The sequence below is a fragment of the Micromonospora sp. RTBAU3-60 genome (assembly GCF_054963695.1).
The window spans coordinates 169,935-224,991 of the sequence record NZ_JBUEGB010000004.1 but is presented as its reverse complement, the minus strand read 5'-3'; the positions used below and the strand labels follow the sequence as shown (position 1 = coordinate 224,991).

General features: G+C 68.1%; 64 protein-coding genes (2 of these 64 only partly in view). 35 read left to right on the top strand and 29 right to left on the bottom strand.

Features of this window, described 5'->3' with window-relative positions; genetic code table 11:
- The 7 genes from ACY34I_RS06440 to ACY34I_RS06410 form a co-directional block, all read right to left on the bottom strand.
- Window positions 1-868, bottom strand: the start of a protein-coding gene (locus ACY34I_RS06440; protein ID WP_462753381.1) for a helicase HerA domain-containing protein. Its footprint begins 1,649 nt before the window's first position; only the first 868 of its 2,517 coding nucleotides appear in the window; it begins with the start codon at window positions 866-868; the stop codon falls past the left edge of the window.
- Window positions 865-2,646, bottom strand: a complete 1,782-nt coding sequence (locus tag ACY34I_RS06435; protein WP_462753379.1) for a VirB4 family type IV secretion system protein — start codon at window positions 2,644-2,646, stop codon at window positions 865-867. The genes ACY34I_RS06440 and ACY34I_RS06435 overlap by 4 nt, the downstream gene beginning before the upstream one ends.
- Window positions 2,643-3,614: a PrgI family protein gene (locus ACY34I_RS06430; protein WP_462753377.1), complete on the bottom strand. Its 972-nt coding sequence runs from the start codon at window positions 3,612-3,614 to the stop codon at window positions 2,643-2,645. The genes ACY34I_RS06435 and ACY34I_RS06430 overlap by 4 nt, the downstream gene beginning before the upstream one ends.
- Entirely contained in the window at window positions 3,611-4,528 is a 918-nt protein-coding gene (locus ACY34I_RS06425; protein ID WP_462753375.1) for a hypothetical protein, read from the bottom strand. Before ACY34I_RS06425 ends, ACY34I_RS06430 begins: the two co-directional genes overlap by 4 nt.
- A gap of 2 nt (window positions 4,529-4,530) precedes the next feature.
- Window positions 4,531-4,908 carry a pilin gene (locus ACY34I_RS06420; RefSeq protein ID WP_462753373.1) on the bottom strand — a complete coding sequence of 126 codons (378 nt, stop codon included), beginning with the start codon at window positions 4,906-4,908 and terminating at the stop codon, window positions 4,531-4,533.
- A 566-nt stretch (window positions 4,909-5,474) separates the two neighbouring features.
- A protein-coding gene (locus ACY34I_RS06415) for an IS3 family transposase (RefSeq protein ID WP_462753371.1) occupies window positions 5,475-6,673 on the bottom strand; the annotation gives its coding sequence in 2 pieces (ribosomal slippage) (window positions 5,475-6,409 and window positions 6,409-6,673; 1,200 coding nt in all).
- A 704-nt stretch (window positions 6,674-7,377) separates the two neighbouring features.
- A complete protein-coding gene (locus ACY34I_RS06410) occupies window positions 7,378-7,800 on the bottom strand; it encodes a hypothetical protein (protein WP_462753369.1) in 423 nt (140 codons plus the stop codon).
- A gap of 123 nt (window positions 7,801-7,923) precedes the next feature.
- On the opposite strand from ACY34I_RS06410, the gene ACY34I_RS06405 reads away from it, so the two are divergent.
- The 4 genes from ACY34I_RS06405 (at window position 7,924) to ACY34I_RS06390 (ending at window position 10,000) form a co-directional block, all read left to right on the top strand.
- Entirely contained in the window at window positions 7,924-8,172 is a 249-nt protein-coding gene (locus ACY34I_RS06405; RefSeq protein ID WP_462753367.1) for a hypothetical protein, read from the top strand.
- A 154-nt stretch (window positions 8,173-8,326) separates the two neighbouring features.
- The gene (locus ACY34I_RS06400) at window positions 8,327-8,746 is read left to right on the top strand and encodes a hypothetical protein (RefSeq protein ID WP_462753365.1); all 420 of its coding nucleotides are present in this window, start codon (window positions 8,327-8,329) and stop codon (window positions 8,744-8,746) included.
- A gap of 227 nt (window positions 8,747-8,973) precedes the next feature.
- Complete coding sequence (locus ACY34I_RS06395; protein ID WP_462753363.1) at window positions 8,974-9,483, top strand: hypothetical protein; 510 nt, start codon at window positions 8,974-8,976, stop codon at window positions 9,481-9,483.
- A gap of 46 nt (window positions 9,484-9,529) precedes the next feature.
- Window positions 9,530-10,000, top strand: a complete 471-nt coding sequence (locus ACY34I_RS06390) for a hypothetical protein (protein WP_462753361.1) — start codon at window positions 9,530-9,532, stop codon at window positions 9,998-10,000.
- Between the two features lie 688 nt (window positions 10,001-10,688).
- Here ACY34I_RS06390 and ACY34I_RS06385 read toward each other — a convergent pair.
- A complete protein-coding gene (locus ACY34I_RS06385; protein WP_462753359.1) occupies window positions 10,689-11,561 on the bottom strand; it encodes a hypothetical protein in 873 nt (290 codons plus the stop codon).
- 885 nt (window positions 11,562-12,446) lie between these two features.
- Here ACY34I_RS06385 and ACY34I_RS06380 point away from each other — a divergent pair.
- Both ACY34I_RS06380 and ACY34I_RS06375 read left to right on the top strand, forming a co-directional pair.
- Entirely contained in the window at window positions 12,447-13,346 is a 900-nt protein-coding gene (locus ACY34I_RS06380) for a hypothetical protein (RefSeq protein WP_462753357.1), read from the top strand.
- Window positions 13,339-14,310 carry a TRM11 family SAM-dependent methyltransferase gene (locus ACY34I_RS06375; RefSeq protein WP_462753355.1) on the top strand — a complete coding sequence of 324 codons (972 nt, stop codon included), beginning with the start codon at window positions 13,339-13,341 and terminating at the stop codon, window positions 14,308-14,310. The genes ACY34I_RS06380 and ACY34I_RS06375 overlap by 8 nt, the downstream gene beginning before the upstream one ends.
- A 139-nt stretch (window positions 14,311-14,449) precedes the next feature.
- Here ACY34I_RS06375 and ACY34I_RS06370 read toward each other — a convergent pair whose 3' ends face one another.
- A complete protein-coding gene (locus ACY34I_RS06370) occupies window positions 14,450-15,190 on the bottom strand; it encodes a hypothetical protein (protein ID WP_462753353.1) in 741 nt (246 codons plus the stop codon).
- A gap of 97 nt (window positions 15,191-15,287) precedes the next feature.
- On the opposite strand from ACY34I_RS06370, the gene ACY34I_RS06365 reads away from it, so the two are divergent.
- From ACY34I_RS06365 to istB, 7 genes are all read left to right on the top strand, one after another.
- On the top strand, window positions 15,288-15,857 hold the full coding sequence (locus tag ACY34I_RS06365; protein ID WP_462753351.1) for a DNA cytosine methyltransferase: 570 nt from the start codon (window positions 15,288-15,290) through the stop codon (window positions 15,855-15,857).
- A 489-nt stretch (window positions 15,858-16,346) separates the two neighbouring features.
- Window positions 16,347-16,493, top strand: coding sequence for a hypothetical protein (locus tag ACY34I_RS06360; RefSeq protein WP_462753349.1), 147 nt, complete (start codon window positions 16,347-16,349; stop codon window positions 16,491-16,493).
- 199 nt (window positions 16,494-16,692) lie between these two features.
- On the top strand, window positions 16,693-16,989 hold the full coding sequence (locus ACY34I_RS06355; protein WP_462753347.1) for a DNA-binding protein: 297 nt from the start codon (window positions 16,693-16,695) through the stop codon (window positions 16,987-16,989).
- A 114-nt stretch (window positions 16,990-17,103) separates the two neighbouring features.
- Window positions 17,104-17,412, top strand: a complete 309-nt coding sequence (locus ACY34I_RS06350) for a hypothetical protein (protein ID WP_462753345.1) — start codon at window positions 17,104-17,106, stop codon at window positions 17,410-17,412.
- A gap of 558 nt (window positions 17,413-17,970) precedes the next feature.
- Complete coding sequence (locus ACY34I_RS06345; RefSeq protein ID WP_462753343.1) at window positions 17,971-18,273, top strand: hypothetical protein; 303 nt, start codon at window positions 17,971-17,973, stop codon at window positions 18,271-18,273.
- Between the two features lie 436 nt (window positions 18,274-18,709).
- Complete coding sequence (gene istA, locus ACY34I_RS06340; RefSeq protein ID WP_462753341.1) at window positions 18,710-20,020, top strand: IS21 family transposase; 1,311 nt, start codon at window positions 18,710-18,712, stop codon at window positions 20,018-20,020.
- Entirely contained in the window at window positions 20,021-20,845 is an 825-nt protein-coding gene (gene istB, locus ACY34I_RS06335; RefSeq protein WP_462753339.1) for an IS21-like element helper ATPase IstB, read from the top strand.
- Between the two features lie 54 nt (window positions 20,846-20,899).
- On the opposite strand, the gene ACY34I_RS06330 is transcribed toward istB, so the two are convergent.
- On the bottom strand, window positions 20,900-21,256 hold the full coding sequence (locus ACY34I_RS06330) for a hypothetical protein (RefSeq protein ID WP_462753337.1): 357 nt from the start codon (window positions 21,254-21,256) through the stop codon (window positions 20,900-20,902).
- Window positions 21,257-21,633: 377 nt separating this feature from the next.
- Between ACY34I_RS06330 and ACY34I_RS06325 the strand changes: the two genes are divergently transcribed.
- From ACY34I_RS06325 to ACY34I_RS06315, 3 genes are all read left to right on the top strand, one after another.
- Window positions 21,634-22,290 (top strand): hypothetical protein, encoded by a 657-nt coding sequence (locus ACY34I_RS06325; protein ID WP_462753335.1) that lies wholly within the window; start codon window positions 21,634-21,636, stop codon window positions 22,288-22,290.
- A gap of 259 nt (window positions 22,291-22,549) precedes the next feature.
- Window positions 22,550-22,789 (top strand): hypothetical protein, encoded by a 240-nt coding sequence (locus ACY34I_RS06320; RefSeq protein ID WP_462753333.1) that lies wholly within the window; start codon window positions 22,550-22,552, stop codon window positions 22,787-22,789.
- Window positions 22,790-22,803: 14 nt separating this feature from the next.
- Window positions 22,804-23,088 carry a DUF3027 domain-containing protein gene (locus tag ACY34I_RS06315; RefSeq protein ID WP_462753331.1) on the top strand — a complete coding sequence of 95 codons (285 nt, stop codon included), beginning with the start codon at window positions 22,804-22,806 and terminating at the stop codon, window positions 23,086-23,088.
- Between the two features lie 190 nt (window positions 23,089-23,278).
- Here the strand turns inward: ACY34I_RS06315 and ACY34I_RS06310 are convergent, their stop codons facing one another.
- Entirely contained in the window at window positions 23,279-23,953 is a 675-nt protein-coding gene (locus tag ACY34I_RS06310; protein WP_462753329.1) for a hypothetical protein, read from the bottom strand.
- Window positions 23,954-24,253: 300 nt separating this feature from the next.
- Between ACY34I_RS06310 and ACY34I_RS06305 the strand changes: the two genes are divergently transcribed.
- Window positions 24,254-25,165: a hypothetical protein gene (locus ACY34I_RS06305; RefSeq protein WP_462753327.1), complete on the top strand. Its 912-nt coding sequence runs from the start codon at window positions 24,254-24,256 to the stop codon at window positions 25,163-25,165.
- 357 nt (window positions 25,166-25,522) lie between these two features.
- Here ACY34I_RS06305 and ACY34I_RS06300 read toward each other — a convergent pair whose 3' ends face one another.
- The gene (locus ACY34I_RS06300; RefSeq protein WP_462753460.1) at window positions 25,523-25,822 is read right to left on the bottom strand and encodes a transposase; all 300 of its coding nucleotides are present in this window, start codon (window positions 25,820-25,822) and stop codon (window positions 25,523-25,525) included.
- A gap of 229 nt (window positions 25,823-26,051) precedes the next feature.
- On the opposite strand from ACY34I_RS06300, the gene ACY34I_RS06295 reads away from it, so the two are divergent.
- The 6 genes from ACY34I_RS06295 to ACY34I_RS06270 all read left to right on the top strand — a co-directional run bounded on the left by ACY34I_RS06295 (window position 26,052) and on the right by ACY34I_RS06270 (window position 31,163).
- The gene (locus ACY34I_RS06295) at window positions 26,052-27,020 is read left to right on the top strand and encodes a leucine-rich repeat domain-containing protein (protein ID WP_462753325.1); all 969 of its coding nucleotides are present in this window, start codon (window positions 26,052-26,054) and stop codon (window positions 27,018-27,020) included.
- A gap of 265 nt (window positions 27,021-27,285) precedes the next feature.
- Window positions 27,286-28,515 carry an integrase core domain-containing protein gene (locus tag ACY34I_RS06290; RefSeq protein ID WP_462753323.1) on the top strand — a complete coding sequence of 410 codons (1,230 nt, stop codon included), beginning with the start codon at window positions 27,286-27,288 and terminating at the stop codon, window positions 28,513-28,515.
- A 12-nt stretch (window positions 28,516-28,527) separates the two neighbouring features.
- Complete coding sequence (locus ACY34I_RS06285; RefSeq protein WP_462753321.1) at window positions 28,528-28,935, top strand: hypothetical protein; 408 nt, start codon at window positions 28,528-28,530, stop codon at window positions 28,933-28,935.
- Window positions 28,936-29,589: 654 nt separating this feature from the next.
- Window positions 29,590-29,853 carry a hypothetical protein gene (locus tag ACY34I_RS06280; protein ID WP_462753319.1) on the top strand — a complete coding sequence of 88 codons (264 nt, stop codon included), beginning with the start codon at window positions 29,590-29,592 and terminating at the stop codon, window positions 29,851-29,853.
- Window positions 29,854-30,056: 203 nt separating this feature from the next.
- Complete coding sequence (locus ACY34I_RS06275) at window positions 30,057-30,287, top strand: YrhB domain-containing protein (protein ID WP_462753317.1); 231 nt, start codon at window positions 30,057-30,059, stop codon at window positions 30,285-30,287.
- A gap of 540 nt (window positions 30,288-30,827) precedes the next feature.
- Entirely contained in the window at window positions 30,828-31,163 is a 336-nt protein-coding gene (locus tag ACY34I_RS06270) for a hypothetical protein (RefSeq protein WP_148803695.1), read from the top strand.
- A gap of 400 nt (window positions 31,164-31,563) precedes the next feature.
- Here the strand turns inward: ACY34I_RS06270 and ACY34I_RS06265 are convergent, their stop codons facing one another.
- Entirely contained in the window at window positions 31,564-32,079 is a 516-nt protein-coding gene (locus ACY34I_RS06265; protein ID WP_462753315.1) for an SRPBCC family protein, read from the bottom strand.
- A 156-nt stretch (window positions 32,080-32,235) separates the two neighbouring features.
- Window positions 32,236-32,700: a hypothetical protein gene (locus ACY34I_RS06260; RefSeq protein ID WP_462753313.1), complete on the bottom strand. Its 465-nt coding sequence runs from the start codon at window positions 32,698-32,700 to the stop codon at window positions 32,236-32,238.
- Window positions 32,701-32,983: 283 nt separating this feature from the next.
- On the opposite strand from ACY34I_RS06260, the gene ACY34I_RS06255 reads away from it, so the two are divergent.
- The gene (locus ACY34I_RS06255; protein WP_462753311.1) at window positions 32,984-33,721 is read left to right on the top strand and encodes a hypothetical protein; all 738 of its coding nucleotides are present in this window, start codon (window positions 32,984-32,986) and stop codon (window positions 33,719-33,721) included.
- A 177-nt stretch (window positions 33,722-33,898) separates the two neighbouring features.
- On the opposite strand, the gene ACY34I_RS06250 is transcribed toward ACY34I_RS06255, so the two are convergent.
- Window positions 33,899-34,474 (bottom strand): hypothetical protein, encoded by a 576-nt coding sequence (locus tag ACY34I_RS06250; protein ID WP_462753309.1) that lies wholly within the window; start codon window positions 34,472-34,474, stop codon window positions 33,899-33,901.
- A 354-nt stretch (window positions 34,475-34,828) separates the two neighbouring features.
- On the opposite strand from ACY34I_RS06250, the gene ACY34I_RS06245 reads away from it, so the two are divergent.
- Entirely contained in the window at window positions 34,829-36,289 is a 1,461-nt protein-coding gene (locus ACY34I_RS06245) for a tyrosine-type recombinase/integrase (RefSeq protein WP_462753307.1), read from the top strand.
- Window positions 36,290-36,383: 94 nt separating this feature from the next.
- Here ACY34I_RS06245 and ACY34I_RS06240 read toward each other — a convergent pair whose 3' ends face one another.
- Genes ACY34I_RS06240 through ACY34I_RS06225 form a run of 4 tightly spaced genes read right to left on the bottom strand, consistent with a single transcriptional unit; the run spans window position 36,384 to window position 37,876 of the window.
- Window positions 36,384-36,677, bottom strand: coding sequence for a hypothetical protein (locus ACY34I_RS06240; protein ID WP_462753305.1), 294 nt, complete (start codon window positions 36,675-36,677; stop codon window positions 36,384-36,386).
- Window positions 36,674-36,961 (bottom strand): hypothetical protein, encoded by a 288-nt coding sequence (locus ACY34I_RS06235; protein WP_462753303.1) that lies wholly within the window; start codon window positions 36,959-36,961, stop codon window positions 36,674-36,676. The genes ACY34I_RS06240 and ACY34I_RS06235 overlap by 4 nt, the downstream gene beginning before the upstream one ends.
- Before the next feature lie 34 nt (window positions 36,962-36,995).
- A complete protein-coding gene (locus tag ACY34I_RS06230; protein ID WP_462753302.1) occupies window positions 36,996-37,577 on the bottom strand; it encodes a hypothetical protein in 582 nt (193 codons plus the stop codon).
- Window positions 37,574-37,876 carry a hypothetical protein gene (locus ACY34I_RS06225; protein ID WP_462753300.1) on the bottom strand — a complete coding sequence of 101 codons (303 nt, stop codon included), beginning with the start codon at window positions 37,874-37,876 and terminating at the stop codon, window positions 37,574-37,576. The genes ACY34I_RS06230 and ACY34I_RS06225 overlap by 4 nt, the downstream gene beginning before the upstream one ends.
- A 721-nt stretch (window positions 37,877-38,597) precedes the next feature.
- Here ACY34I_RS06225 and ACY34I_RS06220 point away from each other — a divergent pair.
- Window positions 38,598-39,392: a TetR/AcrR family transcriptional regulator gene (locus tag ACY34I_RS06220; protein ID WP_462753298.1), complete on the top strand. Its 795-nt coding sequence runs from the start codon at window positions 38,598-38,600 to the stop codon at window positions 39,390-39,392.
- Between the two features lie 204 nt (window positions 39,393-39,596).
- Here the strand turns inward: ACY34I_RS06220 and ACY34I_RS06215 are convergent, their stop codons facing one another.
- The 3 genes from ACY34I_RS06215 to ACY34I_RS06205 form a co-directional block, all read right to left on the bottom strand.
- Window positions 39,597-39,743, bottom strand: coding sequence for a hypothetical protein (locus ACY34I_RS06215; RefSeq protein WP_462753296.1), 147 nt, complete (start codon window positions 39,741-39,743; stop codon window positions 39,597-39,599).
- A 111-nt stretch (window positions 39,744-39,854) separates the two neighbouring features.
- Window positions 39,855-40,112, bottom strand: coding sequence for a hypothetical protein (locus ACY34I_RS06210; protein WP_462753294.1), 258 nt, complete (start codon window positions 40,110-40,112; stop codon window positions 39,855-39,857).
- A gap of 150 nt (window positions 40,113-40,262) precedes the next feature.
- Window positions 40,263-41,024 carry a DUF6928 family protein gene (locus tag ACY34I_RS06205; RefSeq protein WP_462753292.1) on the bottom strand — a complete coding sequence of 254 codons (762 nt, stop codon included), beginning with the start codon at window positions 41,022-41,024 and terminating at the stop codon, window positions 40,263-40,265.
- Window positions 41,025-41,870: 846 nt separating this feature from the next.
- On the opposite strand from ACY34I_RS06205, the gene ACY34I_RS06200 reads away from it, so the two are divergent.
- A complete protein-coding gene (locus ACY34I_RS06200) occupies window positions 41,871-42,473 on the top strand; it encodes a dihydrofolate reductase family protein (protein WP_462753290.1) in 603 nt (200 codons plus the stop codon).
- A 669-nt stretch (window positions 42,474-43,142) separates the two neighbouring features.
- Here ACY34I_RS06200 and ACY34I_RS06195 read toward each other — a convergent pair.
- Window positions 43,143-43,631, bottom strand: a complete 489-nt coding sequence (locus ACY34I_RS06195; protein WP_462753288.1) for a RusA family crossover junction endodeoxyribonuclease — start codon at window positions 43,629-43,631, stop codon at window positions 43,143-43,145.
- A 147-nt stretch (window positions 43,632-43,778) separates the two neighbouring features.
- Here ACY34I_RS06195 and ACY34I_RS06190 point away from each other — a divergent pair, with 147 nt between their 5' ends.
- On the top strand, window positions 43,779-44,438 hold the full coding sequence (locus ACY34I_RS06190) for an HAD family hydrolase (RefSeq protein ID WP_462753286.1): 660 nt from the start codon (window positions 43,779-43,781) through the stop codon (window positions 44,436-44,438).
- On the opposite strand, the gene ACY34I_RS06185 is transcribed toward ACY34I_RS06190, so the two are convergent.
- Entirely contained in the window at window positions 44,435-45,769 is a 1,335-nt protein-coding gene (locus ACY34I_RS06185; protein ID WP_462753284.1) for a helix-turn-helix domain-containing protein, read from the bottom strand. The two genes, ACY34I_RS06190 and ACY34I_RS06185, sit on opposite strands and share 4 nt — an antisense overlap.
- Before the next feature lie 248 nt (window positions 45,770-46,017).
- Between ACY34I_RS06185 and ACY34I_RS06180 the strand changes: the two genes are divergently transcribed.
- From ACY34I_RS06180 to ACY34I_RS06160, 5 genes are all read left to right on the top strand, one after another.
- Complete coding sequence (locus ACY34I_RS06180) at window positions 46,018-47,424, top strand: APC family permease (RefSeq protein WP_462753282.1); 1,407 nt, start codon at window positions 46,018-46,020, stop codon at window positions 47,422-47,424.
- Window positions 47,424-48,434: an acetamidase/formamidase family protein gene (locus ACY34I_RS06175; protein WP_462753280.1), complete on the top strand. Its 1,011-nt coding sequence runs from the start codon at window positions 47,424-47,426 to the stop codon at window positions 48,432-48,434. The genes ACY34I_RS06180 and ACY34I_RS06175 overlap by 1 nt, the downstream gene beginning before the upstream one ends.
- Window positions 48,435-48,444: 10 nt before the next feature.
- Window positions 48,445-49,119: a GOLPH3/VPS74 family protein gene (locus ACY34I_RS06170; protein ID WP_462753278.1), complete on the top strand. Its 675-nt coding sequence runs from the start codon at window positions 48,445-48,447 to the stop codon at window positions 49,117-49,119.
- A gap of 38 nt (window positions 49,120-49,157) precedes the next feature.
- Complete coding sequence (locus ACY34I_RS06165) at window positions 49,158-49,799, top strand: GNAT family N-acetyltransferase (RefSeq protein WP_462753276.1); 642 nt, start codon at window positions 49,158-49,160, stop codon at window positions 49,797-49,799.
- A gap of 82 nt (window positions 49,800-49,881) precedes the next feature.
- Complete coding sequence (locus tag ACY34I_RS06160) at window positions 49,882-50,991, top strand: hypothetical protein (RefSeq protein ID WP_462753274.1); 1,110 nt, start codon at window positions 49,882-49,884, stop codon at window positions 50,989-50,991.
- A 200-nt stretch (window positions 50,992-51,191) separates the two neighbouring features.
- On the opposite strand, the gene ACY34I_RS06155 is transcribed toward ACY34I_RS06160, so the two are convergent.
- Both ACY34I_RS06155 and ACY34I_RS06150 read right to left on the bottom strand, forming a co-directional pair.
- The gene (locus ACY34I_RS06155) at window positions 51,192-51,386 is read right to left on the bottom strand and encodes a hypothetical protein (protein WP_462753272.1); all 195 of its coding nucleotides are present in this window, start codon (window positions 51,384-51,386) and stop codon (window positions 51,192-51,194) included.
- Window positions 51,386-51,649: a hypothetical protein gene (locus tag ACY34I_RS06150; protein WP_462753270.1), complete on the bottom strand. Its 264-nt coding sequence runs from the start codon at window positions 51,647-51,649 to the stop codon at window positions 51,386-51,388. Before ACY34I_RS06150 ends, ACY34I_RS06155 begins: the two co-directional genes overlap by 1 nt.
- Window positions 51,650-51,807: 158 nt before the next feature.
- Between ACY34I_RS06150 and ACY34I_RS06145 the strand changes: the two genes are divergently transcribed.
- Window positions 51,808-51,948 (top strand): hypothetical protein, encoded by a 141-nt coding sequence (locus ACY34I_RS06145; protein WP_462753268.1) that lies wholly within the window; start codon window positions 51,808-51,810, stop codon window positions 51,946-51,948.
- Between the two features lie 60 nt (window positions 51,949-52,008).
- Here the strand turns inward: ACY34I_RS06145 and ACY34I_RS06140 are convergent, their stop codons facing one another.
- Together ACY34I_RS06140 and ACY34I_RS06135 are read right to left on the bottom strand one after the other, a co-directional pair.
- Window positions 52,009-52,587, bottom strand: coding sequence for an excalibur calcium-binding domain-containing protein (locus tag ACY34I_RS06140; protein ID WP_462753266.1), 579 nt, complete (start codon window positions 52,585-52,587; stop codon window positions 52,009-52,011).
- Window positions 52,588-52,609: 22 nt separating this feature from the next.
- The gene (locus ACY34I_RS06135) at window positions 52,610-52,849 is read right to left on the bottom strand and encodes a hypothetical protein (protein ID WP_462753264.1); all 240 of its coding nucleotides are present in this window, start codon (window positions 52,847-52,849) and stop codon (window positions 52,610-52,612) included.
- A gap of 279 nt (window positions 52,850-53,128) precedes the next feature.
- On the opposite strand from ACY34I_RS06135, the gene ACY34I_RS06130 reads away from it, so the two are divergent.
- Window positions 53,129-53,662 (top strand): hypothetical protein, encoded by a 534-nt coding sequence (locus ACY34I_RS06130; protein WP_462753262.1) that lies wholly within the window; start codon window positions 53,129-53,131, stop codon window positions 53,660-53,662.
- Window positions 53,663-54,236: 574 nt separating this feature from the next.
- Here the strand turns inward: ACY34I_RS06130 and ACY34I_RS06125 are convergent.
- On the bottom strand, window positions 54,237-55,057 hold the 3' portion of the coding sequence (locus ACY34I_RS06125; RefSeq protein ID WP_462753260.1) for a hypothetical protein. The gene runs 307 nt beyond the window's last position; 821 of the gene's 1,128 nt are visible here — the last part of the coding sequence; its start codon lies off the right edge, out of view; the stop codon is at window positions 54,237-54,239.

Sequence of the window (55,057 nt, the reverse complement as noted above, 5' to 3'; positions counted from 1 at the left end):
GCACGTCGCGTTCCACCCCGGGGTCACGGCGACCCGTCTGGGCGGGGCGGGCGGTGCTGGCGGGGCGGCCGGGTAGGAATGCCTCGACGAGCCACAGCAGCGGTGCGGCCGGGTTGATGGCGGGGGTGGCGGTCTTGCCGTTGCGCAGCCGCGTCGCGGCGCGACGCGCGCGCAGGGCGCGGCGGGGTGCGGCGGGGCGGGCAAGGATCTGGACGCAGGCGTGCTCGTCGGCCTTGAGTTGGGAGCCGGCGGACATCAGCGCGCGCAGCGGGTCGTTGTCGTGGTCGATGTGCAGGGGCAGCCATTCGGCTGCGGTGGGCAGCAGGTGCCCGCCCACCACCGCTGGCACGTCAACCGGGATGGGCGGGGCGGGGGTGCCGTCGGTGGTGCAGGCGGCGCCGGGCCAGGCGGCGCGGACGGCGGCTTCGACCGCGCCGGGTGGGACGGTTCCGGGCACCCATATGGAGATGAGCAGCCGTCGGCCGGTCCAGGTGTACTGCCAGGCCACGTGGGGGCTGCCATAGAGCCACCGTCGGCGTCGGGATGGGGTGAGGGTGCCGGCGAGGTTGGCCCACAGCGCCGCGGCGCTGTGCGGGTCAACCTCGGGTGGTGGGGCGATCGTGACGAGGCGTGCCCCGTCGGCGTGCCAGCGGTGCCGCCACAGCTGCAGGAGGTTGCGGCCGGCGATGTAGGCGACGAGTGGGGTCGCGGCGATGGCGAGTAGCCAGGGTCGCTGCGCCGCCCAGCTGGCGGCGTCGAGCAGCCACCGCGCGGGTTCGGTCGGAGGCGGGAGGACGTCGGTGCCCGGCCCTGACGGGCTGGGCACCGGCGGGGGTGGGAAGAGGTAGTAGATGGCGGGTGGTGTCACAGGTCGTTTCCTTCCTCCTCGAGGTCGGCCACCTCGGCCGGGCTCGTGCAGAGCAGGTGCTCCGTTTGGGAGGCAATGGCTTCGAAGCTGGTCCGGTTGGTGCCGGAGATAAGAAGGCCAGTGCCGACGCGGGCGGCGAGAAGCAGACGGCGTTCGCCGGCGGTGAGCCGGAAGGCGTCGCCGATGGCGTCGATGGCTTGCGGGGCCTGTTTGAGCAGGATTTGGGTGGCGGCGTTGGCGACGACGGCGTGGCCGAGGTCGGTGCCGAGGAGGTCGGCGACGTCCTGGGTGATGACGGTCAGGCCGGCGTGGCGTTTGCGGGCTGCTTTGGACATGCGGAACAGGAATCGGGCGCCTTCGCCGTCGCGCATGAGCAGCCACGCCTCGTCGACGACGACGAGCCGCCGCGCGGTCGTGCGGCTGGGGGCGTCGACCTGCCGCCAGATGGCGTCTAGGGCGAGGAGGGTGCCGACGGCGCGGAGCTCGTCGGGCAGGTGCCGCAGTGACCAGACGACGAGGTGGCCGTCGGGGCGGGTGGTGGTGGGCCCGTCGAACAGGTCGGAGAAGGAGCCCTCAACCCAGGGGGCGAGGCGGGCGGCGAGCTGGCGGGCGGCGGGGTCGGTGTCGGCGTGTAGGCAGTTGGCGAGGTCTTGTAGGAGTGGGGCGGGCCGGTGGTGGGTGGCCGGGTCCGGGGTGATGCCCGCTTGTCGGTAGACGGCCAGGATCGCCCGGTCCAGGGCGGCGCGTTCCGCCGGTGGCGGCTGTTGCCCGAGCAGCACGCTGATGAGGGTGTGCAGGAACAGCCCGCGGCGGGTGAGCACGTCCGGGCGGTTGTCCCCGGAGGGCAGGTCGAGGGGGTTGACCTTGACTCCGGGAGTGCCGAGGCGGACGACGGCGCCGCCGACGGCGTCGGCCAGGCGGAGGTATTCGTCTTCGGGGTCGATGACGGCGACCTGCACCTGCTGGTAGAGGTTGCGCAGGATCTCCAGCTTCACGAAGTAGGACTTGCCGGCGCCGGAGCGGGCGAGCACGACGCTGTTGTGGTTTTCCTGGGCCCAGCGGTCCCACCACACGATCCCGCTGGAGTCGGGGTTCACGCCGTACAGCACCCCGCCGTCGGCGGGCGGGTCGCCGGGCAGCGGCGCTGGCAGATCGGCGGAGGCGAGGGGGAACGCGGCGGCGAGAGCTTGGGTGTCCATGGTGCGGCGCACCTGCAGCGAGTCCGTTGCCAGGGGCAGGGTGGTGGTCCAGCCGGCCAGGTGCCGCCACGTGGCGGGCTGCACCTCGATCAACGTAGACGCGGCGGCGGCTTTCACCTGCGCGCACGCCTCGAGGAGTTCGTCTTCGGTGCGGGCGTGCACGGTCAGGTAGAGGCCGACGCGGAACAGCTTCGCCGCGCCGCGGGCCAACCGCTGGGCGAGGTTGGCGGCGTCGTCGGCGGCGGCTTCGACGGAGGGGTCGGGAAGCTTGCCCCGCCCGGCGTCCGCGCGGCGGGAGGATTCGAAGCGGGCGCGTTGGTTGCGTAGGCGGGCTGCGGCGACGGGGGCGGGCAGCGGGTCGATGTGCAGGGCGAGGTCGAGGCGGCCCGGCCAGGACAGGAGGGGTTCGAGCCAGGCGGGGCCGACCTCGGCCGGGTAGCCGGTCACCACGAGGGTGGCGGCGTAGCCGTCCCCCACCCGCAGGAACCGGGGCGTGACTTCCACGGAGGCGGGAGCCACGGTGGCCGCCAGTGCAGACGGCTGGCGGTCGGCGGGCTGGGACCGGTGGCGCAGCTTCATGTCTGTCGGCTCCTTCCAGGCCGGTACCCCTGGTGGGGCGTGGATGAGGTGATGACGGTGTCGGGGGCCGCGAGCCCGCCAGGCCGGGGCGGCCGGTAGGGGTCAGCGGCGGCCGCGAGCGCGGCGGTGACCGCCGCCCCGTCAAGGGCGCGGGTGGTGACGCCGAGGCCGGACAGGGCGCGGACCGTGTTCTCGGCGCGTCGTCGGGCGGCGTGCTCCCCCCGCTCACCCGCGCTGGTGGAGGTGACGATGAGGACCTGCCGGCGCAGCGGGTCCCGCCGGGTCGCGAGGTCGTCGAGGAACCGGGCATGGTCGGCCGCCGCGTCCGCGAGGGCCGGGTGGGGCAGCGCCTCGGCTGTCTGGGCGAGGGTGCGGGCGGCCGAGTGCAGGTTCACCGGCTGCGCCGACACGACGATCTGCGTCGGCGTGGACAGCGAGTTCAGCCAGCGACCGAAGGTGTCCACCAGGGCGGCCTGCTCGTCGCGGGTGCGCAGGGCGAGGTTGACGCTGGTGGCGGCGACCATCGCCGCACTCGCCCCACCAAGGCGGATCTGTCCGCCGTCGTCGATCGCGTCGGCGGGCAGCTTCAGCGGCGCCGGCAACGCCACCGGCGACGTGGGGGCCTGCACCCAGTCCGGAGTCTTCGACGTCGTGTCGGTCGTCGACAGCGCCCGAGGCGCCCGGGCGTGGCGGACGGCGGCGAGCAGCCACACATCAAGGGGCAGGCCGTCACGGCGGCCCACGGCGACACCGAAGGCGAGGCCGGCGAACAGCACGGCGGCGCCGACGAGCACCGGCGCCGGCACCAGGTCGTGCAAGGCGCGCCAGGCGCCGTAGAAGGCGAGGGCGGCGACGGCGAGGATCGCCAACTGGCGGAACGTCAGCCCGTAGAGGACCTTGTCGGGGGCGTCGACGTCAGCGGGCATCCGCGCCCGCCCCGCCTCGCTCCGATCGGTCTGGTCGGTCATCGACCCACCGCCTTCACCGCCCGGCCGAGGCCGGGCACCGATCGGGTGACCTGCTGCACGACGATCACCCGCACCGCCGCGCCGAGCATGTTCCCCCCGCGACCCCCGCCTGTGGCCACGTAGCGGCGCATCAGGGACGGGACCCGCAGGGTGGTCCAGAGCATGACGATGACGATGAACAGGTTGATCACCCCGCCGGGTTCGACCGGCAGGCCGAGCACAGGCAGCAGATGCTGCGGATCGGTGAGCATCCACTGCCCCGCGTAGAGGGTGAAACCCTGCACCACCGGCACCGCCAGCACCCCGCCGTACGAGCGCCACCACAGGCGCGCCAAGGGGTCGGTCTGCGGCAGCGCGTGGCAGGCCAGGGCGAGGGGCGCGGCGGCGGTGAGGACGAGCACGACGGCGAAGCGGACGATCACGCTGAACGCGGTACCGGCGAGCAGGACGGCGATGATCGCCACGCAGATCACGAACAGCAGCAGCGCCGTCGTGTCCTGCCCTGCCGTGATGTGGGTCTTGATCGCCCGCAGCGCGCCGTCGCTGTCACCCGCGGGTGTGGCGAGCGCGAAGGTGAGCGCGTTGGCGAGGTCGATGAGCATGCCGCACCACAGCTGCGAGAAGTGCGCGGCGACGAACCCGACGATCAGCCTCGGGAGCAGGTCCTTGACGGTGTAGCGGGTGGTCTCGCTGCCACCGGCGGTCATGGTCAGCACCCCGGCGGCCACGAAGGCCAGGACGAAGACGGTGTCCACGACGAGCACCGAACGGCCGGTCAACGCCTGCACCTGCGGCAGGCCGGTGACCTTCGGGGTGACCAGCAGCACCTGGCTGATCACCCCGAACAGGGCGTCCAGGGCCGCGAGGATCGCCGCCGCCAGCCAGTCGAGAATCTGGTCGAGCAGCCAACCCATGGTCAGCCTCCGACGATGCCGCGGACGACCTGCAGCAGGACCGGCGCCAGGACGGCGAGGCCGTAGCCGATCAGCGCGTTCTTGAGCGCCCCCTTGGCCTTGTCGACCTGCGCCGGATCGCCGCCGGCCGTCGCCCAATAGACCCCGGCGAGGACGAGGAACAGGGTGGCGAGCGCGGCGAGGAGGCTCATCAGCCAGGTCTGCAGGTTGCCGATCACGACCGGCAGCGGATTCGGTCCACCGTCCTTCGGGTCGGCTGGCGCGGCGTAGACGGCGGCCGGCGCGGACAAGAACCAGGCCACCGTGGAGATCACGGTGGCGACGCGGCGAATGATTCGGGAGTGGGTGAGGGCACGAAGTTGTGCTGGGATGCGGGACATGGCGGGGTTCACCTCCGGCCCCGGCTGCCGTGCACGGCGCGGCGGGGCGATAGCAGGCGGTCGAAGGGGCAGACCGCCGCCAGGGGCGCGGGCACGGACAGCGCCACGAACCAAGACCGTCCCCGGGAGGAGCCATCCCTCCCTTTACGGGTAGCGGTGTTCGATGAGGTGTCAGCGCACCAAACTGCGCGGCACCCGAGGCGTCCGGCACGCGGGCGGCCGACGTGATCCCGGCCCCCGGCTGCGGGCGGAAGCACCCTCCGGTTCCGGCCTATTGGCCGCCGTCGAGGGACTTCCGCACCCTCAAACCGGGCTCTGCCAGCTCTGGCGAACGCCCCCGAAGTCTGACACGGATCTGACAAGGCCCTGGCATGACTGCCGCCGGGTCTAACAGAGCAGCTCAGTCGCCACCTAGCTGCGCACCCAAGCATCAGCTTGCGAACCGCACTAGATCGACCGTGTGTGATCTTGGCCTGCCCGAAGCGGTTTCACGTGGCCTGGATTGGCCTCCGCTGGCACCACCTGGGTCGCCCCGCGTTTTCCGGACAGGCTCGTTTGTGGCTAGTTCATGCGGCGAGCTGCCGGTTGTCGAACTCGTCCCGTACTTGTTGTGGGGTTTTGTAGCCGAGTCCTGAGTGGCGTCTGCGGGAATTGTAGCGGAGCTCGATGTATCTGGCTATATCGGCGCGGGCATGTTCCCGCGTCGGGTACTGCGTGCGGTGGGTGCGCTCGTTCTTCAGCGTCGCGAAGAACGATTCGGCCAGGGCGTTGTCGTAGCAGGTGCCGGTCCGGCCGACCGATTGTCGTATCTTCAGCCGGCTGAGGGTCTTTCCGAAGTCGGTGGAGGTGTAGTTGCTGCCGCGGTCGGAATGAAAAACGACGTCGTCGGCCAGGCGGTGGTTGGCGGCGGCCATCCGGATTGCGGATTCGATGAGCGGGGTGCGGTAGTTGTCGTCCATCGCCCAGCCGATGACTTCACGGGTGTGGCAGTCGATGACGGTCGCCAGGAACAGCCAGCCCTGCCATGTCGGTATGTAGGTGATGTCGCCGACGAGCTTCTGCCCGGGCGCGTCGGCGGTGAAGTCCTGACGCACCAGGTCCGGGATCGCGCGCGGTTCGTCGCCGGCGGCGGTGAGGCTGTGCCGCCACGGCCGTGGCTGGCATGGCTGTAGGCCCAGCTCCTTCATCAGGGCCCGGACAAGCTCGGGTCCGCAGACGATGCCCCAGTCGGTCAGGTCGGCGTGCAACCGCCGGTAGCCGTAGGTGCCGTCGGAGGCGTCGAACGAGTGTTGGATCAGCTGTTTCAGTTCCTCCCGCCGGCGCGCGGTCGCCGAGTCCGGGCGGCCGCGCCATTCGTAGTAGCCGGAGCGGGACACGTCCAGCCATCGGCACATCTGGCTGATCGACGGGGACTCAGGGGCGCCGTTCGTGACGGTGGCGGCGTACTCGGCGTCGATGAACTCGAACGTGTCACTCACCGATGATCCTTGGCGAAGTACGCTGCGGCTTTTTTCAGGAACTCGTTCTCCATCCGCAGTTCCCGCGCCTCACGCTCCAACTGGCGCAGCCGTTCCCGTTCACTGACGTTCAGCGGCGGCTCGTCACCGGCATGTTCGCGCCGATACGCGGCAACCCAGTTTCCGAGCGTGCCTTCCCCGATCCCGAGTTCACGGGCGACAGCGGCGATCGGACGCGACGTCTCGATCACCAATTTCACAGCTTCCTCCCGGAACTGCGGGGAGAAAGTCCTCTTCGCACGTGGCAACTGTTTTCCTTTCCAAGCCAACCAATTCTACTTGGTCCACCTGTCCGGAAAACCCGTGGCGGCTCAACCTTGTGTCCCGTCGATGGCCCGCCGGTGCTTTCAGGTGTCAGGTCTCCCGACCTTGAGCACCCTTGCTTGTTCACCCGTGTTTTCGGGACGGATGCGGCCAGCGAGGCATGCCCGGTGGGAGACCAATGTCGTGCTCCCTGGCCCGTCGTTGCTGCGAACGTCCAGAACGAGGCCATCACCTCCAGGGCTGAGGGTGGCTAGCTCCCCGCAGAAGTCGCACGTCCACCGGAACAGCTTCAGATCATCAGGACGGATACTGAGTCGCACCCAGGCGGGCGGGTACCACCTCCTCACCACTTGGACCACGGCATCGATTTCTGCGCCGACTGGCGGGTACAACGCCTCCCACTCGGCCTCAGTACGTGCCACCCCGCCGAACTGCCCGATCATGTCCACCGACGCGCCGACATGCTCATAGCCGACAATCTCCGCCATCAGGCCCCACGGCTCACGGCTGAGAACTTTTGCCCGGACCGGTTGGCGGGCAGGAGTGCCAGGCTCCTCGTCTCGAAACGCTCCATGGCTGGCATTCTCCAGATGGAGGCCCTGCAGTCGGGCGTAGGTCCCTAGCGCCCCTAATCGGATCTCTTTGTCCGGCAGTCGTAGGCCTTCAGGCCTCCCTAGGGACGGGACGACTAACCAGCGTCCGGCCGTGTCGGGTCAGGTTCCCTGGCGATGCCCCGCGTCGAGGGGTGGGCGAGATAGATGATGGGCCACCCGCGGCCGCGCCACTGTGGTCCTGTGTCTTCGACGGTGACGGCGGCATCGACTGTGAACCCGCTCGGTGCGTAGCCCCAGGCTTGTGCCTCGTATTCGAAGATCATGTCTTCGATGTCTTCGTCAGCCTCTTCGGTGCATTGGGCAAGTGCGACATGGAAGGTCACGCCGTCGCTACGGGGTTCGACGGCGATGCCGCGCACGTCAGGGCCGATAAGCCCGAGCGACGCCTGAACTGCCTCCAAAACGATCTCGTTTCGCCGGGCGAGTTCCAACCCAGCGTCGGGATCGGGTGTCATCTGTGGGTGTTCCTCATTCGCCGGCACGCCCTCATCCTGCATGAGATCAACCTCCCGCAAGCATGCCGGCTGGGCCCGCGCGGCCCACTTTGCGGGCCGCCTTGATGATGGGTGTTAGCGTCAGCGATCCGCGGGCGAGCTAGGCCAGACGCACCGGAGAACGCCGTGACCCCAGAACCTCATTACCAGCCGAAACACGGATACAACCTGAGCCCACCGGAGCAGCGGGGGCGCCGCATCTGGTGGAGAAGCGTGACCATGGGCCTGTTCGCGCTGCTTGGGCTCGGGACCTGGTGGATGGAGGCACGGACGAGCTGGGACAAGAAGATCGCCCTGGGCGTCGTGGCCATCCCCTACTGGACGATGGTCAAGGCGATCTGGCGACGCTACGGGCCAGAGATGCCAGGTCTCTAGTCCACCGCCGGGCCGCGCCGCATGCCCCGCGAGCGGCGTCGCCGCACCACGGCTAATGCTCGCACCGGCGTCCCACCAGATGCACTTGATCAGCGAATCGGTCTTCGCCCGATATGGGAGCGGGATCGTTCGTCGAGTGCGGCACCCTGGGCTCATGAACCCGACGGATGAGTGCGACTCTCCCTATCACGAGGTGTTCGCCAGCCTGGCGAACGTCGTCTTGGAGGATTCCTGGGTCCTGAGCGTGGACGCCTCGCTGACCCAGCTGACCTTCGCGCTCGACCTGGTTCTGGCACCGGCCCACCCAGACTACAGACGGCCGGAGCGTGGCGAGGCTCGCTGCTACCGCAGGGGGATGCTCGTGCTGGACAGCGATGTGGCCATGGTCCTTCGCAGATCCTCACTCTCGCCAGCCGTCGACGCTGCCGGCGAAATCGATTACGGCCACGTCGATACGTTCTGCCTGGCCAGCGGGCTCGGGGACGGGGTGTGGGAGCTGAGCGGCGACTGGGGCGAAGCGATGGCGCGTCAGCCACGAGTCAGTGTTCAACTGAACGACGTCGTTGAAAACTAGGCGAGGTGTGCGCCCTCGGGGCCTGACACTGGCCTAACAAGGCCCTGACAGGACCGCCGCCGGGTCTGACAGAGCCCCAGCCCGGGAAGGCCATTGCAGCCTGCGAATCAGAAAGGTCGCGGATGGCTGATCGGGTGGGATATCCCTGGCCAGACCGTCCGTCGTCTTCCGTTGGTGTCGGCGGTTGGCGGCGGTCTTGGCTGTATCGGCGGCTGTACCGTTGATCTATGACAGCAACCGAGGAAGGGAACGCGGGACGCTTCCGCGATGCGAAGTCCTGGCTGCTCGGCTTGTCTGCTGGCGAGATCTTCGTCCGTTGCCCAGGCTGTGCCGGCCGGGCTTCGGTCCGTCCTGACCCTGAATCGGCCGACAGGTCCCGGCATGATTTCTGGCTTCGCCGTCGGCTCAGTTGTCTGGGGTGCGCGTATACGAATCTCTGGGAAGCTCCTCGCCCCGCAAACAACGCGCGGGCATTGCCTGAGCTCTCCGGCCCGAACGACCCGTACTTCGGCCTACCCCTCTGGCTTTCGATCGAGTGCCGTGGGCGAGTGCTCTGGGCATACAACGCCGAGCACCTGGACCTGCTGGAGGCGTACGTGTCCGCTCGGTTGCGGGAACGCGGCCAGTACATGGGAAGCCAGACCCTGGTTGAGCGCTTGCCCGCGTGGATCAAGGATGGCAAGCACCGCGCCGAGGTGCTGGACGCAATAGGGCAGCTTCGGGCGCTACTTGCCTGACCGCCGGCAAACCGAGGTCGAAGTCGCAACAGCGATGGCGCGGGCGGTGGTGGAGCCCGGCCTGATCAGCCTCGCCGGACGGCAACACCCCGTCGGCTACCACTTCGCCGGCAGGCGCGTCACCGTCCGACTCGACCGCGGCCTCCTGCAGATCACCGCCAACGGCGTCCTGCTGCGCAGCCTGCCCAACCCCCTGACACCAGCAGAGGCCGCCAGCATCCGCGACGCCCGCCCCGCTGGACCACCACCCACCCCGAACCCGGAACCCGTGCGGGTCGAACGCCGCGTCAGCTGCCGAGGAACCCTCGTCATCGCCGGCCAACGCATCCACGTCGACAACGCCCACGCCGGAGCAACCCTCACCGTCGAAGCCGCCGACACCACCTTCCGCATCCCCGACGGCAACCGGCTCCTCACCGAGGTCGCCCGCACCACCACCAAGCCCATCGCCCGATTCAAGGCCCGTAAACCGGAACCACCACGGCAGACGACGATCGGCAGGCGAGGCGGACAATGATCCGCTACCACCTGGGCGGCCGATGCGATACTTCTCGATGCCAGACAAAGCCGCAGCGACTCGGCTGGTCGCAGCGGCGGCACGGCAGCATCTGCAGCCGCTCGGACTGCGTCGGCGAGGCGCATCACGCGTCTGGTTCGATGACCGAGGCTGGTGGCTGATCGTTGTTGAGTTCCAGCCTTCCCGCTCACACGGCACCTACCTCAACGTCGGCGCGATGTGGCTGTGGCACCAACGCGACCACTGGTCATTCGACGACGGCAGCCGCATCTACTGGCGCAATGACACCACCTTCATCCCACATCCGCCGATCGACGAAGCCGGATGGACGAGCCTTCTCGACTTCGTCAACACCGAGCAATTCACCCGCGACATGGACATGGTCGCCAGGATTGCCGCCCAACGGGTCGAGCAACTGCGCAGCCAGTTTCCCGACCCCGCCATCACCGCCCGCCAACTGGCCTCCCGCGCGACCGGGCACGGCGAGTCGCCCTGGTGGCATGCGTACCACACCGGCAGCGCAGCAGCCCTGGCCGGCGACCCCGGCACCGCACGCCGGGCATTCCACCGCATCACCGTCAGCAACCTAGACCCGGGCTGGGCCCATGACCTCGCCCAGCACGCAAGGCAACTAGCTGACCTCGCCGACGACCGGGCCCGTCCGTCACGGTCGGGCCCGCGGGCGTTCTCAGGCGGCCACATTTGCCGCTGCTGCGGCTGTCCCGTAGGCACCGGCGGTGGCACGCGCGGCGCGGGTCCGTTTCCGGTGGGTGGCGGTCGCGGCCAGTTGCGCGGCGGCCTGCGGGGATGCGACGCCGGTGAGTAGTCCGCTGGCCAGGGCGTGGGCGATGCGTTGGTCGATGCGTCGGGCTCGCATGCGTAGGGCGTCGGCGGTGATGCCCATGGTGGCGGCGATCGGTTCGATCGCCCGTCGGCCGAGGCGTAGGTCGATGTAGGGCTGCTCATCGCAGGCGTCGAGCAGGCCCAAGATGACCGCCCGCCTTACGAGTAGGTCGGGATGGCCGTAGGGGACGGTGGGGGTGCGGGGTCCGATGACGTGCTGGACATCGTCAACGGGGACCGCTTCGCCAGCGCGTTGGCGCAGTTCGTATCCGGCGCGCCATGCGGCCATGCACAGCGACGCGTACGGCGCCGGCTTCGACAGGTCCGTCCGGTCGCGTAGCGCCGTGAGGAACCCGGTGAGGATTTCCGCGTCGATGTCATGGGCATCGCCGGACCAGCCGACCCGTAGCTGGCCGGCGCAGCGGCGAAGCCCCGGCATCGCCATGCCCGCCGCCGCGACCACCCACGCCGGCCCGTCCAGCCGGGCGCGCAGGATCAACTGCCGCCACACGGCGTCACGGGCTTTGTAGGCACGTGGGTGCTCCAGTAGCCAGTCGCGTAGCGCCGGAAGCGCCATGACACCGGCGGGCAGGCCGCTGTCACCGTCCAGCTTGTCAAGATCGAGTTTCATCGGGTTGGGGTCGCATGTCAGTGCCGCGAAGGCGGCGTCGACGGCGTCCAGCGGGGAGTCAGGCCAAGCGGTGTCGGACACAGTCACGTCAACAAACTCCTTGTCAGCGAGGGGTGTCGATGACACGTCGATGCGCGCCATACCGAGTTGCGGTGACAGTGATTGCGCCACGACGGCCTCACAGCGCTCTGACAGCGCAGCTCACCGACGTCAACACCGGCGACGGCGACGCCCTCCGTCGCTGCGGCCGCGGGACGTGGCCGACGGCAGCGTCGAGCGTTCACGATCGCGGTGATCTGACAGTGCCGCCCTGACCTGGGCGTCGCCACCTCGGCAGGCTTCTGGGCAGGGGCTGTCGGCGCGAGCGGACGCCGTGGCCGCCTCGCCGCGCCCCTGGGGTCTGACAGTGCGGCGGGAACTTTGACAGACGCCCCCTGTCAGACCACGGCGGGTCTGACAGCAGCGCCGTTGTCAGACGCGGCCGGACTGACAGTGAGTCCGTTGTCAGCCGGTCGGGTCTGACAGAGGCGGCGCCGGCAGGCTGGCATCGACTGACAGCGCGCGAGTGGCATGACACGGCGGGCGCTGCCAGCGGCGCGCGAGGTGACACTGGCATCCACGGTGCCCGCCGACCTGATCACCGGGCCGGGATGACATGCCGGTGTCTGGCAGCACAGGTCGCCCTCGCCAAGTAATCGATGCCGACCACTGACATGGCGGGCGTTGTCCGTCACGCTCCGTGTCTAGCAGCGGCGTCAGGTACCGCAGGGATCTGCCATTCGGCGGCGGCGCCTGTCGGGCACGGTCACCCCTCGAGCGGCGCGCAAGGCCGGCGGATCTCCTACCAGGGCTGTCAGGTCAGCCCCCTCCGCTGTGAGAGGCCTGTCAGGCCCGAGGGGTGTTCGCCAGAGCTGACAGAGCCCGGTTTGAGGGTGTCAGCGCATCACGGCGCGGCGCGGAGCCGACATCCAGATGAGCGAGCACACGCCGCAGCACCACCAAGCCCCTGTCCGCCCGGTCGACCCGTGTGTCGACCCGACCCTGATCGATCTGGTCGCCGGTGATCCGCCGGTGCCGGTCACCGTGTGGCGCACCGCCCGCGGCCCGGCAGATGCCGGCCGCAGCGTCGGCGCCCGGCTGGCCTACCGGCTCATCGCCGCCTACAGCCGTCCCGGCGAGGTCGTCGTCGACCTCACCAGCGACCACGCCCTGGCCGCCGTCTGCACGGCAGGCGGCCGACGGCACCATCCGGGCTGGTTCACCGACGCGTCCAGCCTGATCATCGGACCGGCCACCCCGCCGGTACGCCCCGACCCGGCCGCCCCCTTCGACGACGGTGGCGGCGACGTGCCGGACATGAGGGTTTGGTTCGGCGACGACCTCACCGACCCCGACCTGCCCACCGATCAGGCCACCACCGCACCGGGCCACACGTCCCTCGCCGAGGCGACGAGTCTGGTTGTGGCCTGCTGGCCCCTCGACCCCGCCGACGCCACCAACCGTGTCCGGTTGGCGTGGCTGTTGACCGCGTGCGCGCGGCTGCTGCGCCCCGGCGGCTGCCTCGTCCTCGTCGTCGCCCTCCCCGCTGCGGCGGGCGGGCCGGAGGACTTTACCCCGGTGGCCACCGCCGCCGCGGCCGTCGGTTTGGGCTACCTGCAGCACATCGTCGCCGTCGCCGCCGACACCGACGGTGACACGTTCGTCTATCACGTCACCGACGAGGAACTGCTCACCCTCACCCAACAGGCCGACCAGCGGTGGGCGGTGGCGCACCTGAAGGTCCACGCAGACCTCCTCGTGTTCACACCCGTCACCGCGCCGACGGACCCGCAGCGACACGGGCGCCGGGACGGGGGTGAGCGCCATGGTTGAGCACACCCCCTCCCCCACCGACCCGCACCAGCCTGACGACACCTACCGCGGCCGGCACCGCAGCTACGAGGGCCGGCACCGCGACCACGAGGGCCGGCACCGGGTCCCGGACGGGCCGGAGGGCCTGTCGGTGTGGGCGACCGCGCAGCAGACCGGGCCGGTGCAGCGGCGCGGCCGGTATCTGCCCGAGTCGGTCAAGCACCCCGCCCGGATGCTTCCGGCGATCGCCGCCCACGCCGTGCACGCCTACACCCTGCCCGGAGACCTTGTCCTCGATCCGATGTGTGGGATCGGCACTACCCTCGTCGAGGCCATTCACGCCGGCCGCGATGCCATCGGGGTGGAGTACGAGCCGCGGTGGTCGAACATCGCCGACGCCAACATCACCCACGCGCAACTGCAGGGTGCCACCGGGCGGGCGTCGGTGGTCCGCGGCGACGCCACCCGGCTGCGGTCGCTGCTGCCCGCGGCACTGGCGGGGCAGGTCGCCCTGGTGGTCACGTCTCCCCCGTACGGGCCCACCGTGCACGGCCTCGTTCGGCCCGGCGCGGACGGGGTGGCGAAGTTCGACAACACCTACGGCACCGACCGCGGGAACCTCGCCTACCGCGACCTCACCGGCCTCGCCGACGGGTTCGAGCAGATCCTGGCCGGCTGCGCGGCACTGCTGCGCCCCGGCGGGACCGTGGTGGTCACCGCCCGGCCGTGGCGCAAGAACGGCCAGCTGGTCGACCTGCCGTCTGCGGTGATCGCCGCCGGTGTCCGCGCCGGCCTGGTGCCGACCGAGCGGTGCGTCGCGCTCCTCGCGGCGGTCCGCGACGGGCACCTGATCGCGCGGCCGTCGTTCTTCCAACTCCAGGCCGTGCGCAAGGCCCGCACGGCCGGCACGCCGCTGCACCTGATCACGCACGAGGACGTGCTGATCTTCCGCCAGCCCGGGAGTCCGCGAGTTCAGGAAAGCTGAAGGCCACCACCGGCGGGGTGGTCGCGTGAGCGCATCCCCCGCCCGGTATCTCAGCCTCGGCGCGGGCGTGCAGTCATCCGCACTGCTACTGCTGCTCGCCGTCCGTGGTGAGGTCCCCAACTTCGTTGCGCCCGACGTCTCAGCCCTCGCCGCCCTCGTTCTCGTCGCCTGTGACCATCAGCCACTCGCCGGGCAACCGATGCCGCACGGCTCGCACCGCCGCCGGGGTCCGGCCGTGGACCCACAGCCACGTCCCGCCGTCGTCGCGCAGCAGCACATCGAGGCCGGCGAACCAGCGGATCGGCGGCCCGTCCATCCCGGCCCAGAAAGGGAAGTCCGGCAACGGCAGGCGTTCGAACGCCGCGCCCAGCGCAGCGGTGGCCGCGTCGTCCAACTCCCGGTTGTCGACGTTGCCCTCGTCGGCGGAGAACATCGCCTCCGACAGCACCATCTCGACAAGCGCAAGCGACAGCCGATCCGAGTACGGCACCCAGCCGTCTCCGACGTTCACCACGACCGGCGGGTCGTCCTGACCGACGGCCCCGGCCGGCACGCCCCACGACGCGCAGTCCTGCGCCTCCACGCGGAACACCAGGACGCCGTCGGCGTCGGTCCGAAGCTGCTCGGGCAACACCAGACGGTCCTGAGCGGCGGTCAGATCCCTCCGGCGACCGAACAGCAGGTAAGCCTCACGCAGCGCGGCGGGCAGCAAGATCCCGATCCGGTCCTCGGCCGCCTGCAACCGGCCGGCGTCGACACCGTCGCCCTCGATCATCGGTCGGCCAAATGCCGCGGTCACCGCACGAACGAACTCCCACCCCCGGCGGCGGTCCCCTCCCTCGCTACACAGCGTATGCAACGCGTCGAGACCGGCGAACATGCCGCCAACCCTACCGACACCCGGCCCACTCACGCGGCCCTCGCCCCGAGCAGCCCTCCGGGCGACCGGCGGCGCAGGGCCGGGCGCGGGAGGTGGCGTGATTGAGCCTCCTCCCCCGCCCGTACGACGCCGCGGCGGGCTGCGGATCGGATCGTTGTGCACCGGCTACGGCGGCCTCGACCTGGCCGTCGAGCTGGTGCTCGGCGGCCAGCTCGCCTGGTACGCCGAGGTCGACCGGCACGCCCACACCGTGCTCGAGCACCACTGGCCCGGCGTGCCCAACCTCGGCGACATCCGCACCATCGACTGGACCCGCGTCGAGCCCGTCGACGTGCTCACCGCCGGCTTCCCCTGCCAGGACATCTCCAACGCCGGCAAACGCGCCGGCATCACCGGTATCCACAGCAGCCTGTGGACAAGCGTCGTCGACGCTGTTCGCGCACTTCGACCGCCGCTCGTGTTTGTGGAAAACGTCGCCGCTCTCCTCCGCCGCGGGTTCGACGTCGTCGCCGCCGACCTGGCCGCGCTCGGGTACGACACGAGCTGGACGTGCCTACGCGCATCCGACATCGGCGCCCCGCACCGCCGCGACCGACTGTTCCTGCTGGCCGCACCCGCCGAACTCCTCGGTAGGGGTGCGGACGTTGCCGACGCCGTGCGCCCGTGACGGCAAAGGCCCCGGCCACCAGCACGGACTGCCCGACCTCATCGAACCCGACGGCACCGCACACGGGCTGCTACCCACACCCCGGGCAAGCGACACCGGCACCCCCGGACGCCGCGCCGGCAAGGGTTTCCGGCCGCCGCTGTCGCAGGTGCTGCTGCCCACGCCGCGCGCCTCAGACGGGGAGAAAGGCTGCCCTGGGCAGCGGGGCTCACACGGGACCTCACCCTGCCCTCGGCAGCGGTACGTGTCCCCCGCATCCTGCCCACACCGCGCGCCTCCGACGGACGCGGACCCGGCCGACACGGCGACGGCGGCAACGACCTACGCACCACCGTCGCCGGCCTCGGCCAACTCGACGAGGACCGGTGGGGCGTCTACGCCACCGCCGTCGCCCGCTGGGAACTGATCCTCGGCCGGCCCGTCCCCGAACCGACCCAGACCGGCCGGCACGGCAAACCCGTCCTCGCCCCACCATTCGTCGAATGGCTGATGGGACTCGAGCAAGGACACGTCACCGCCCTCGGACTGCCCCGCACCCTCGCGCTACGCGTCCTCGGCAACGGCGTCGTCCCCCAACAAGCCGCCGCCGCGCTACGGCTACTGCTGTGCCCACACCGCTGGCACATCCCCGCCTGAAAACCCATGGAGCCGACCAGCGGGCCGGCGCTGTCGCCCGGTTACGCAGCCTGCCTCCGCTCAGTCCGGGTAGAGGCCGCGCGCTGGCCGGTCTGGCCGACGACCGGCACCCCTTCATCGAGGGCGCTGATCGTGGGGCCGGCCTGCCCCGAGCCGGCCGGCCCCCTGCCCCTATGCCTCTACGGACGAAGGACAAGCTATGCCTTCCACACGTCGTCCTCATGTCACCACCCGCGGACCGGCCACAGAACGGAGGCCCTCGGCGTGGACCGCGGACCAGGTCCGCGCTCTGGGCCTGACCACCGACCTAGCCACCGCCGCCGAAATCCTCGGCGTCTCACGGTCAGCGGCCTACAAGCTGGCCCGCCGGGACGCCTTCCCTGTGCCGTTGATCCGCGCCGGCACCCACTACCGGGTGCCGGTTCCACCAATCCTCGCCGCGCTACACCTGGCCCACGACGTCCCCAGCACCGAGGATGCCAACCCCATACAGTGAGCCTGCCACCGCCTTGAGCTACCCCACCTCGCTGCACCCAAAGGCCGATCTATCGGCTCTACGGCATTGCGCACGAGATCGTAAGATCCCCCAGTAACCACATCGAGGGGTCAGATGGAGACATGGCGTGTCCTGGCGGGCGTCGCCATGAGCCTGGCTGTGAGCCTCGTAGGTGTCGCCCTGGCCACCAACTTTCGCGGTGTGACGGAGTGGCACGTGCGGCGGTCGATGTCCACGGCGAGCGGGCTACGGCGAGTACCGCCGTGGCGCTGGCTACCAGATGTCCCGCACGAGGAGCGTCTAGCGCGCTTCATCCTGCTGGAACGGGTGATCGGCGGAGCTTTCGCTGTGGTCGGCCTGATGTTCTTGATGACTGTCGGCTACAGCGTCTTGACCGGACACCCGATGCAGACGGTGAAGTAGGCAGCTTCATCTCAGCCGCCGGCCAGGTCGATCAACACCCCGGCTTTCAACGCCACGAAGTTCACGAGCGGTCGGCGGTCATGCGCTGACCGTTGCTGCAGTCGGGTGCTTCGTCAACGGACGGAGCCACCGGAGACCTCTTCTGTGTGAACGCGGATGGGCCTCACCGTTGGGTGCTGTCGGACACCGTTCTGCGTCACCGACCATGGCTGCTCTGCTGTCCCTCGTCATCTGCCGCTAGCGGTTGCTGCTGCTTTCGCTGCCTTCTGGCTGCCTCACCTCGCCCGCCTAACCTGGCTCTACCCCTGGGTCCGCATCACAGGATGCGCTCCGGCTACCCCGCCGCCATCCGTGTGGCCGTTCAACCGATGGGAGATCTTCCACCCCAGCCTCCGCGGGCTCCCCTCCTCGAAATCTCAGGTAGCGAAGGATGCTCCTGCCTCCGGTGCCCGGCCATGCGCTAGAACCGCTACCCGCAACAGCTCGCACAGCTGCCTCGAACCGTCGGATAGCGACCCTGTACCCATCCCACGCCTCAGCCCAGCCGTCACCGTCAAAGTGGTCATACAGGTCGTGGTACGCGTAGCTAAGACGCCGGCCAGCATCATGCAACTCGCGCGGAGCTGGCGTCATGAAGAAGCGAGTCACGGCTTCATGCCGTTCGGCACGAAGGGCCGAGGCAGGCCGTTGCAGCTGGTTGAACTTGGCATCGATCATCTCGCCACAGGTCTTGTTGATCACCATCGCAAAGCTTGCGCTCGCATCAATGGCTCTCTGCACAGCCCGATCACGCCGCTCCGCTCGTCGGCGGAAGACGTCGCCGACCAAGACCAGAAAGCCGCCTACCACGGCGCCAAGTAGAGCCGTCACCGCCTCCATGTGCACGATGGTGCCGGTCCAGAGCAAGCGGACCGAAAGCATCACTTGGCGTTGTATTGATCAAAGGTGCGGGCATAGTCGATCAACACGGACAAGATGCCGTCTGAGCTGCCCGTTCATTGGTGGTCGGTGGTCAACGTTCGTTGCTCTTGGTCCACCTCTGACGGCCTGGATACGGCCTGATCTTGGGACTCGCCCGGCCGCTATGGCGAGCCCTGGGCCGGCCTTGGCTACTCAGACGCACCAAGTTCGCCGACGGCCAGGACCAGCTGGACCGGGAACTCCTTGTCCCACTGACCCAAGCTGACGCAGACGCTTCGACCGTGGCGGTACCAGGTGTCGGCGTCTGTCGACGACGCGTGAAAACTGAGCCGTAGTCGACGGGTGAAAATTGAGCACCCTGTGTACGGCTTGGGGTGTGATCAGTGTGGAGGACTGGGCCGAGATCCGTCGGTTGCACCGGTCTGAGGGTGTGAGTCAGGCAGCGATTGCCCGGCGGTTGGGGATTTCGCGGAACACGGTGGCGCGGGCGTTGGCGTCGGATCGGCCGCCGAAGTATGAGCGGGCGCTGCGGGGTTCGGCGGTGGACGCGGTGGATGCTCGGATCCGTTCGTTGCTGGCGGAGTGGCCGACGATGCCGGCCACGGTGATCGCGGAGCGGATCGGGTGGACCCGGTCGTTGACGGTGCTCAAGGATCGGGTGCGCGAGCTGCGGCCGTTGTTCGCCGGCGTGGACCCGGCCGACCGCATCGAGTATGCGCCGGGCGAGGTGGCGCAGTGTGATCTGTGGTTCCCGCCGTTGCCGGTGCCGGTGGGTGCCGGCCAGGCGCGGGTGTTGCCGGTGCTGGCGATGACCTGTGGGCACTCGCGGGTCACGGACGCGGTGATGATCCCGTCGCGGCGCGCCGGGGACATCCTGGCCGGGATGTGGGAGGTCATCGCCGACTGGGGCGCGTGCCCACGCACGCTGCTGTGGGATCGGGAGGCGGCGATCGGCGGGACGGGCCGGTTGACCATGGAGGCGGCCTCGTTCGCCGGCACGCTCGGCGTTCGGATCAAACTGGCTCCGCCACGCGATCCGGAGTCCAAGGGCCTCGTCGAGCGGCGCAACGGGTTCTTCGAGACCTCGTTCCTGCCCGGGCGCACGTTCACCTCACCGTTCGACTTCAACACCCAGATCGGCCGGTGGCTGACGGAGCGGGCGAACGTGCGGCACCTGCGCGCGATCGGCGCCCGGCCGGTGGATCGGTGGCCGGCCGATCGGGCCGGGATGGTCGCCCTGCCGCCGATGGCGCCGCAGGTCGGGCTGACCGGCCGGGTCCGGTTGGGCCGGGACTACTACATCCGCATCGACGCCAACGACTACAGCGTCGACCCGCGGGCGATCGGCCGGTTCGTCGACTGGATCGCCACCCCGGCACGGGTGGTGGCGTCCTGCGCTGGGCAGGTCGTGGCCGAGCACGACCGATCCTGGACGGCCGGGGCCACGATCACCGACCCGCAGCATCGGGCCACCGCGAAGCTGCTGCGCGCAGAGCTGGCCGAACGCCGCGCCGCGCAACGCCCGGGCACCCGCAGCCACCCCGACGGCCACGTCGTGGCCCTACGGGCGCTGCCCGACTACGACGCCCTCTACGGCGTCGACTTCGACCCCCGACCTCTAGACCAGCCTCAGGACCCGCCCGGCGACCAGTCCGGCGCCGGATCAACCATCGCGGAAAGGATCTAAATGCCAACCACCACAGCGACCAGCACGCGCGGGAGCACGCCCGACAGGACACGCTCACGCTCGGACCAGCTGGACTCGAAACTTGCCTATCTCACTCGGGTGCTCAAGACGCCCACGATCGGCCGGGTCTGGCAGGACCTTGCCGACACGGCCCGCGACGCGAACTGGTCGCACGAGGAATACCTGACCGCGGTCCTGGAACGCCAGGTCGCTGACCGCGAGTCGGCCGGGAACATGATGCGGGTGCGCACCGCGCACTTCCCGTCCATCAAGACCCTCGAGGACTTCAACCTCGACCACCTGCCCAGCCTGCGCAAGGACGTCCTGGCCCACCTGGCCACCGCCACGTTCGTACCCAAGGCCGACAACGTGGTCCTGCTCGGACCGCCCGGCATCGGCAAAACACACCTCGCCATCGGCCTGGGCATCAAAGCCGCCCAGGCCGGCAACTCCGTGCTGTTCGACACCGCCACAAACTGGATCACCCGCCTGGCCAGGGCCCACCACACCGGCACCCTCGAGGCCGAGCTCAAGAAGATCCGCCGCTACCGGCTCATCATCATCGATGAAGTTGGCTACATCCCGTTCGACACCGACGCCGCGAACCTGTTCTTCCAGCTCGTCGCATCCCGCTACGAACAAGGCTCGATCCTGGTCACCTCGAACCTGCCCTTCGGCCGCTGGGGCGAGGTCTTCGGCGACGAAGTCGTCGCCGCCGCCATGATCGACCGCCTCGTCCACCACGCCGAAGTCCTCACCCTCGCCGGCGACTCCTACCGCACCAAAGCCCGCCGCGAACTCCTCGCTAAAGACCGCAACAAGTAGGACAAACCATCAGCGCGGGTGCTCAGTTTTCAACCGTCGCAACCTGCTCACTTTTCAGCCGTCGTTGACAGCGTCCGTAATGAACTCGACTAGGACATCGGCGAGCGGCGGCAGCGGCTCACCTCGGATCGCCCGATCGAGGTCGTTGCGGAAGGTTCGAGGGTGGGGCAAGCCCCACGCACCCGTGAGGGCCGCCACGAGCCGTGCGCGCTTGGTCTCGAAGTGGTCCCAGACCTCTTCCCACCGCTCGGCCGACTCCTCCCAGAAGACATCGCTGACCGCGACGGACACAATGTGGTAGCCGGGGCCACTGACATCCATACCCAGCCCGACGTGCCGCGTGATCCGTTGCGGTGGGTAGGCGCGCTGAACCAGTTCCTCCGCCAGCGTGAGGGATCCATCGAGGTCCACGGGCGGATGGTACGGCCGCGACGGCCTGGACCTCGTCTTCGTCGACCCCTTTACCCCCAGGCAACCAACACCACCACGTGAGCTGCTGCTCTTTGGCCCTTGACCTGGGAACGCGGTCCGCTGTCGTCCGTGCTTGTCCGCTGGCGTCCGCACCGATCGTCACTCAATGAGTCACCCGGCGGGCATGTCGTTTGATCGCTAACGGTCTGATCGAGTCACCGAACGCCAGGCGTCGACGGCCCATCTGAGGTCGGCTGTCGGCGGCCAGCAGGAATTCCCCACGGGCGGCCAGTTAGCGGGGAGCTATCTGGCCGCGTCCGGTTACCCTGCGTGGATATTGGGCTGGAGTCGTCGTCCGTCCAAGCTAGCCTCGCCGAGTGAGTTTCAGCGCCTACGCCCGGCATGTTCGCAACCCGGCGCTGCCCCATCGACGCCGGGTATCGGCGCTACGGTCCTGCGTGCAGCTGTACCGGCCGATCGGCTATCACGCGACCCTGAGTTTCCTGCGAGTGGTGGCCGGGCCGTTCGAGCATGACGAGGTAGCCCTGCTGCGCGCGCTCGATGCCCTGAGCGCGAGCCGGGCCGGCTGGCACGCCGAACTCCGCGAGTACGCCGCGGCGCGCCGCGCCGCCAAGCGTCGGGGGCAACGAAGCCCTCGCCCGAACGATCCGAACCCCAACCAGGGCCCTCGATGCTGGTACGGGGCACCGCAGCAGGCCGCCATGCATGCCTTGGCGTTCTGGCGTCGCAAGCGCCTGCCCGCCCTGCTGGCCTGGCCCGACCCGATCGCGTCGCAGGTCGATTCCTGCGTCACCGCATGCCTTGCGACGGGAGGACCTCTCACGCCCGTCCAACGGCAACATCTGGCCGCCGCGGTCGATACGCTCCAGCACCGCATTCAGGCCGACCTGTGGCATGAGGACCAGGCCGCCTACTTCCGGACGCGAGATCTGTTGACGGTCGCTTGGTATGTCCGTACCGCTGCCGATGCCGTGCAGGGTTCAGGACCCCCGGTTCTCGATCACAGAAAGTGACGAGCGAAGGTGGCCGTACCCGGGGAATTACAACTGGCCACCAACAGTCGGCCGTGTCCGCGCTGATGAAGGTCGTTTCCAGGTACGTTCCGTCGATGAAGTTGAAGCCGTAGAGGGTGAACTTGACGTCGCCGTCTTGGCGGTAGAGCCATGCGGCACGATGACCGACCCCGTCTCGGCCACCCTCACCCACCTTGGCTGTTGGGTTCGGCGGCAGCTCGGCATCGAGCGAGGCGACGTTAGCTGCCGAGGAGCCCTCGTGATCGCCGGCCAACGCATCCACGTCGGCAACGCCCACGCCGGAGCAACCCTCACCGTAGAAGCCTGCGACACCACGTTCCGCGTCCACGACGGCGACCAACTCCTCACCGAAGTGCCCCGCACCACCACCAAGCCCATCGCACGATTCAAGGTCCGCAAGCCGGAACCGCCCCGGCAACGGCACGCCGCCTCGACGTCCTACCCTCCCGAAAATCCCTCCTCCGATCGACTCTCGTGACGCACCCTGATCCCATGGCACAGGGCAAACCGTGGACCGGCAACGACGCTGACCACAACAACCACTGCCACCAGCGGTGGATCGAACAGCGCAACCGCGACACCGCCGACCCGGCCTACCCAGAAGCCTGGTACGACGAGCAATGCGGCGGATGCCGATTCTGGATCCCCCTCGACGGCGAACTCGGCCACGACTACGGTGCCTGCACGAGCCCCGCCTCGAACTTCGACGGACGGGTCCGCTTCGAACACGACGGATGCGCCGCCTTCGCCAACCGCGACGACGGCTCCTTCGGATAGCCCAACGCAAGCAAACTGAAGATCGTCTAGCCGGACGTGTCACCCACGTCCCGAGACTGATCTGTCACGCACGTCTTGAGACTCGACATTTGTCCGGTCTCGGGACCTGCGTGACAAATCGGTATCAGCACCTCGGTGACACTTGCCAGTGGCACGGTGGAGTCGAGGCCGCTGAGTCATCCGCTTGCGCTCAGCCAACGCTGCCAGCTGGTACGTGTAATCCGCCGCTCGCGGCTCTCGGCCACGTGTAGGACGAACTGCGCCCGGAGCCGTACCAACGGGTCGTCCGCCGTGTCAGCGCGGCGACCCTGTCGAGGAACGGCAGGTCAAGGTATCGGACCAGCGGGGCGTACATCCAGTCCTTGCACCGATAGGGTCGCCCCAAGGCTGAAAGAATCAACTCTGCAATCTGAGGCCGAGCACCTTCCGGAAGACCGACGCGATCGAGCCGGCGGAGAAGCACTTCCTTGGTCCCCCATGGGGACCACATCCACGACTCAGGCGCTCCCCACTCGGTCGGATAGTCCGCCTCCCATCGCAGGTACAGCACCGCAAACGGTGCCCACAACGCCTCCGTAACGTGATCGTCGGGGGCTGAGTCCAGGAACGCACGAATAGGTCCCTGGATCGTTCGCTTGTAATGCCAGAACTTGTCGGCGCTGGCCTGGTCCATCTCGGCGACGAGCTGGGGCTGGGTCGGCGCGGCCGTTCTCTCCACGGCCCACAGCGCGTTCCATCGGTGCAGCGCCTCGCTTGCAGCCGCAACCAACGCCTGCTGACGAGCGAGCGCCCGGCGTCGCACAACCTGGTCTGTGGCAACCAGGTCGAACATCCAGAAGTAGTCCCCATGCAACTCCGCAGACACTCCGCCAGCCTGCCAGCACCGGCACAAGCCCTCGCGGCAGGTCCAGCCGGACCTGTCACGCAGGTCCCGAGACTGTTCTGTCACGGACGTCCTGAGACCCGACATTTCGCCGGCTCTTCTGCCTGGTCTCGAATGATGGTTGACGAAACGGCGTCGCAGGATGCTTGACATGATCACAAACAGCGCGCAGGCAAGTGCGCTGGAGCTTGCAACTGGTGGGGTGGCGCTGCCCAGGACGGTGCCAGGGGGAGGTCGGGAGCTGACAGCGGGTTGGTCCCGCCCAGAGATAGGGTGCCGCCTGTGAATGCGACCTCGCCCGATGCCCACGTGCCGCCGGCTCCTGTGCTGGCCGAGGGCTTCCGGGAGGTGCTCGACGCCTTCGAGGAAGATGCGGGCCGCGCTCCCCATCTGGTGGAACTGCTGGAGATCCTGCGGGCGGGCGCCCGAACACTGCCTGATGATGCGTTGGCCGACGGCCACCCGGACGAGATTGTGGGTTTCGTCGAGCGGCCACGCGCACGCGCCCGAAACACCGACGTCCTCGCCGGCGTCAACGATGGCCCGTACGTCGCCGCCACAGCGGCCTTCAACCACTGGTGGCAGACCGGCACGGGTACGCCTATCAACCTCGTCGACCTCGCCGCCGTAGTGCATGAGGCGCTTCGCTATGTCGGCCCAGCCCTGCTCGACTCCTCGGAGGCCGCCCGGCTCACCGCGATTACGCCGAAGCGAAGGCGGGCGAAGGCCCGCGCCCGCATCGGTGACATCATCGCCGTGCCCACCGGGAACCACGGCTACCACCTGGTCGTGTTCGTCTGCCGGAACAGGTTCGGCGCAGCCTTCGGATTGATCCGCGGCCGATATCCGCCGCGGAATCCGACAGCCAGCCTCGCTGCGGCAGCCACCGGGATCGTCAGGTACTGCGACGAGGAGGCGATCACGACTGGGCGGTGGCGCATAGTCGGGCACGACAGCCAAGCGCTCGGCTACTTTCCCGCCGACCCGGAGATCTACCACCGGCCCGAACCACCGATTGCCGGCTTGCCCGCCGTTGGCGAGTTCGGGTCAGGAGAGACTGCCACCGGTCAACTGCGTGATCTGACCGCCGCCGAAGCGCTCGCCATCGACCTTGCCGGCAGCTATGAGCAGGTGTACCTGCACGAGCACTTTGAGCGGACGCTCGCCGAAATCCTCGTCCCGCACAGCGGCTAGCCCAAGGAATCTGCACGCTCGGCGCGCATCCCAGATGACCATGTCAACCATCAACCGACACCGCCAAGCGAACCGTCCCCTCCGCGACGGCTTCGCCCTACCATCGACCCAGGCACCAGAACCTATCGATCTCGACCTGGCGTCAAATATCCCTTCGACGCCGTTTCGTCAACCATCATGCGAGACCAGGCATCGCCGGCAGCCGGTTGTCCGGTCTCGGGACCTGCGTGATGGCATGAAGGAGCGGGGCCTCGCTCCTTCATGCCATCACGGACGTCCTGAGACCCCACATTGCCAACATTTGCTGCCTGGGCTTGACCCGATTCGACGGACAGGGTCGATGTGTTGATCTTCAGGCTACCTTGAGGGCGGGTAGCAACCGGATGCTGGTGCCGTTCTCGTAGGTGGCGGGCGATTCTCCTGCCGCAACCGAGCCAGTTCCGCCCGCTCGTCGCTGGTCAGCCCGTCCGAGCGTGTCCCAGCATCGATCTCGGCCTGCTCCACCCACTGCCGCACCGCGGTCTCGGTCAGGTCGAAATCCTTCGCGACCTGCCCGACGCTGCGGTCCCCGCGCTGACACAACTCGACGATCTCGGCCTTGAACTCAGGCGTGAACGCCCGCCTCGGCCTCGATCGCTTCTTCCCCACGCTCTCCATGATGCTGGACATCGTCCCGGAGCCCTACCGGCTCCTGATCTCGGATGTCCGTCGAAACGGGGCAGGCCCAGCCAATTTGCCGGCAGGCGTGTGTCGTACTCCGGTTGATGCGTTACACGGCGTTGCCAGTCGACGGGTTACACAGGCCCTGAGAGTGCCGGGCACCGACGGTGACGCCATGGTTCACGACGCTGGCGTGCTGGCGGCCTAGGCGGGAAAATCGCAGGTCATGAGCCGCATCGTGGACGTGTCGAGCCCCATCGACATGAACCAGCTTCGAGTCAGGCTCGGCGATGCTTCGGTTGTTCAGTTCAGCCAGCCACTCGCCGAGGCGGAGTACAGGTCGCTCGCCGCGCTCTTGACGGACCATCCGACGGTCACTCTGCGCGCGTACGGCTTCGACGAGGACCTCGCTACGCTGCGGTTCCTGCGCTGGTTCCCACGCCTCCGTCGCTTCAGCGTCGCCCACCTACACAACCTGACTGACTTGGCGCCGCTGCAACAGCTGAGCGCCGATATCGAGCTCCTGGACATCGGCGAGACCCGCAAGCCTCTCAACCTCACCCCGGTCGCCGCGTTCCATGACCTTCGCCAACTGCGGATCGTCGCGCACCGGCGTGGCCTTCCGGAGCTGCTCGACGCCAACCCCGGCCTGCAGGGACTTGCGCTGTGGCGACTCCCGATCGACCAGCACCTCCCACTGATTGCCCTGCCCCACCTGCAGTCATTGGCGCTGACCCTCGGCTCCCTGGCACACGCGGAATGGCTGCTCCAGGTCCCCACGCTCCGCTACGTCGCGCTTCGCGCAGTTCGCAAACTCACCGACCTCGCCCCGGTGACACGCCTGCCCGCACTGCAATGGCTGTGGTTGGACGCGCTCGCCCTGGACCGACTACCCGACTTCAGCTCCTGCACCGCGCTGCTACGCGCCGACTTCACCGCCATGCGGCACCTTCGGCACCCGGCATCCCTACAGGGCCTCGCTGCCGCACCCCAACTGCGGGAGCTGTTGGTCACTGAGTCGCCGCTCCCGGCTGATGCGTTCATGCCGTTCGTTGATCACCCAATGCTTGAACACGTCGGCGTCGGCCTAGGCACCGAGCGCCGCAACCGCGAGGCTGAGCAACTGCTGCGGCGGACACCACCACGCGCCGACACGGACTTCGCCGCAAGGTACGGCCTTCTGCGCATGCTGTAGGCAGCCGCAAAACCCGCAAGGGAGTCGGGTGCGAGATCAGAAGCGTTACGCACTGTGACACCAGAGCCCGGAGCGGGCCGACGAACTGTCACCCTTCAAGTGAAACCGATGCGTAACGCATCAACTGGAGCTCGACAAGCAAGGTCGTCACCGGCGTGGACGACCACTCCCGGTTCTGCGTCATCGCCACGGTGGTTCGGCGGGCCACTGGCCGGTCTGTCTGGCCTTCGCCGAAGCACTGCACCGGTTCGGGATCCCCGAGGAAGTGCTGACTGATAACGGCAAGCAGTTCACCGGCCGGTTCACCCAGCCCCGCCCGGCTGAGGTGATGTTCGAACGCATCTGCCGCGAGAACGGCATCGTGGCCCGCAACACCAAACCCCGCACCCCGACAACCACCGGCAAGGTCGAACGGTTCCACCAGACCCTGCAACGCGAACTCCTCGACGAGGTCGAGGTCTGGGCCAGCCCGCAGGAAGCCCTGGCCGCCATCGACGCGTTCCGCCACGAATACAACACCCAACGACCGCACCAGTCGCTGAACATGGCATTCCCCGCCGACCGGTTCACGGCCCCACCAGCCGACGAGCAGTTGCCGCTGCTACTTCCGCCTAGCCTGACCAGCACCATCCCGGCACCCCGCCGACCGCTGCCGGCACCGGCACCGTCACCATCCGCCGAGCAGACCTCCATCCCCGCCGCGCCAGCGGCCGTCGGCGACGACGTCGGCCTGGCCGTGGAGGTCACCCGCCTCGTTCCCGCCTCGGGCAACCTCACCGTCTGCGGGCAACAGTTCTGGCTCAGCCCCACCCGCGCCGGACTCCCGGTCACCCTCTGGGCCGACACCACCGTCGTCCACCTGCTCATCAACGGCGTCCGACTCAAGACCGTCCCGTCCCGGCTCACCCCCACCCACCTGCGCCAACTCCTCGCCGACGACGGCCAACCCGCCGGGGCACCACCGATCAACACAGGTCCCGTTGAGGCTGGCGCCCCGATCGAGGTCGAACGGCTCGTCAACGCCACCGGCCTGATCAGCCTCGCCGGCCGGCAACACCCCGTCGGCTACCACTTCGCCGGCCGGCGCGTCACCGTCCGACTCGACCGCGGCCTCATGCAGATCACCGCCCACGGCATCCTCCTGCGCAACCTGCCCAACCCCCTCACCGCCGCCGAGATCGCCGGCATCCGCGACGCTCGCCCCGCCGGACCACCACCCACCCCGAGCCCGGAACCGGTGCGGGTCGAACGCCGCGTCAGCTGCCGAGGAACCCTCGTCATCGCCGGCCAACGCATCCACGTCGGCAACGCCCACGCCGGAGCAACCCTCACCGTCGAAGCCGCCGACACCACCTTCCACGTCCACGACGGCGACCAGCTCCTCACCGAAGTTCCGCGCACCACCGCCAAACCCATCGCCCGGTTCAAGGTCCGGAAACCCGAACCCCCGCGACCAGCAGCTCCAGCCGGAAGGCCACAACCGCCCGCCGTCTGACACGCTGAAGGAATGCACGCCCTGGGGTCGTCAGCCGAGTTCCGTGAACAGCCATGGCCGAAGATCGCGGCACGTCTGCACTCCGTCCTCGACGACAGCGCCGCTTACGAACCGGTGCTGGACATCGTCGACAGCGTCATCGCGTTCGAAGCCGAAGCACTCCTGGCCGGCACGACCTCAATGACCGACCTCATCGTCACACCGAAACCCGTCACGCCACCACCGGTCGACGTCGTCGCCGTCCGATCGGCCTACGGGTGGATCACCATCGAGCACATCACCCACACCGGCCGGAACGACCGGATCCAAAGACCAGCGCAGGACGGGGTCGCCCTGTTCTGGCGGTTCATGATCGAAAAATTCGGCATCCATCCCACACCGACCGGCGCACCACCCGACCAGCCGTCTCCGCGAGAGTGAAATCCGACCCCTCTCACGGCACCGCCAGAATCTGTAGCCTGAGCCGTAAAGATCGTCTAGCCGGACGTGTCACGCACGTCCCGAGACTGATCTGTCACGGACGTCCTGAAACCCGACATAGCGGGCATAGGGGCACGGCCAGCGCAAGAAGCGGTAGCAACGATCAAGGCCCCAGCCAGGCAACCTGTCCTGAGCTGGGGCCTCGCGCTGGAGCGGGTGACGGGAATCGAACCCGCACTGTCAGCTTGGGAAGCGATTTGCGTCAACCCCTGCACGGACTGATCCACATCGGTGAGCAGGTCGGTCCCTTCCCGCCGAGGGCGGGGCGGTCTGGTCGAGGCTGTGCCAGGTGCCCGTTCCGGGCCGGTGTTGACCTCTGGATCGGGCACGCTTCGGGCACGACGAGCGGCAGGTGGCTGCGTGCTTGCGGCGGCGCACTCTCGCAGGGTGACATCGCCGTGCCTCGACGTCGAAAGATCATTCCGTCTATTCTCGTCGGGTGCCGCGCATGCGATCGGTCCTCCTAGCCTCAGCCGTGATCCTTGCCGTACGGGCTGCCAGACCGACCATCCCTCGACGCAGCCCTCTGCCACCCCCACCGTTACCTCCCGTCCCGTCGCCGTGGCCCCGATCCCCACATTGGACGGACCGGCGTTGGCGCAGTGGGCGTGCGAGCAGAACGTGCGGGCACAGGAAGCCATTACCTATGACGATCCGATTGTGATGCGGCCGATCGCCGAGGCGGCGAAGCGATCAGGGGTCACGGGCATAGCCCAGCCGGGTTCCGCGATGCTGAAGAAGATTGAGATGGCGGAGGCGGCTGACCCAGCGGATGATGAAAAGCTTCTCTGGATCACCGATATCGGGACCTTATCCCACCAACTCCGGTACTCCTGTCTAAGGGTCCCGATCAAATAGCGGGGTGTCGGGCGAGGTCGTCGGCCACGCATGAGACAACCGCTGCCAGCAGCATTCCTGGCGGGGTTCCGGTCGGAACGCTCTAGGGCCCGTGACGGCAAGGTGCCCGATGCGTCCCAAAACGAGGGCAGAATTCTGCGCTGCGGTACCGGCTACTGGCGTAGGTGGCACGACGACTAAGGGACAATGAGACGTTGATTTCCATGGAGTTTGCCCGACAGATCGCCGAACAGTTCCTGGATGCCGAGGTCAGAGGACGTTTCAGTTATCCGATCGTCATCGTGGACTACGCCGTCAAGGACCTCAACGACGTGTACGTCTTTCCCTACAACGGGAAGGCGTACGTCGAGGCTGATGACTGGCATCAGGCGATGGCCGGAAATTCCCCCGTTGTCGTGGACAAGCGAACAGGCGAAGCGCGCTTCTCTGCCTGAGCTGGCTTCATGCTGATGCCGTTGCCATCCCGTCTGCCGCCCTGGGAGCGGGCCGCCGCCCGGCCCGCCACATCAAGCGGACCTAATGACGGCTCGTGCGGACGCTGGCGGGTCGGGCGGTGGTCTGCTCGGCTCGCCCCCTGGTCGACGGCAGGCGGGATGACCCACCGCAACCATCCACGGACCGTTACCCGCCGGTGGAGCCCCGGCCATCCTGGAGCCGGAGCGCCCCGCCGGAGGCGCACTGACCGCAATCCCGCGACCGCGGCCAGCTCGCCAACGCGGCCGGCGTGCGCTCCCCCTACCCCGCGCGGGCTCGTGGCCGCGCGGCCGAGGGGGCCGGCCCACCACCCCACCGGTCAACGGGCTGTCGTGCTGCGGCGGCCCCCGGGCTCCCCGCCCTTCGCGCCAGCCGCCGGGCGCCGGGCGTGACGTCCAGACATCGCCAGCAGCCGGCCGTCACCGGGGTGTCGGTTCGTGTGGCTATCTCCGCCAACAGGCTGATCTGAGGCAGGAAGGCCCGCTGCTAGCGTGCGCACTATGAAGACCGCCGGTGCGCTCACGATGATCGTCGGCATCATCGCCGGGATCGTCTTGTTTCTGCTGCCGGCCAAGGTCAGCGTGTTGGGTACCTCGATAAGTTGTGCCCCGCCGGTAATCCAGCTAGTCGCGCCGGACACGGGGTCAGTCGATGACACCTTCACCGCCGCCGTAGTGCAGGACTGCAAGAGCCAGTCGGTCGTGCGCTCGTTTCTGGGCCTCGTTGTCTTGGCGATCTCGATTGGCGGTGGTGCGATCATGCTGGTGGTCGGCGGCGATAAACGCTCAGAGCCGCAATGGGCCTGGGACGGTAATCGCTGGGTCAACCGCGCGTAGCGCCCCGGTTGGGTCGCATCTGGCAGGTCTCATGCCGACCGGCGAGGACCGCATCCGGCGGGCCGTCGACCAAGGTGCTCGGATCACCCTCGGACGGCCTGGCGACGGCCTAGCGGCGATCATGGCGATGTTTTGGCTGCTAGTGGGCGATATCCCGTCCAATTCACCAACTACAGGTAAGCCCCGGCCATCCGACGCGCCCGGAAGAGGGCGCCGGATCGTCAGAGATGCATCGCAAGCGTCATTATTGATACACGCCTGAGCTGGCACCGACTTGCCCTCTGCCCCCTGCTGCCGAACGAGCGATACCCGCCCTCTGTCTGCTCGGCGCGCTACGGCCGGCTCTGGGCTTACATCGTTGGTGGCTGGCTGCCGGCGTTCTACGTGTCGTCTGCCCCATCTATGCCCCGCCTCCACCGGCCGTCTTCGCGCGCGTCTCGTCATGGCCCGGGTCAGGAGTCTTTGCCATGGCGGCGGCGAGGTAGGCGTTACGGCGCGCGATGAGTCGTTGCAGGTATGGCCGCAGGATGAGGCTTGCCACGAGGACGCCGACGGGCCCCATCGGAGCGGTGAAATCGACGACGTCACGCATGATTGTGGCTGAGGGGTTGGTCGGGTCAGGCGTGAAGCGGTGCTCGTGGCGCCATCGGCCGAACGGGCCCCGTACCTGCTCGTCGATGAAGCCGTGTGGCCGTCGGTAGTCAGTGATTCGGACCGTCATCCGCCAGGAGAGGCCGAGGTGCCTCGCTTCCCAGGTCACCGCATCGCCGGCCTTCAAGCGGCCGGTTGTTACGCCGCCGACCGCCCGCTCGGCGCTCGTACTCATGGACTCGGTGTGCATGTCAACATCGAGGCAGGTATCGAAGACGGTTTCCGGCATCGCCGGCACTTCCGTAGTCAGCTCTATGCGCGGCACGCAGCCACAGTAGGCCCTGGTCGCGCCGCGGAGGCAACGGTTGACCCCTTGCCCCCATGCAACGATCAGGCCGTCCTCGACAGCTCCAACTCCCGTCGCACCCCGCACCACCGTCCGTCGTCGTTCGTCAGAGTCCAGCGACAGCCGGCGTCATCGTCATCCAATTCCTCGGAGATGTAGGTCGTCTGGTCCTCGGTCACCATGCTTGCTCTGCCGTCGTGATCCGCGGGCGAAGGAGTCCGCGCACCGAACGGCGACCGCCGCAACCACGAGCTGCCCGACAGTCTCAATCACGAGGTAGCCCACCCCAGGCGTCAACAGAACGGCCAGGACCGCCACTGGAGTCAGAAGCATCACGCAGAGGACACCGAAAATCGTGCCGGTTCCGGTCCCCCACCCTATCGCCGCAAGCACCACCAAGATCAGCACCGTCGGCACGAAGTAGAGGAAGAACTCGATGCCGAGCGCCAGGAAGATTCCCTCTGGCAGCGTCCTGCCGAGGTAACCCTCCACGCCCACGGCCGCCAGCAACAGGGCAAACTTCACCGGGATGAGCAGGGCCGCAGCGGCGATGCAATGACCGAACCAGGAACCAACACCCCTATGGGCCGATGCGGTCACTTGTACACCTCACCCCGCAATGCAACAGATGCCCCCGCCTGACCGTTCCTCTATCAGAAAGCGTCACGGCAAAGACCGGCCTTGAGCAAGATAGCCGGTGGCCTTAGCTCAGCTCGACGCTCGGGCGACGACCTGGACCCCGCCCTCCCGGCTACGGGCGGGGCAGCTGGCCCCAACCGGGATCCCTCGCTCCTTGACACCGGGCACGCGCGGGGTTCGTATGGCTTAAGATCCTTCTCTTCGGCAGGTATACGCCTCCGGAGTCCTCGAAGGCGGATTCGCCGTGACCCCTGATCCGACCGACGTAAGCGACCGCCTGGACGCGGCGCTGGCGGGTGTGGCCACCACATTCCGGGGCATGACGGCCCACCGGCAGGAGTCCAACTGCGAGTGTCACTGGGGCAGCGCGGAGGAACTGGCACTGCTCAAGACCCCGGACGTGCCGCTTGACGACGACCTGCTCCGCCGCACGTACTGGACCACGGACTGGCGCTACCCCGGGCCGCTGCTGCGCCGGATCCTGCCCCAACTGACCCAGGGCCTCGTGGCGGGCCGAATAGAGCCAATGGCCGGGATGGAGAGCCTCGGGCTGTTGTTCACCGCCGGCCGCTGGCAGGAGTGGCCCACCGGGCAACGCGATGCCCTGCGGGAGTTCCTCGACGCCTGGTGGCTGCACGTCCTGGTCGAGCCCGATGCAAAGGTGCCCGCCCATCAGGCCCTGGCGCTCCTCGCCGAGGCCACCACCAAGCTCACCCCATGGTTGACCATCTGGGCAGAGCTGCTGTCCGACGCGGCGGCGCGGCGACGGCTGGTCACGGCCGTGGACGAGTGGACGTACCACCTGCTGGGCGACGCGCTCCCCTGGTCGAGCTGGCACGACGAAGACACGTGGTGCTCTGCGCTGTCGCTGTGGGTGCTACGACACGCGCCGGACGCTCTGCGAGAGCACGACGCGTCGGCCGAGTTGCACGACCACGTGCGGCTGCTTGCCCTACCGGACGCCGATCGGTGGGACCGCTAGGCCAGGCTCGACCTGCGTGCGCAACCACCCATCGACCCGGCAGCCGCCGACAGTCTTGGTTGATGGGCTGACCGCCGTGCGGGGCGGTGATTTCGGCGAGCGCCGCCTCGAACTGCTCGTGCAGGTACACCTGCTGGTAGCTGCCGGCTAGGTCGATGGCGAGCGCTTCGGGGGCGGTCAGATCACGCAGGTGGCCGCTTGCGTTCTCTCCTGACCCGAACTCGCCGACGCTCGGCAAGCCGGCAGGCGGTGTTGGGGCCGGTGGTAGATCTCCGGATCGGCGGGAAAGCAGCCGAGCAGTTGGCTGTCGTGCCCGACGGTGCGCCATCGTGCGGTCGAGATCGCCTCCTCGTCGCAGTACCTGCCGATGCCGGTGGCTGCCGCAGTGAGGCCGGCCGTCGGGTTCCGCAGCGGGTACTGGCCGCGGATCATTCCGAAGGCGGCGCCGAACCTGTTGCGGCAAACGAGCACGACCAGGTGGTAGTCGCGGTTGCCAGTGGGCACGGCGATGATGCCACCGGCGCGGGCGCGGGCCTTCGCCCGCCCTCGCTTCGGCATGATCGCGGTCAGCCGGGCGACCTCCGAGGAGTCCAGCAGAGCTGGGCCGACTTGGCGAAGCGCCTCAAGCACTACGGCGGCGAGGTCGACGGGGGTAATCGGCCCACCCGGGCCGGTCTGCCACCAGTCGTTGAAGGCCGTTGAGGCGGCGACGTATGGGCCATCGTTCCACCAACTGCGGTGCGCGGCCCGCATCTTCCTCGAAGGCGTCGAGCACCTCGCGGAAGCCCTCAGCCAGGACCGGAGCCGGCGGCACACGGGCATCAGGCGAGGTCGCGTCCACAGCGCGCACCCTATGTCTGGCAAGGACCAGCCTGCCGTCAGCTACTAACCTCCGCTCCTTGGCTCCTTGCCCGGGCGGCGCCGGCTCGCCCTGACCGCTTCGTGCCAGAGCCACCTTTCACTGACTGCGGACGCCCCTGCCGCCCGTCATGGGATCGAGCCCAGTCCGGACATCGACCTGACTTGATCGTGGCGGCGGGTCACGCGTGGATGTCGATCGACCAAACCGATGCACCACCACCCCACGATCCAGGAGCAAGAGCACGAATGCCGAACGGAAGTGTTTTCAAGCGATGCGGCTGCCGCGACCCGGAGACGGGCAAGCCGCTGGGCAACACCTGCCCGAAGCTGCGCCGCCCCAACCGGGCATGGAACTCCGCCCACGGCCATTGGGCCTACCAACTCGAACTCCCCCCAACCTCAGACGGGCGCCGACGGCAGTTGCGCCGCGCTGGCCTGCCCAGCCACCAGGCGGCCACCGCCGAGGTGGACCAGGCTCGCGCACTGCTGGCCCTTGCCGGACGCGATCGGCGGCGCCGGGTCGAGATCGCGGACCTGTTGCAGGCCGCCGTACGCGGCGGGCAGCCTCTGCCTGAGGTGGACCGCATTCGGCAGCGGCTGCGCGGCGACGGGCCCCTGGCCGACATGCCCACCATCGGCGAGTACCTCATCCGATGGCTGACCGAGTTGACCGTCGACGCGAACACGGTACGCGGCTACGAGTCCATCGTGCGGGTCCACCTCGTTCCGCACCTCGGCGAGATCCCGTTGGACAAGCTGCGCACCGGCCACATCAAGTCCATGTTCGCGGCGATCGAACGCCGCAACGCCGACATCCTCGCCGCCAAAGCCAACCCCAGCGCCGCCGTCCGCCGAACAGTCGCCGGGGTCCGGCCGACCGGCCCGTCAACCCGCCAGCGCATCCGCGCCTGCCTCCGCAAAGCCCTCAACGACGCCCTCGCCGAGGAGTTGATCGTCGGGTCGAACCCTGCCGCGTTGGTCAAGACGCCTGGTGGTCGGCCGGTGCCGATCGTGTGGGAGGCCGAACGCGTGCAGCGGTGGAAGGAAACCGGCAAAGTCCCCGGACCGGTCATGGTCTGGACCGACGAGCAGGTCGTGGAGTTCCTCGACTACGCCAAGGAACACGCCCCGGACCTGCACCCCATGTGGCACTACATGGCCTACCGCGGCCCCCGCCGCGGCGAGGCCTGCGGGCTCCTCGACGCCGAGGTCCGCCTCGACCAGCGGGAAACGACGATCAACAACCAGATCGCCACCCACGGCTACCAGGCGGTGCAGAAGAAACCCAAGAGCAAGGCGGGCAACCGGGACCTCGCCCTCGACACCGAAACCACCAAAGTCCTCACCGCCTATCGGGCGCGCCGAGCCCAGTGGCGCCTCGTCGCAGGCGACTCGTGGCCACAGACCGGGCTGTTCTTCGTCCGTCCCGACGGCCGCGGATGGCATCCCAACGCTGTCACCCAACGGTTCCGCCGGCTCGTACGCCAAGCCGGTCTACCCCCGATCCGCCTGCACGACCTACGCCACAGCGCCGCCACGATCGCCCTCAGCGCCGGAGTCGACGTCAAAGTCGTCTCTGAACAACTCGGCCACTCCACCACCACCCTGACCCGCGACACCTACCAAAGCGTCACCAAAGAACTACTGCACCAGGCCGCCGACGCCGTCGCCGACAAGATCCACCGCAGGCGCCGGAAGAGTGCATAGATGGGGACTTCGTACTTCCCGGGCCGTCGTACCTCGGTAACTCTACGATCTTGTGCGCTGCGCGATCCCGGTAGATGACTGAGCGACGGTGGGGTTAGCCCGTGCCGGGGCGCTGGCTGTGAGCTTGATCTTCCTTCAGCCGGCCTATATCGAGGGCGAAGCCGAGCAGCACCACGAGGCCGACAACCACGACCCACGCCCAATGCACCCAGCGGGGCGCTGGCACGAAGGCGTCGACCAAGGCCGCCGCCACGGCGACCGGATACGCGTGGATGGTGTTGCGCCACATCCGGGACTGCTTCACCCCGTGACCTGCTTTCCATGCGATCAGCCCCAGTATCAGCACGATCGCCGTGTCGACGCCGATCAGCAGCGGAATCGGACTCATGGGTTCGCCTTCTGGTAGTAGGCATCGCCGTGCACCCAGCTGATGCTGATGTCCTTGAGGTCGGGATCCTTTGAGGTGGGGGAAATGTCACCCGGGCGGGACTCGCTGGTGAAGTGCGCTACCTTGTTGCCGTTCAGTGATGCGGCGATCGCACCGAGCGCCGAGACGACCTGTTCGGTCAAGAAGGCCACCTCCGCAAAGGCGAGGACGCTGGCCGCGACGCCGGTCACCGCAGCGGCCGCGTTCAAGCCGGGAACGAACTGCATGGCGATCGAGGCGATCACTGCCAACAAAAACGGGACCAACGCGATGATCAGGTTATCGACCGCCTTCTTCGACTGCGACCGTCCCGCAGGCTCCGCAGAACCAGCTTCGGCGCCAACGAGCCTGGTCGCGGTTGTAGCGGTCAATGCGCTGTCTCAGCTGCCACTGTTCAGCCGCCAACCCTTCGCGGAACTTGAGGTAGCTCCGAACGGTCCAGATCAGCGCGGCGACGAACCCGAGTATCGGCAGCCACAGAAGAGCAGTGACGACACCAGTGCCGGCGGTATCCGTCACGACGCCCGCGCAGCACACGAACACAAACATCGCCGCCATCGCGCCGATCAGCTTCAGGTGCGGCTCGACGGGGAATCTGCTGTCCGGCGGCCGCGGCTGCCGGGGCGGGGCGACCCGCAACGCGAGGCGGTTGAGCACCACGATGCCGTGTCCGGCCCGCTGAGTGGTCTCTGCCCAGACGATGCTGGTCCGCTTCATCGGCACGGCGTTGCACTTGGGGCAACGTTTGCCGACCGGACCGTCAGCGATCTGGTTGACCACCATGAATCCGATGTTGGTCTGCAGTTCGACCTGTTGACCGTTCTGGTAGATGACCGGCTCGTACGCGCCCAGCTCAGTCATTGGGCGGCCTGGGCGACGGCGGCGATGCTGGCCGCGATGGTGGCGACGGGTCCCGCTACCTCTGCTGCCCGGCGCAGGAGGGCGACCGCTCGACGCTCATCGCCACCGACGGACACGGTGCGGGCCTGGTGCAGGTAGGCGAGGACCGGCCGCATCGCGTTCCCGCGGCCTTCACGGCTGGCCTGCGAGATCAGGTCGTCGATCTTTTCGACCAGATACTGGTGGCCCACGTTGACATAGGCCGATTCTGCGTTGACTTGGTGGTGGACCGTTTGGTTCTGCTGATTGAAGGTTGCCACAGCGCCTTCCCAGAGTTGATGTCCTGCTAGGGGCATGCGAACGAGTTGTGTGGTGTCGCCGATCTCGGCGGACTCTTTCTCAGCGGAGCCGATCCCGTGGATGACACCAGAGGTGGTTCTCGGTCGGGCCTTGGGGCTGTAACCAGCCGCCTACCCAGAGAGCTGAGACGGGTTTGCGTAGCTGCAGGGGGCGTCCACGACGGGCATCCGACCTGATCGCGCAACGTCACAGGCTATTGCCTGCAAGTTCCCGGAGGCCCGCGACGGGTTCGACATAGATCACTCCCTTCCTGGAGATGCGCCGACCGGCCCACCTGTCGGCCGTTCAAACCGGCGCGGAAGTTCGGCTGCGCCGAGAACGGTGCCCAAGTCGCTCTCGGCGAGTAAAGTGATGGGCAATCACCAACTAACGATGGCTCACGATGTTATGGCTATTTACGGATCGCATCAACCACCGTCGCCCATACACGCCACTTTGGACAAACCAGGCAACGATCGAAGCCACCGGGGGCGCAACAGCCAGGTCCGTCCCCGGCACTTGCGCCTGGGCGCAGGGCTCGGAGACGGACGTACATGGCCGCGCGGAAGACGGCCAAACAGGAGTCCTCGCCCTCAGCGGTGTCGACCAGACGGACTACCGGCCATCTCCGCCGAGTAGGAGAGAATCCATCCGCGTAAAGCCGGGGCCACGGCGCGCAGGGCGGCAGGAACGGAGCAGAAAGTGGAGAGCGTGAAAGCAGCAACGCGACGTGACCGGCTCCGCGAGGAGATGATGACGCAGGTGCGGACCGCAGCACGGGACGTCATCAAGACACAAGGCGTGGAGGCCCTCACTCTCGCCGAGATCGCACGCCGGGTGGGAGTAACACCAGCAGCTCTCTACCGCTACTTTGAAGATCCACCCTTGGCGGACATCGTCCGACAAACAGCACGCGAACTGACCGCCGAACTCACCAACGAGTTACAGGCAACGGTCGACGCCCAGGACCCAGACGACCTTGCGGCCCGCACCATCGAACCGTCGCGCGTATTCCGACGGTGGGCGCTGACCCACCGGCAAGAGTTCGCCCTGCTCTTCGGAACCCCCACCGCCGCGGCCGGCAGCGCTCAAGTCGATGTGACAAGCGACTGGGTGAAGCAACTCTCCGGCGTGTGGGGGCCAGAATTCGTCCGGCTCTGGGCGGTCCGCCCCTACCCCATCCTCTCCGACGACGAACTCGATCCGTCCCTGCGAAAGCAGTTGGCCGAGTACCGCATGGCCACCGGGGTCGACATCCCACTCGGCGCGCTCGTGGTCATGCTTTCCTGCTGGCGGTCGATCTACGGCGCGGTTGCGCTGGAGGTCTTCGACCACTTCGCACCGATGATCACCGATCAGGAGCCGATGTTCGAACTCATGATGCGTGACCTACTCACCACCATGGGACTACGTTCGGAGTACCGCCCCCCGGCCGAGAACCCAGCACCCATCGCGGCGTCACGTATCGAGAGCCCATCTGCGGACGGAACCCCGTAGCCGTAGTAGGCGCGCCGGTGATGGGTGCGCCGAGGTGCGAGAGATCCACAGCATCGGGGCGGAGGTGAACGACTGCATCTGCGTCAGCCGCTGGCCCGGCCAGTGAGCGCCAAATGAGCGGCCTAGTTCTGCGATCGACGGGCCCGAGCTCCACATAGGGATATGCCCCGGGGCCGGTACAGGGCCGGCCAGGCGAGCCGGCGGTCAGGACCAGGGCGGTTCGCCCAGCAGTTCACGGTAAGCCGTCATCAGTTTCTGCTGGAAGTCAGCGATCCGGGCCTCGGCCTGCGTCATGACCGCCTTGCCGTGGCTGCTCACGTCCAGATCGCCAGCCTCCTTCACGGCCAGCACCAACATCACAGCCGGGGGCGGGCCTGCAAAGTGGTAGTGCGACCCGGGCGGGGCAGCCGCGCGGGGTGTGGGTCACTTTCGCGGTGCTGCGGTTGGGACGCTGGAGATCAGCTATCGCCGCTGATCGGTTGCCTGCTGATCCGGGAGGGCACCGCTCCAGACGTACACCCACGGCGGGCCACCGCCAGCGATCGACTCCAGCGCGTACACGCCGTTCACGTCCGCGTCGAGCAACTCGCCGCCGTACTCGATCCACAACCAGGTCTGATCGATCGTTGCAGGGGGCACGCCGTCCTCGTCGACCGGCACCAGGACGGAGCGGCCATCCACCGGCCCGCCAATGCACGGTACGTCGATCTTCGCCCACATGGTTTGATCATCGGCCGAGACCCGGCGGCGCCAGGCGTGTTCCGCCAATTGGGCCCGTACCCATACCCATTACCGGCCGTCGCAGCGCACGGGAACGTCCGTGTCGCCGAACCGACCTGCGTGGCACTTTGCTGGCGGAAGGGCAGGGGATTAATAGCTGCCGGGGCTCACCTCGCGCATCGTGCCGTCTGGTCCCATCCGGAACGTCCGCGGTGGGCCCATGGCCCGTAGCACCTCCGCGTACAGGGCTTCCCGCGCGGCCTGTTCCTCGCCGGACGGGTCGGTCACGCGGAAGCCGTGCAGGTGAACAGCTTCGGTGTCGACGTCGCCCGGCTCGGGGCGCCCCTCAATGACGAAGCCGAACAGGGCGCGCAAGGCTTCCTCGCCGAGCTTGAGGGGATGGAACGGCAGCGGGTATGGGCCTTGGTGGGGCCAGCCTGGTACGGGTTTGACGGGGTGTTCGCCCGCCCAGTAGGGCAGCTCGAAGTCGTACGGCGTGCCGATGTTCTCCTGGATGCCGCTGTCGGGTGACAGGCTAAGTGATCTGATGAGTTCGCCGTCTTCCCAGACCGCGAAGGCAAGGGAGCCGGAGACGGAGTGCATCCCGTGCATGATGATCCGCCTGCCCGCTCCCGCTTGGCCAAGGTGTTCCGGCAGCTCAGACGGGCGGTCAAGGGCGAGCCGTCGGTCGCAGTACAGCTCCACTCCGGCCAGCTTGGTGGCGTACGTGATGTCATCCGGCGGGTAGATGTCCTCGAACAGTGTGCCGTCGTCGGCGGGCTCGACGTCGTAGCCGGGGTGGACCTGGCGCACCAGCGCCTCGATCTCGGCTCGCTCTGCGCGGGCGGCGTCACGCAACGCGGGGCGGATATCTCCATCGGCGAATGCCAGCAGGGCTGTCTTCGCGCCCACGTCGCCCCTCCAGGTCTACGGCTTCCGGCAAGCGCCTGCACAGTACCTGCCTACGAACCTCCGGGTCGGCCTGTCCTCGTGCGCTGTCTCGCCATGGCCGGCCGCCCGCCGCTTGGCTCCTGGCGGGCGGCCGGCCACGTGCTGGGGTTAGCTACCGCACGAGCTGATCAGCCCGGTGATCGCGGTGACGGCCGTAGCGAGGGCCGCGATGAGCGCGGCCAGCTCACCGATCGTCGGTTTGCGGCGAGCCGAATCGCTGGAATTCCCATCCGGGGAACCACCGGACCTCCAAACGGTCGTTAGTCTCATCGTCTTGCGTCTCTCCCTCCGCTGAGGCTGGGCGCAGGCCAGGGGCGGCACTCGCGGATCAGGCAGGGTGCCGCCCCTTTCTGCACGGGCTGTCGTCGCCCGCTTAATGTGAAACGACAAGGGCGTGCAAAGAGTGATTGGTCAGTCAGGACAATTTCTCGCGTCCTTATGACCTTTTTTGTGCGCATTTAGGCAGGGTTGGCGCTAGCGATTCTGCGATCATGCAAGTTGCACATCGCAATGATGATCTTCCTGAGAAGCGTCACGGAAAGTAGTTGTGACAAGACGAGTCGCTGTCGGCAGGGCCAGCGGGGCTGCGGGCCAGAGTTCGGACTGCAGCTCTGCACACTCGGAGGCCAACCCTGGCGTGATCCTTGTGCACCTCTCCATAGCCCGAGAGCCCGGCCGTGCAGATGGAGAAGGTCTGTCGAAAATCCTGCGGCCCGATGTCGAGGCAGGCCCCGCCAGGTTCGACCCCTGGGCAGAGAAGGGCCGGCCGGGTCACCGGAGGGCCGGCGGAGACCAGGGAGTGGATCGATGACGAAGGTTACGACCGGGGCGACCATGTCGTTGGACGGCTACATCGCCGACGCCTCGCACGGCGGGTTCGAGTACCTCTTCCAGTGGTACAACAACGGCGACGTCGAGACGCCCACGGCCATGCCGGGAATGACGCTGCGCACCTCGGCGGCTAGCGCGAAACACCTGCGCGACCTGAACGAGCGGACCGGGGCGCTGGTGGTCGGCCGGCGGCTGTTCGACATGACCCACGGCTGGGGCGGCCGGCACCCCATGGACGTGCCCGTGGTCGTCGTCACCCACACCGTCCCCGACGGCTGGGAGCGGGAGAGCGACTCGTTCGTGTTCATCACCGACGGCATCGAGCACGCGATCGACACCGCCAAGGCCATCGCCGGCGACAAGCAGGTCGGCGTCAACGGCGGCACCATCGCCGCCCAGGTCCTCGAAGCCGGCCTGCTCGACGAGGTCCACATCGACCTCGTCCCCGTCCTGCTCGGCGACGGCATCCCCCTGTTCGCCAGCCTGAAAATCACCCCCGTCCAACTGGACGGGCCCACGAGCGTCATCGAGGGCAACGGCGTCACCCACCTCGCCTACCGAGTACGCAAGGCGGGCTGATCCCCACTGGTCCGGCAAGCCCCCGCGCAGCCCTCAATCCTCTCCACCCGTCCGGCTGGCAGCGCTACAAGGCCGCCCGCTCCCCACCACACCGGCGGCGCAGCCTGCCGCCCAATGGAGACGAAGCGCCCCCACCAGGGCAGGTGGGGGCGCTCGCGTTCTCGGCTGGGGCAGGCCTGGCTATCGAGCCAGGACAACCACGACCGTAGCGAAGGATCCGATCAACACGGCCGTGCCGCCCAATGCGGCATACGGCAACCAGTCGCGTCGCCGATCGGGTACCGGCGGCGTGGGACGGGTTGGCTGGTTCCATGCCGCAGGTGCGGGCCGGCTGTTGTTGGCCGGCCAGCGGGGCGGCGGTGTGCGGATGGTCGATTCGACGATCACGGGGCCTCCGGCAGCGTCAGGGTCGCTGTTGCGGGTCAAAGATGGGGAGGCCGGGCGGGACCATGGGAGGTGTGGGGCCGGTCGTCCCGCCCGGCGAGAGGGCTTAGCCATGGATCGCGGCCAACCCATGTGGATCAGCGATGCGCGGCTATCCGCCGTTACAGCTACAGCGACGACCAGCGGCAGGGCAGGCCCGACCAGGCGCTGGTCGCGGAGGTCGGAGGCCAACTCTCGTTCGCCAGACCCGCCGGTGCCAAAGCCGCCGCAGCGAACATTAGCCGCCTACTGCACCAGGCGCCGCACCTCGATCCGCGCCCCAGGTACTTCGCCCTGGCGAACGGTACGTTTCCTGGCCTCCAGGTGGTCGACGCGGTCATCGGCGGCCTGAGCAGGGCCACGCCATGAGCGAAGCCCGAACACGCCCTCCATTGCGTCCAGCGTCGGCTTGATCAAGTTGTCGAGGTCCCAAACCTCATTGGCGTTGCGCGCTTCTGGCGTGCGGAACTCGATCAGCACTGAGAAACGTTCCGTCCACGGCCCTGATCCGGCTTGTTCGATTGCCTGGCGAACTGCCGCCTTCCAAGCCGCCTCCGCAGCCGACGAATAGCTGGCTGGCCGGCCAAGTACCTCCACGACGAGCAGTGTCTCGGACCTCATGGCAACCATGATGGGCGCCTCCGCTGGCGGACCTAAGGCCGTGATCATTCGGATATCGAGTGGCTCAAACGCGCGAGCAACAACGTCGACATCGCAGACGGTGGCATCGTCCACGCGAAGGACGATGTCGTGGCTTGCCGCAGCCGGCGTTTCGGGAGGCCGCACATGAGAGTCTCACAGGGGCGACCATGTGACCTCGTCGCGGGTCAGCGGGCACCCGCCGCTGTTGATCACTCTGGACGAGAAAGGCACAATCGCAGTGTGATCGCGAGCGTGTTCTTCGACGTGGGCGAGACGATCGTCGACGAATCCCGAGAGTATGGGACCTGGGCGGACTGGCTGGGCGTTCCCCGGCACACCTTCTCGGCCGTCTTCGGTGCGGTGATCGCTCGCGGCCTGGACTACCGGGAGACGTTCCAAGTCTTCCGACCGGGATTTGACCTGGCAGAGGAGCGAGAGCGCCGCGCTGCGATAGGCCAGCCGGAGCACTTCTCCGAAGAGAACCTCTACTCAGATGCTCGGCCTTGCCTGGCCGCTCTGCGTGAGTTGGGACTGCAGGTCGGCTTGGCCGGTAATCAGACGGCACGGGCCGAGACGATTCTGCGCGCTTTGGACCTGCCGGTAGACGTGATCGGGACGTCGGACGGCTGGGGTGTGGAGAAGCCGTCGGCGCCGTTCTTCGAGCGTGTTGTGGCGGAGGCGGGCTGCCCACCCGATGAGGTGCTGTACGTCGGGGATCGGCTGGACAACGACATCCGGCCGGCGCAGCAGGCCGGGATCGCGACCGCGCTGGTACGGCGTGGCCCCTGGGGATACATCCTCGACGACAATGCCGTCAGCGAGCGCTGCCTATTCCGGCTGGACTCGCTGGCTGAGCTCCCCGAGCTTGTACGCAAGCACAACGAGTCGGCGGCGGCCTAGCTGCCGGGTAGGGCGGCGCGGCTCGCGGCGAGGGCGACGATCCGTTCGTCGAGCTGCCTGCCCTGCCGGCTGTCACCGAGTACCGGCCGGAGGGCCCTGACTCGGTCCAGGCCGGTGCCGTACCAGTCGTTGTGCAGAGCATCCATCGCCTGGTTGAGGTAGTCGGCGGCGTGGTCTCCATCGCCGCTGTATGCGGCGGCAAGGTCGGCGAGGATGACGCTGCGCTGCTTGGCCGCGTTAGGGGTCAGGCCGGCGAGGGCCTGGGTGAGCTGCCTGGTCGCCTCGATGTGGTCGTCGGCCGCGAGGGCCGCGTAGCCGGCGAAGGAGTGCAGCCGACCGGTGTCGTAGAAGTCGAGCCATTCCGGTGGCGTGGGGTTGGCCTCGATCGCGGTTGCGGCGAGGTCGATCTGGTGCCGGCTGGCTGCTCCGGCGCCGGCCCGGGCTTCGACTTCCGAAGCGACGCAGTGCAGCCAGGAGCGGACGGCCGGGCTGACGCCGTGCCAGGTGTGCTGGAGCGCTGCGTCGATCAGTGGGCGGGCGGCGGAGGGATCATGGCTGAAGGCGGGGATGAAGGCCATGTGGCCGAGAACGGCGGCGGCGAGGGCGTGGTCTCCGGCTTCCCGCGTGGCGGCGAGGGCGACGTCGTAGCAGCGCTGGGCGATGGCGGTTTGGTTGAGGTCGAAGAACGCCAGCCGGGCGGTGAGAAGCGCGGATTCGGCGAGGGCGGCGGCGAGGGCCGTGCGGCTGGTGCCGCTCGACGCGCGCACGAGCCCGGTGCCAAGCTGGGTGTGGGCGTATGCGGCCTCGTAGAGTGGCCGAGCCGGGCTGGTCCAGTACAAAGCCCGCTGGCAGCGGGCGATCTCTGTGTAGGCATCCGGGTCGATGGTCTTTGTGTCCGCGTGCGCTGCCTGCGAATCCAGCGATAACAGCGGAGCGACCAGGGGCAGCATGCTGGCGCCGAACAGTGCACGTAGAACGGCTGCTCTGTCCCAGCCGCCTTCGTTCTCGTCTCCGGTGAGCATGTCCCACAACCTCCTGAACTCGTGCAGTGTCTCCGCCTGCGGGCACAGCGCCAGCTCATCGGGAGTGAGGAGACCGAGCTGGCTGGCCGGCTTGTCGAAGATGGCCACCAGGTGCTTGCGGTAGCGCGGGTCCGGCCACCGCTCGCCGGTTTCCCATCGCCGCACCGTGTTGGCGTTGAGCCCAGTGTCGGTCTCTCCGGCGTGGCTCATCCCCGCGCGAATGCGCTCGGCGACCTCCTCATACGACCAGCCCCGCTGAAGTCTCTCCCACGCTAGCCGCCTGTTCGGGGGATAGCGCCGTTCGGCCATCTGAACACCTCCGCGCATTACCTGTCGACAACGATCACGCTAGCCACTTCCGCTACGGCCCGTCACTACCTGGTTGCGAGCGGACGGCTAGTGGACGGTACCGCCCGGCCCTTGTGGACGGTTTGCTGTTGACGAGCATCGAAGACCGCTGCCGAGCAACGGGCCAGCTCACCGACTAAGTGGTCCGCGTCTGAGGCCAGCTCACCACTACGCCCGATCCCCATGACCCCCTCCAGGAAGGCTCACCGATGTTTGAGCAGGATGAGCTCGCACGCTACGGATATCGACAGGAGTTGAGCCGGCAGCTGCGATTCCGGGACCTGTTGGCGTATGGGCTGGTGTACATGGTGCCGATCGCGCCGATGGCGATCTTCGGCAGCGTGTACGCCGGCTCCGGCGGGATGGTCGCCCTCGCCTATGCGATCGGTGTGGTGGCGTTGGTGTTCACCGCGTTCTCGTACGCACAGATGGTGCGGGCGTTTCCCATGTCGGGCAGCGTCTACAACTACGCGGGCCGGGGCATCAGCCCGCCTGTCGGGTTCCTCGCCGGCTGGGTGATCCTGCTCGACTACGTCCTGGTACCGGGGCTGTTGTATCTGGTGGCGTCGGTGGCGATGCACGCGACCATGCCAGCGGTGCCGGTCTGGTTGTGGCTGTTGGGCTTCGTCGCGGTCAACACGGTCGTCAACTCGGTCGGCATCCGGATGACCGCGGTGGTTACCCGGGTGATGCTGGTCGGCGAGCTGATCGTCTTGGCGATCTTCATCGCCGTCGCCGCTTGGGCCATCGGATCTGGGAAGGGCCGGTTCAGTTGGGAGGCGTTCTACAGCTCGGACACGTTCACGTGGTCTGTTGTTGCGGGGGCTGTGTCGATCGCGGTGCTGTCGTTCCTCGGGTTCGACGGCATCTCGATGCTGGCCGAGGAGGCCAAGGGCGGCTCGCGGCAGATCGGCCGGGCAATGGCCACCGTCCTCATCCTCGCAGGGGTGTTGTTCATCGCGCAGACGTGGCTGGCCGCGATGCTCGTCCCCAACCCGTCCGGGCTGCTGGCTGACGGTGACCCGAACGGCACCGCGTTCTACGACGCCGCCCAGGCCGCTGGCGGAAGCTGGTTGGCGACCCTGTGCGCCGTGGCCACCGCGGTCGCGTGGGGTTTGCCGAACTCGATGGTCGCCCAAGTCGCCACCAGCCGGCTGCTCTACGCGATGGCCCGTGACCGGCAGCTGCCCGCGTTTCTGGCGAAGGTGTCGATCCGCCGGAACGTGCCGATCAACGCCACCCTGCTCACCGGCGTCGTGTCCCTCGTCCTGGGCCTGTACATGGCGACCCGGGCCGATGGGATCACCGTGTTGTCGTCGCTGATCAACTTCGGGGCGATGGTCGCTTTCCTGGTCCTGCACGTCTCCGTGGTCGTGCATCACCTCATCCGCCGTCGTAGCGGGAACTGGTGGGCGCATCTGGTGATGCCCGCGGTCGGGTTCGCGATCTTGGCCTACGTGGTGGTCAACGCCAACATCGCCGCCCAACGCTTGGGCCTGGCCTGGCTCGCCCTCGGCGTGATCGTCCTCGCCGGCCTGTACCTGTCGGGACGCCGGCCGGTGCTCTCCGGCCTGGCACCCGCGCAGCCGCAGCAGCGTGACGTGGAGCGGGTGTGATGACCATGGACAAGATCACCTACCGGCCTGCGCGGGACGAGCTCGCCTACACCTTCGGTGGGCGGATGCCGGTCGCACACGTTCGCTCCGGTGATGTGCTGGAGGTGTTCACCGAGGACTGTTTCGGCGGGCTCGTGCGGGGGCCTGCGGATCTGCCGTCGCAGGTGTGCTGCATGCCCTACCTCAACCCCGTGTCCGGGCCGTTCTTCATCGAGGACGCCGAACCCGGCGACACCCTCGCCATCCACCTCGCCTCGATCACCCCGGCCCGGGACTGGGGTGTGTCGTCGACGTTCCCGCACTTCGGTGCCCTCACCTCGACCTCCCACACCGCCAGCCTCCAGCCACCGCTGGAGGAGCGGGTATGGGTGTACGACATCGATCGGCAGGCCGGGACCGTGCGGTTCCAGGCCACCGAAACCGACCACACCATCGACCTGCCCCTGGAGGCGATGATCGGCACCATCGGAGTCGCCCCCGGCGGCTTCGAAGCCCGCTCCACCATCGTCCCCGACCGCCACGGCGGAAACCTCGACACACCGCACCTCCGGACCGGCACCACCCTCTACCTGGGGGTGAACATGCACGGGGCGATGCTCGCCCTCGGAGACGGCCACGCCCGCCAAGGCGAAGGCGAAGCCTGCGGCGTCGGCGTCGAGATCGCCACCACCACAACCCTCACCATCGAAGTCATCAAAGGTGTGCCGACCATGTGGCCACGCCTGGAAACCGACACCTCGATCATGGCGATCGGCTGCGCACGCCCCTTGGAGGACGCCTACCGCATCGCCCACCACGACCTCGTCGGCTGGGTCGTAGCCCTGACCGGGCTGGAAATGCTGGACGCCTATCAGTTGGTGTCGCAGGCGGGGCGGGCGCCGATCGGCAACGTGTGCGATCCGAACTACACGGTCCTCGCCGCGGTCGACAAGGCGCTGCTACCCGCGCCTGCCGCCGCGTACGGCGGGGTGCACGGCCGGCTGCGGCAGTCCGCGGCCGGGCTGCGGTAGGGCGGCGGCGATGAGTCTTCCTCGACTGCCGCTGCGGGACGAGCTGTTCCTGCTCGGCCACAACGACGACACCGGCCAGCCACACATCCACCGCCAGGCCCTGGCGCTCGGCCTGGCCGGCGCGGTCCTGATCGACCTGTTCCTGGCCGGACGGATCACCCTCGACGCTCACGACGACCGCCCGGCCGGCGAGCGATGGCTGCGCCTGCACACCGACCAGCCAGTCGGGGACCTGATCGCCGACACCGCCATCGCCGCCATCCGCCACGGGCGCACCGCACCACCAGTCAAGGCGTTCCTGCGCGGCTTCTCCCCCGACCTGTACGAGCGCACCCGCGCCGGACTCGTCGCCGCTGGGATCCTCCGCCAGCACACCCGCCGACGCCTCGCAGGTCTCGCCCGCACCGACACCTACCTCGCCACCGACACCAAATGGGCAGTCGTCGCCCGGGCCCGGCTGCGGTACCTCGCCACCGGCCGCGACCAACCCGACAACCACACCGCCGCCCTCGCCGGCCTCGTCGCCACCCTCGGCCTCACCGAGCACCTCTACCTCGACGACGACACCACCACCCTCATCGCACGGCTGAAGACGATCGCCGGGCAGCACCACCGGTCGGTGCGGGACATCACCGCCGCCGTCGATGCCGCGATCGGTGACCTTGCCACCGCCGCCTACCGCTGACCCACACCCACCGAGGTACCCATCCGATGGAGGCTCCTGTGCGTATCCGCGCCGCCCGCTGGACGGACAAGGACCTAGTCGCCGCGCTGATCGCCGACGCCTTGCACTCCAGTCCGCTCGCCGCATGGCTGGTGCCCAACCCGGAACGGCGGCGCCAGGTGCTGGGCGATGTCGTCGGGATCTGGGTGGAACACGCGATGTTCTTCGGCGACATCCACCTCACCGACGACGATGCCGCCGCCACCGTCGGCTTCCACCGCTACCGACCCATCCCACCACCAGCCAACTACCGCATCCGCCTCACCGACGCCGCCGGAGACCACGCCAACCGATTCGACCTGCTGGACAGCCTGCTATCGGTGAAACAGCCCACCGAATCGCACTACCACCTCGCCTTCCTCACCGTCCGCCCCGACGCCCAGAAGGCCGGCCACGGCAACGCGCTGCTGACCCACCACCGCAGCCGCCTCAACCGGATAGACCTACCCGCCTGGACCACCATCCCGGCAGGCTGCGAACACCTGTACGCCCGCTACGGCTACACACCCCGACCCGCGATCACCCTGCCCGACGGGCCGACCCTGCACCCGATGCGCCGCAACTCCCGCCGCAGCAGAGGTGCCATGCCGATCAACCCCACCCACCCCGTCGACAACCGGTGGCAGGACCTGCACACGTAGCCGCACAGCCGTCGCCACAGGCAAGTCGACCGGTTCCGTCTACCACCAACTGACCCTCAACACCCAACCGGCATCGCATCTCATGGCCTTTCCTCGCAGATACCCTCCCGACCTCATCGACGCCGTCGTCCAACGCGTCGCCGATGCCCGCACCGTCAAGGCATACGGCGCGGTCACCACCGTCGCCCGCCAACTCAACCTCGACCCCCGCCTCGTCCAGAAATGGGTCACCAAAGCCACCACCCCACCCCCAACCCAGCCGGGCAAGCCATCCGCCGACGCGTGGGAGGCATACCTGCCGGCAGGGCTGCTGCACTGCACGTTCTGCCACCAACCGATGACCCACGCCGAACTGCAGGATTCCGGGCAGGGCTACCAGTGCCAGGCGAACTGCCGGCCCCGACCCCTCGACGCCGCGGCCATCGCCGACACCGTCGGCAAGGCGATCCTGCGGCACACGCCGCGGATCATCCCCGCCACCAGCACGCCGACGCCCCCACACCTCGCTGCCACCTACGCCCACCACGTCCTCGCCCGAGTCACCATCGGCGCCACCCCCGGCGATATGGCGCTCACCTGGCGCGCCGCGCCCCTACCCGGCCCCGGCGTCGACACCGAACGCGTACAGGCCGTCGCCAACGCCCGTCACCTAGCCCTCGACGATCCACTCCGCGCCCGGCAACTCCTGCACGACAGCCTCACCGACATCGACCCCGCCACCGCGCCAGCACACCCGCTACACGCCGACGCCGCCACGCTGCTGGCCGAACTACTCCTCCGGCTCGGCCACCCGTCCGACGCCATCGCTTGGGCCGCCTACGCCCATCGCAGCACGGTCCAACTCCAAGGCCCCACGCACCCGCGCGGCCTCCACGCACTCCACCTCCACGCCGTCGCCCACCGGCGTGCTGGACATCACCAACGCGCCCACCACCTCTACCGGGAACTGGCCGAGCAGCTCACCCGCCTCGAAGGCCCGCACACCCACCGAACCCTCGCCACCCACGCCACCACCGCCCTCGTCCTCCACGACCTCGGCCACTGCCAAGCCGCCCGCACCCTCCTCGCCGACACCATCACCACCCACCGACGCCACCACCCGAACCACCCGGCCACCGCCCGCATGACCCAACACCTGACCCGCATCTGGAACGACTGCGCCGCCAAAGGCCACCACCACCAGGACACCTGACCACCCTGCCACTCTTAAGCGGGTCCTGCCCGGGACCGCGCTTCCACACGGAGGGCGGGCACCCATCGGTCATCGCCTCGACGCTTCGAAGATCCACGACGAGGGGATCGACCCGAAGTACGACTCCGCCAGCTGGCACCACTGGAAGACGGTGAAGCCGCCCACCGATCGGTGGGCGGCTTCACGTCAACCATGGCTGCTCAGGAAAGACGCTTCCCCTTGTCCGTGACGGGGTCGTAGCGGCCTTCCAGCCACATAAGGAACCGATCGAGGTGGAATTCGCGGAGCTGCTTGGATCGGGGCTCGTAGCCGCCTTCCTCGTGAGCTTGCCCGTACTGGTCAGCGAGCTGGCGAAGGTGGTTTATCTGGTCGGCGGGAAGCTTCGGCGTGGCCATTAGTTCCCGGCTTCCTTCTTCTTGGCGGCCTGCCGCTTGGCGGCCTGGCGGCGAAACTCGCTGAGTACCGCTGTCGCCACTTCGGCTGCGCCTGCCCAGCCTTCGCCCTGGTCGTACCCGGGGCTCTCGTTGATGGGCACACCGTCGACTTCGACCATGCCGTTGTCGTAGGCGACGACGGAGAGGGTGAGTTTGAGCCCTTTGTCGCGGGCGGTGGGGGTGACTTTCATGTTGTCGCGGATGCGTTTCAATCCTGCGGGCATGTCAGGCCTCCTGTCCCATGATGACGGCGAGTATGTCACCGGCGCCCCGCCGGTAGTCGTCCCTGTGGGAGGCGGTGCCAGCATCCCATCGTTGTCCGGCTTCGGTCTCGAGCGCGGAACCCTCCACGTACAGGTGCGGGCGAGACGCTCCACCTCGGGTGCCACGCGCTGGCCGGCAGTTCCTCGCGCACATCGTCCTGTCCGACGATCGGATGGTCGGCCAGCACACCAGGCCGGCGATCGAGGTGGCATACGAGAGCGGCCAGATCCCGGCGTTGCTCACCGGCGGGCAGCGGTAACCGGTCACCTCATGACCACGGAGTCGTCGGGCGGCGGTGCCGGTTAGTTCAGCGACCTGGTCATCGCTCGCAAACCACCCCGTCGCCGTCCTGGTCGCGGTACCAGGCGTACTCCGGATCGACGCCGCGGTAGTACGGGCCGTAGCCGGCCTTATTGGCCTCCTTGCAATTGCGGAACCTGGGGTCCGTCTTAGGCTCCGCCGGCGGCGTTGGCTTGCTGCTGGTGCGGGTGGGACGCGGGCTGCTGGTCGTACGGCTCGGCGACGGCCTCGGCACGGTCGTCGTGGGCCTGGCCGACTGCGTCACCGCTCCCGTCGCCTCGACGGCCGCAGGCGTGGTCGGAGCAGGGCGCACCTGCACCAGCGTGTCCTTGTCCGCGGTGGCGCTGGCGGCTGCGGTCGGCTTCTGGGGCCGGCCGGAGTCGGTCACGAAGGAGCCCACCGCGGCGCCGCAGCAGCACAACAGGACCAGCGCGGCTGCGGCTACGCCGACCACCCAGGGGGTCTTCTTCCGCGCCGCCGGTGGCGGCGGTGCCTGCGGAGGCAGGGGGAACGCGGCCTCCGAATACACCGAAAAGACAGCAGTGTCGTCGTCCGGTTGCCCCGGCTCAGGGCGGCCGTTGACGGGCGGGTTGGTCATCGTTCGGGTCACTTCCTGGTGATCAGCACCGCGGTGGGAAGCTGAAGCCGAAGCGCATGCCGGGACAGTACTCCTCGTGCTCAATGGTCACCAGGTGCGGACCCGACCAGAACGCCGGGTCGCCGCGGGTGCGGTAGACGTTGGTGTGGCGGACGGCGTGACCGCAGGCCCGGCGCTGATAGTGACCGACGGCGTGGCGCTGGGCGTGGCTGAGGACCTGCCGGGTGTCGCCGAGATCGGCGCCCGCACGGTCGGCGATCACTGCGGTGGTCGCTGCGCGGTATCCCGGAGGCGCCCCGTGGCGGTAATGACAATTATGTAAGCCGAGCTGTGGCGGCTGCCGGTTCTGGAGGGTGAGACTCCAGTCGCACTGGCGGCGCCATGACCTACGCCTCCTGAGTGGTGACCTCTTCGACGCACCCCAAGAGGCAATCTGAGCGTTGCCTCCCCGGCGAACCGTGTCCGGCCTTCGGGCAGTCGCTCCACACGTCGCCGCCGCGGCTGATGCCCCATGGCGGCTCTGCAGCGTAGCGTCCATGGCGTGCCCCCGACCGAAGAGTGGCTGAGGGTTTCGCTGGGAAGAGCGATCCTCACGACCTGTGCGGACGATGAGGTGCTGCTGCGCCGCGATGCAAGTGAGCGGTCGATGATGTTTCGCGTCGGGCGCTACCTTGCGCCTGAGGTCGAAGAGAGCTGGCCCGGCAGACTGTGGGTCGATCTTGAATACAACCGGTTGGCAGGGGCAGGGAGGGTCGCGAAGTCGGTGACCGGGTTGCTCGATGCCAGCTCGGACAACGAGACGGAACGGGCGGCAGCAAGGAAACGTTCGGTGCTGCCGGACCTCATCGTCCACGACCGCACTGGAAAGACGAGGGCTCATAACATCCTTGTCGTGGAGGCGAAGAAGCACCCAGCGAGTCAAAAGGCGGTCCATTTTGATCTAGAGAAGCTGCACGCGTACAAGCAGCAGCTGAATTACCAGCACGCTGTCTATGTCGAGCTCAACACGGACCGACCACGCTGGCAGTGGATAGACATCCACAACCAGATGGTGATCATTCCCTCTCTGGCCTAGACGTCGACCGGTCGGCGCCTGCAAGTTCTGGTTCCATCGCTGCTTGCCTCCCCGCCCGATCTCCCGATCGGATAGGCCCATGCCAGCGAGCATCCCGCCCGGGACCCACGAGGAGCGAGGCCTCGCTCCTTCATGCCATCAAGCGGAAAGGTGCCACACCGGCACGGCCAAGCCAAGTCGTCGGCCGGTGGTGGCAGGAGCTCTAAGCTGTGACCGCGGTTTGAGAGCTTGCTCTTGGTCGAGCCATTCGGTCCAGTCGGGTTGCTGAGGTTCCGTCTGCTCTCGGTTATGGCCCTATTTCATGCAGACAGTTTCCATTCAGTCCACCCATTGGGAGCCCGTCCATGTCGCTTGAGCACCCGCAGAGCACCCACCGATGCGCCAGTCCCATCGACGGGAGGGCAGCGCCATGCATGGCGAGGCTCAGGGAGTGGGGCTTCACAGACGCGGCAAGGCGCGCGGTCGGGCGCCGCGCGGCATGCATCGGGGTTTAGGTCGAACTGTCGTTGCGAAATGCGGCCCGTTGTCGATCCGCAGCAACGCGGAAAGGTCAGCGGCATGCTCCTGTGCTGGTTCAGGCCTGTCGACGGACATGTCGGCTCGCTGCCGGGTCGCCCGCTGCCGCCATCGGCCTGATCTCGTCGTCGCGCCCGAGTCTGGCAAGGACTGCGACCAACTGTTTGCGGGCGTGCTGATCGCCGGCAGCGGCCATCTCGCGGAGTTCGTCCTCGCGGCTTAGTCTGGCGAGCAGGTCGACCAAGCTCTGGTGCGCATCCCGGTTGCCGGCGGCGGCGATCTCGCGAAGCTCGTCCTCGCACCCCATCGCTTCCAGCAGCTTAATGAGATCGGTGGCGGCGTCTTTCCAAGGGTCATCCGCGGCCAGCCGACGGAGTTCGTCCACGCGGCCGAGGCGGCGTAGAAGTGCGGTAAACTGCCACCACACGGTGGCACCTCGATCGGCGGCCAACTCGCGCAGTTCGTCGACGCGGTCCTGCCTGGCGAGCAGGTTGGCCAGGTACAGGTGGGCAAGCCCAGGGTCTTCGGCCTCGGCCGCCCACTCGCGCAATTCCGCCTCGCGCCCGTGCGAGGCCAGGAGAGCGCCCCATGCACGTATTGCCTCGTCAGCGACTTCGTCATCGTCGCACTCGGACAGATCCTCGTATTCTTCGATGGCTTCATCAATCCGGCCCTGCTCTCCCATCAAGCCGGCCAGGCACAGCTGAGCCTCCTTGTCGCCAGCGGCAGCCAGCTCGTCCAAGGCGGCCTCACGTCGTTCGCTTCGCAGCAGCCTAATAAGGTAAAAGTGGCCTATTTCGTGCCCGGCATTGCTCAACTCCCGAAGCACATCTTCGCATTTTCGATCATGAAGCAACTCGCCCAGGTTCCACCAGGCGT

What these genes read in the sequence shown, in the direction of transcription:
- ACY34I_RS06435 (WP_462753379.1), bottom strand. Translation starts at nt 2,646, where the DNA reads ATGAAGCTGCGCCACCGGTCCCAGCCCGCCGACCGCCAGCCGTCTGCA.
- ACY34I_RS06430 (WP_462753377.1), bottom strand. Translation starts at nt 3,614, where the DNA reads ATGACCGACCAGACCGATCGGAGCGAGGCGGGGCGGGCGCGGATGCCC.
- ACY34I_RS06425 (WP_462753375.1), bottom strand. Translation starts at nt 4,528, where the DNA reads ATGGGTTGGCTGCTCGACCAGATTCTCGACTGGCTGGCGGCGGCGATC.
- ACY34I_RS06420 (WP_462753373.1), bottom strand. Translation starts at nt 4,908, where the DNA reads ATGTCCCGCATCCCAGCACAACTTCGTGCCCTCACCCACTCCCGAATC.
- ACY34I_RS06410 (WP_462753369.1), bottom strand. Translation starts at nt 7,800, where the DNA reads ATGCAGGATGAGGGCGTGCCGGCGAATGAGGAACACCCACAGATGACA.
- ACY34I_RS06400 (WP_462753365.1), top strand. Translation starts at nt 8,327, where the DNA reads ATGAACCCGACGGATGAGTGCGACTCTCCCTATCACGAGGTGTTCGCC.
- ACY34I_RS06395 (WP_462753363.1), top strand. Translation starts at nt 8,974, where the DNA reads ATGACAGCAACCGAGGAAGGGAACGCGGGACGCTTCCGCGATGCGAAG.
- ACY34I_RS06380 (WP_462753357.1), top strand. Translation starts at nt 12,447, where the DNA reads ATGAGCGAGCACACGCCGCAGCACCACCAAGCCCCTGTCCGCCCGGTC.
- ACY34I_RS06375 (WP_462753355.1), top strand. Translation starts at nt 13,339, where the DNA reads ATGGTTGAGCACACCCCCTCCCCCACCGACCCGCACCAGCCTGACGAC.
- ACY34I_RS06370 (WP_462753353.1), bottom strand. Translation starts at nt 15,190, where the DNA reads ATGTTCGCCGGTCTCGACGCGTTGCATACGCTGTGTAGCGAGGGAGGG.
- ACY34I_RS06360 (WP_462753349.1), top strand. Translation starts at nt 16,347, where the DNA reads ATGGGACTCGAGCAAGGACACGTCACCGCCCTCGGACTGCCCCGCACC.
- ACY34I_RS06355 (WP_462753347.1), top strand. Translation starts at nt 16,693, where the DNA reads ATGCCTTCCACACGTCGTCCTCATGTCACCACCCGCGGACCGGCCACA.
- ACY34I_RS06350 (WP_462753345.1), top strand. Translation starts at nt 17,104, where the DNA reads ATGGAGACATGGCGTGTCCTGGCGGGCGTCGCCATGAGCCTGGCTGTG.
- istB (WP_462753339.1), top strand. Translation starts at nt 20,021, where the DNA reads ATGCCAACCACCACAGCGACCAGCACGCGCGGGAGCACGCCCGACAGG.
- ACY34I_RS06315 (WP_462753331.1), top strand. Translation starts at nt 22,804, where the DNA reads ATGGCACAGGGCAAACCGTGGACCGGCAACGACGCTGACCACAACAAC.
- ACY34I_RS06300 (WP_462753460.1), bottom strand. Translation starts at nt 25,822, where the DNA reads ATGGAGAGCGTGGGGAAGAAGCGATCGAGGCCGAGGCGGGCGTTCACG.
- ACY34I_RS06295 (WP_462753325.1), top strand. Translation starts at nt 26,052, where the DNA reads ATGAGCCGCATCGTGGACGTGTCGAGCCCCATCGACATGAACCAGCTT.
- ACY34I_RS06285 (WP_462753321.1), top strand. Translation starts at nt 28,528, where the DNA reads ATGCACGCCCTGGGGTCGTCAGCCGAGTTCCGTGAACAGCCATGGCCG.
- ACY34I_RS06275 (WP_462753317.1), top strand. Translation starts at nt 30,057, where the DNA reads ATGGAGTTTGCCCGACAGATCGCCGAACAGTTCCTGGATGCCGAGGTC.
- ACY34I_RS06270 (WP_148803695.1), top strand. Translation starts at nt 30,828, where the DNA reads ATGAAGACCGCCGGTGCGCTCACGATGATCGTCGGCATCATCGCCGGG.
- ACY34I_RS06250 (WP_462753309.1), bottom strand. Translation starts at nt 34,474, where the DNA reads ATGCGGGCCGCGCACCGCAGTTGGTGGAACGATGGCCCATACGTCGCC.
- ACY34I_RS06245 (WP_462753307.1), top strand. Translation starts at nt 34,829, where the DNA reads ATGCCGAACGGAAGTGTTTTCAAGCGATGCGGCTGCCGCGACCCGGAG.
- ACY34I_RS06240 (WP_462753305.1), bottom strand. Translation starts at nt 36,677, where the DNA reads ATGAGTCCGATTCCGCTGCTGATCGGCGTCGACACGGCGATCGTGCTG.
- ACY34I_RS06230 (WP_462753302.1), bottom strand. Translation starts at nt 37,577, where the DNA reads ATGACTGAGCTGGGCGCGTACGAGCCGGTCATCTACCAGAACGGTCAA.
- ACY34I_RS06210 (WP_462753294.1), bottom strand. Translation starts at nt 40,112, where the DNA reads ATGTGGGCGAAGATCGACGTACCGTGCATTGGCGGGCCGGTGGATGGC.
- ACY34I_RS06200 (WP_462753290.1), top strand. Translation starts at nt 41,871, where the DNA reads ATGACGAAGGTTACGACCGGGGCGACCATGTCGTTGGACGGCTACATC.
- ACY34I_RS06185 (WP_462753284.1), bottom strand. Translation starts at nt 45,769, where the DNA reads ATGGCCGAACGGCGCTATCCCCCGAACAGGCGGCTAGCGTGGGAGAGA.
- ACY34I_RS06180 (WP_462753282.1), top strand. Translation starts at nt 46,018, where the DNA reads ATGTTTGAGCAGGATGAGCTCGCACGCTACGGATATCGACAGGAGTTG.
- ACY34I_RS06175 (WP_462753280.1), top strand. Translation starts at nt 47,424, where the DNA reads ATGACCATGGACAAGATCACCTACCGGCCTGCGCGGGACGAGCTCGCC.
- ACY34I_RS06170 (WP_462753278.1), top strand. Translation starts at nt 48,445, where the DNA reads ATGAGTCTTCCTCGACTGCCGCTGCGGGACGAGCTGTTCCTGCTCGGC.
- ACY34I_RS06160 (WP_462753274.1), top strand. Translation starts at nt 49,882, where the DNA reads ATGGCCTTTCCTCGCAGATACCCTCCCGACCTCATCGACGCCGTCGTC.
- ACY34I_RS06155 (WP_462753272.1), bottom strand. Translation starts at nt 51,386, where the DNA reads ATGGCCACGCCGAAGCTTCCCGCCGACCAGATAAACCACCTTCGCCAG.
- ACY34I_RS06150 (WP_462753270.1), bottom strand. Translation starts at nt 51,649, where the DNA reads ATGCCCGCAGGATTGAAACGCATCCGCGACAACATGAAAGTCACCCCC.
- ACY34I_RS06140 (WP_462753266.1), bottom strand. Translation starts at nt 52,587, where the DNA reads ATGACCAACCCGCCCGTCAACGGCCGCCCTGAGCCGGGGCAACCGGAC.